The sequence below is a fragment of the Granulicella mallensis genome (assembly GCF_014203225.1).
Lineage (GTDB): Bacteria > Acidobacteriota > Terriglobia > Terriglobales > Acidobacteriaceae > Granulicella > Granulicella mallensis_A.
The window spans coordinates 57,672-114,529 of sequence record NZ_JACHIO010000021.1 but is presented as its reverse complement, the minus strand read 5'-3'; the positions used below and the strand labels follow the sequence as shown (position 1 = coordinate 114,529).

The window sequence follows — 56,858 nt, the reverse complement described above, 5'->3', positions numbered from 1 at the left end:
AGCTCTTCGGCTCCTTGCGCTGCCTCGCGACGCCGGGACACACCCCAGGCCACTTCAGCTTCTACGACGAGCGTGACGGTACGCTCTATGCGGGCGATTCCCTGGTCACCGTGGGCGGCAACGTTCATATTCCCGGCGTCGGGCCATGGTACTTTCTGCTTCCCGGCTGGGCCTCGTGGAATGCGCCGACGATGAAGGCCAGCATACGGCAACTGTTGGATACGATGCCCCTCGAAGCCCCCTTCCATCGCATCGCCGCCGGCCACGGACGTATCGTTGAAGGTAGCCGCGAGCTACTGGAAGCAGCGCTGCAAGAAGCTGGTGCGTAATTTCCTCAGCTCCGCCAGTGCAGCTCTACCGGCCCACTCAGCGGATGCTCTCCAACACCCTTCAGCCTGCGCTGCTTGAGCGCAAAGTACCACTTGGCGGGTTTGTCAGCGTCGTCGATCAGCATGAGGCCGGGGTTGGAGCGCAGGCCACGCGCTTGCTCGATCATCGTCTGCTGGTCCTGCTGGACGAACCGTGCGCCGAAGTACCGGGCGATCGGCGTGATGAAAGGTACGTGATACGCGATATCCCACGCCGCGATCACGTCGATGCGGCAGGTAGAGGCCGTAACCGGAGTCACTGTCGTCAACGAGGAGAACCAGCGCTTCTTCCCACGCGCGTTCTCCGCAAGAATCGTCTCGTAGCGGCGGTTCGGCAGAACGAAATCGATCGTCGTCACCGGCCTGCCCAGCAAGCGATACGGTGCGCTGTTGGAAGACGGCGCATGCGGAGACATGCGAAAACCAGCATTAAATCCGTCATGCTCGAGGTCTTCTATCGGTTCAAACTTCTTGGTCTTCTCGTGGATGCTCGCCGCGCTGCGCCACCACCACGCACGATGCACGAACGGCCCATGCGCCGGGTCCATCAGGCCGATGATACCGTGATCCACATTGCAGGGCAGCTCGGCCTGTAGGTGCGCGCTGCGAAAACGGTTGCCGAACTTTGGCAGCTCCGGCACAGGGGGCAGCGCAGCTTCTTCGGTTATCCGGCCTGCTCCCGCCTCCGGCACGTACACCCAGGCATAGCCGTCGCGCTCCACCACCGGGAACGAGTTCGCGTAGATCTTCGTCGGTTCGAGCGAATCGTGCGAGGTGAGAGAGGGGATCTCCTGGCACTGTCCACTGCAGGGCTCGAAGCGCCAGCCGTGATACTTGCACTGCACCGTCTCGCCATCGAACCAGCCCGCCGAGAGCGGGATGCCACGGTGCGGGCAGAGATCGCGCATGGCGAAGAGCGCGCCATCGCTCTTGCGGCCGAGCAGCATCGGGATGCCCAGCAGCGTAATCACTGCCGTGTCTTTGCGCTTGAGCGAGCTTGCCCGCAGCGCCGGATACCAGTCGCCAAAGATCAGTTCGGCGGGCGGGCCGTCCTTTGCAGGAGCGCCCGTAAGTTGTACAAGTTCCTGTCCCGCACGAATTGGCCTCATATTACCCATCGGGCCTCAGTCTATCCGACTTCGGCCCACAGCTTACACTTGAGGCGATGCCCCAGGTGCCCCCTCGACCGAGATCTACCCTGCTCAGCGTGCTGTTGCTGTGGCTGGCTTTCTATGCCAGCTTCACCCTGTTCGCTCCGCCGCTGCTGGACGACGCGGACTCTGTCCACTCCGAAGTCGCGCGGGAGATGCTGCTGCGCCACGACTATGTGACGCTCTACGCGAATGGGATCCGCTATCTCGAAAAAGCACCCCTGCTCTACTGGTCGATGGCTGCGAGCATGAAGCTGTTCGGCACCTCAGCGGCAGCCGCGCGATTGCCGCTGGCGTTCGCCGTGCTGGCCCTGGTGCTGGTTATCGAAGCCTTCACACGACGCCTGTTTCACAGCACGCGAGCAGGAGTGTATGCGGCGCTGATTCTGCTCTCGAGCTTCGGCCTCTTCATCTTCACGCGCATCACCATTCCCGATGCCGGGGTGTGCCTCTGGATCTCGCTCGCGCTCTACTGCTTCTGGCGCACCGAAGAGCTCAGTAGCTCGCCCCAAGGTGACAGCGATCAGACACGAGACACGAGTTTCGAGCAGCGAGAGGCAGATCTCACAACTCGAATCTCGAATCTCGAATCTGAAGGCGCAAAGACGCATCTTCGCCTCTACGGCGGAGGCTTCGCCGCGGCCTGCGCTCTCAACGTTCTGACCAAGGGCTTGATCGGTATCGTCTTCCCTGTCGGCATCGTGCTCGCCTATCTGCTGCTGACGCGCGGGCTGCGTGGGACCTGGCGCCGTCTGGGCAAACTGTATCCGTGGACTTCGCTCGGAGTCTTTCTACTGATCGCGGCGCCGTGGCACATTCTGGCAGGCCTCGCGAACCCGACGCAGGGACACCCGACGCCGTTTCACTTTGTGCAGGGGCATTGGATCGTGCCGCTACCCACGGACGGCAATGTGCGCGGCTGGTTCTGGTTCTACTTCATGAACGAGCACGTGCTGCGTTATCTGAACCTGCGCGTGCCGCACGACTACGATACTGCTCCCCTGTGGCTCTTCTGGGGCCTGTGTTTCGTGTGGATGATGCCCTGGTCGGCGTTTGTGTTCAAAGCCGTTGGAGGGGCACTCCCCTGGCGCAATCAGCAATGGCGGACCCAACTTTGGCGGCATGACCTGCGGCTAAAGGATCGGGGACTCCTGCTCTGCGTCGTGTGGGCGGCTTTTGTACTGCTCTTTTTCTCGCTCTCCACCCGGCAGGAGTACTACGTATTGCCCGCGCTCCCCGCGGTCGCAATTCTCATCGCAGGTTGGCTCGCCTATCAGGCACCGACGAAACCGGAGGCTCAGATTCATCGGCGCGCAGTATGCCGTTGCGTTGGAGTTCTTCTGCTTCTTGGTACAGTCTTCGCTTCAGTCAGCGTCTATTTTCTGCTTCACACCAAAGCCCCCGCACCCAACACCGACCTCGCACAACTTCTACAGCAAAATCCCGGAGATTATGCCCTGAGCATGGGCCACTTTCTCGACCTCAACGCACAGGCCCTCGGGCTCTTCCGCGTACCGCTGGCGCTCGCTGCCCTGAGCCTCTTCCTTGGGCCACTGATATCGCTCCTGCTGCGCAGGAAGGACAGGCCCCACACCGCCACCCTCGCGCTGGCAGCCGGGGCCTTCGGCTTTCTGTTGGCGGCGCATCTCGGCCTGCAGATCTTCGCCCCCGTCATCGGCTCGGCTGAACTGGCCAGGGCCATCGCTCCCCAGGTGCAGCCGCAAGACATCCTCGCAATTCACGGCGAGTACGAATCCGGCTCAACCCTTGGGTTCTACCTGCATCGCAACGACATCCACATCCTCGAAGGCCGCAGCTCGAATCTCTGGTACGGGAGCTTCTTCCCCGACGCTCCGCCGATCTTTGAGACGCCCCAGTCCATCGCGCAAAAGTGGACGGGGTCGCAGCGTATCTTCCTCTGGCAGTCCCTCACAGACGAGCCTCGCAACTTGCCTGCGCTTCCCGGGCCGGTTTACATTCTCGTGAAAAATGGAGGGAAAGAGATCGTCAGCAACCAGCCGAACCGGTAAGCTCATCCCATCTCCTGTTTCCATTCTTTTCACGTTTCACCAATCCTTTTGACCCGGTGTCTATGGCCTGCAAACCGTACGAACTTCGCCACGTTCCGCTCTTTTCCCTGCTCGACGACGATGAGATCGCCGTGCTCTCCCAGCAGGTTGAACTCCGTGACTTCGCGGCCAAGCAACGCATCTACAAGGTTGGCGAGCCCAGCACACGCGCCTTCGTCATGCTCTCCGGCGCCGTCGAGGTCACGCTCATCGACGAAGATGGCCAGGAGGTCCTCTTCTCCGAGCCCCGCCATGGCGACTTCTTCGGCTTTGCCTCCATGCTCGAAAACACGATGCACCAGACCTCGGCAACCACGACCGAGCCCACCACCTGCCTGGAGATCGACCGCAACGATATCGAAGCGTTGCTCCTGAAGAAACCCATGGCCGGCCTGGACATGATGACCGTGCTCGCACGCGATATTCATTCGGCGCAAGGCGTCATTCGCAACCGCGCAATGCGCAATGCAAACGAACTGATCGACGAACAGGAGACCTTCGGCGAGCGCATCGCAGACGTCGTCGCCAGCTTCGGCGGCTCGTGGACCTTCATCATCCTCTTTGGCGCGACCTTGACGATCTACACCCTGATCAATATCCATCTCAAGGGCAAGGCCTGGGATCCGTACCCCTTCATCCTGCTCAACCTGTTTCTCTCGATGCTCGCGGCGATCCAGGCTCCGGTCATCATGATGAGCCAGAACCGCCAGGACACCAAGGACCGTCTGCGCAGCGAGCTGGACTTCGAGGTTAACCGCCGCGCGGAAACCGAGATCCAGGCGCTCTCCCGCAAGATCCACTTCCTCGCCGACAAGCTCGGCGACATTGAAGAGCATCTGCGGGGACCAAATGAATCAAGGCGCGAGGATGATCTGCGAAGCTAGAGTAAGTCGCATAGATGTGTGACAAGAGGCTGGGACCTTCGGTGATTAAACCCGTTCCAGCCGCCCACGCTTCAGCCGAAAGTGCTCTCCGCGCCACACCACGACATCCGACGCGTAGCTCCACGCCCAGAAGAACAGCCCAAAGCAATCGCGCAGCGGCAACAGGATGAGATCGCGCAGCACCTGCCCATCGCGCAGAATGCCGACACCCACCGTCAGCGCCACGGCCACGCGCACCAGCAGCGCGAGACTGAACAACGAGAAGCTCCACAGCGAACCGCCGCTGGCCAGTACCGCAGCCAGCGACCACGGCAGCACATACGTCACGCCCAGCCCGATATAACCTGCGCGACGAGAGTCGCGTGTGGACCGCGACCAGCGCAACTGGTGTTCGCAGAAGCCGCGCAACGTATAGGCAGGCACCGTGGTCGCCACGACCTCATGAACCAGCTCCACGCGATAGCCCGCACGCGATAGCCGCACACCCATCTCATAGTCGTCGGCAAGCTGCTCGACCAGGGCTTCAAAGCCACCGATGGCGGCAAGCGCGGTCTTCGTCGTCGCCAGGGTTGAACCCAATCCGAAGTGAATGCCGCCCTCTAGCTTGCGTGCCGTCAGCACACCTGCCATGAAATCCGTCGAGATCCCCAGGGCTTCCAGCCGCGACCAGAGAGTTCCCTCTGCCTGACCGACGTAGGGCACAGTCACCAGACCTGTCTTCTCCTGAGCAAAAGGCGCGAGCACCCGGCTCAAATACCGCGGCGAGACGAGAATGTCGCTGTCATTCACGACGATGTGTTCAAAGCTTGCATGCGGAAGCATCTGCGCGAGGTTCGAGACCTTGCCATTCGACCCCAGACGCTCCGGACACTCCACCAGCCGGATGTTGAGCTGTGGATACTCGATGCGCAATCGAGCAATCTCGGCGACTGCGGGATCGTCCAGCGAGCTTATGCCGAACAGCAGTTCGAACTCGCCCGCATACTGCTGTACACAGTGGCTCACAAAGCCCGCATACATGCGCGAATCGACGCCCTTTACAGGCTTGAGAACTGAAACGCCCGGAGCGAATCCTTCTGCATCCAGCTTCGCAGCGGCACGCGCGTCATGCTCAAACGCCCGCGCTCCCAACAGCGCCAACAGACCATAGGCAATGCCGCTCGCAGTCAACAGCGCCGCAATAACTTCAACGACAACAGAGAGTGTAGAGAGTAGAGGATAGAGTGTAGAGAGAGAATCGATTGTCATCGTTGCTTCTTTGCAGCCTGTTTTGCGCGCAAAGTGGCTAAAGAAGCGTTGAGCATCTTCAGCTCCTCACACGCGAGTGATTGTGCCAGTGCAAGGCTTGCCGACTCCCCAAAGCCAGGCATCGAAGCGAGTTCCAATTGAGTCTGAACTTCGAGAGTCGATCCCCTCGCAATCCCCAGAAACTGAATAAGCTCGCCTGTCGTGAGCCGGCCTTTCCCTTCCGCAATATTGCTTGGAATAGATACCGCAGCGCGTCTAAGCTGATTGGTGAGCCCAAAGCGTTCCTCCGCTGGAAAGCGCTGGGTAACTTTGTAGATAACGCTCGCTAATTCCATCCCCTTCTGCCACGCGCTTGAATTGCGATGGGATGAATTATTTTCTGCTACCGCCATTTACGTCATCCCTCCAAGCTTTCTCTACTCTCTATCCTCTACTCTCTGCTTTACTCGTATCTGAGCGCGTCGATCGGATCGAGATTCGCGGCTTTCCATGCCGGATAGATTCCGAAGATCAAGCCGATGGCGCATGAGGACAGGAACGACGCCAGGATCCACAGCACGCTTACTTCGCTCGAAAGCAGATAGTGCAGTCCGAAGGCGACGATCGAGCCGAGTGTAATCCCAATGAGTCCGCCCACGGCACAGAGCACGATAGCCTCCAGCGTGAACTGCAGCAGAATGATATTCCTCGTCGCGCCGATGGCCTTACGCACACCGATCTCGCGTGTGCGCTCGGTTACGCTGACCAGCATCACGTTCATCACGCCGACGCCGCCCACCATGAGGCCCACCGCGCTCAGGCCGAACATCAGCAGAAAGAGGCTGCCGGTGACCTCCGTCCATAGACGCGTAATCGCGTCCGAACCGAAGATGGCGAAGTTGTCCGCAGCCTCGTTGTGCACCTTGCGCCGGCGGCGCAGCAGGTCGCGAATCTCATCCTCGACGAGGGGCTTGTTCTTCTGGTCGTCGAACTTCGCGCTCAACCAGTAGTCAAGCACCTCGGGATGCAGCTTGTGAAAGGTCGTAATTGGAAAGTAGGCAAAGCTGTCGGCGGGATTTTTACCACCGCCGAAGGCTTGTTTCTGCTTGTCCAGTGTGCCCACCACGGTAAAGGTACGGCCCTCGACGGTAATCTCCTGGCCGATAGGGTCGATGTTTCCGAACAGGTCCTCCGCGGTATCGTGACCCAGCACGGTCACATCGGTGGCGCGGTCCTGGTCAGTCTGCGTGAAGTAACGGCCCTCGTGGATATCCCAGTCATAGACCGCCTGCGAGGAGATCGTATCGCCTTCCAGCGAAACATTTTCCACCTTCCGTTGGCGGAACTTCGCGGTCGCCGAGCCCGCGCCGAACTGGAAGTTCTGATAACGCAGGGAGGCCGAAGCCGAGGACACATGCGGCAGCGCGGCGATCGCCTCCTCGTCATCAAAGGTGAGCTGCTTGCGTGCGAGCATCTCCGTCGTCGGGCGAACGCCGATGACGGGGAAGCGAAAGACCCACAGCACGTTGGTTCCCATCGCCTCAACCATGCCGGAGACCGATGAGTTCAGCCCATTGATGACCGACGAGATCGCGATCACCGTCATTACGCCGATGACGATCCCGAGGATCGTCAGACCGGAGCGCAGCTTGTTCGCGCGCAGGGTATCCAGCGCCATCTTTACGGATTCGCGTTGATCGCTCGCTCGCATTAGAACTCGCTCCTTAGGGCAACGATCGGATCCAGTTCAGCCGCCTTGCGTGCAGGGTAGACGCCAAAGAACAGGCCAACGGATGCCGCCACAGCCAGGCCCGCAAAGATGCTCCACAGCGCAATAGACGCGGGGAAACCCAGCAAGAGGGTGATGAGTTCCGCTACGCCCACGCCACCAAGCACGCCAATGGCCCCACCAAGCAACGACATCGTTCCCGACTCCAGCAGGAACTGCAGCATGATATCGCTGCGGCGAGCGCCCAGGGCCTTTCGCACGCCGATCTCGCGTGTGCGCTCGGTCACGCTCACCAGCATGATGTTCATGATGACGATGCCGCCGACGACCAGCGAGATCGCCGCAATCGCCACGGCCACAGCCTCAAAGCTGCCGCTGATCTGCGTCCATAGACCGACCAGGGTGTCGCTGGTTTCAAGAGTGAAACTGTCCGGTGAGCCGGGCAGGTCATGCCGCCGAAGCCGTAGTAACTGCCGTGCTTCGTCGGTGGCTGCCTCCATTGCTCCCGGCGCGTTGCCGGCCTTGGAGTAGATCGTCAGCGTCTTCGACGCGCCATAGGTCTTCTCGAACGCGGTCAGGGGTACGGCGACCCAATTGTCCTGGCTCTGCCCCAGCGTCTTGCCCTGCTTTTCGCTCAGTCCGATGATCGTGTAGGGAACGCCATCGACGCGAATCTCCTTGCCGAGGGGATCGTCGCCCTTCAGCAGGTTCTCTTCGATGTCGGAGCCGATCAGCGCGACGTGGGCCGCATGGTCCTCGTCGGCCTGCGTAATGTCGCGGCCCTCGACGATATTGAGGTTCTGCATCTCCGCCATCAGGGAGGTGTAGCCACGGATGGTCGTGTCGGAGCTGGACTGCGTGCCGAAGACGATCTTGCCGATGCTCGATTGCATCGCGCCAACCTCCAGGCAGTGCCGGCAATCGTTCTGGATCGCGTGATAGTCTTCCATCCCGACGATCTTGCGCTTCTCGAAGGTCAGAAAGTCGGCGTAGCTGTTGGTAAACTCCGGCTGCTTGGAGAGAGTGAAGACATCCGCGCCATAGCCGTTGACCTTTGTAGCGACGTAGACATTCGCGCCGTTGACCAGCGTAACTACCGCGATCACCGACGCCACGCCGATAACCACGCCCAGCAGCGTCAGGATCGTACGCAGCTTGTTAGCCCATAGCGACTGCAGCGCTATCCGTAATGCTTCTTTTGTCTCCATAGCGGAACCGCTCTCAGTCTACCGTGCGCGTCGGAAAGTGGGGGAACACACGTCTCCGAAGTCCTATACGTGAAACACGATCCCCCGGTTCCACGCGCCCAGGCGGGTGCGAACCGGAAGAGGATGCCTTCTTTACCTCTATAAATGTTCACCCAGATTCACAAAGATTACCTCAGGAGCACACGCCTGTTCATGAACGCCGTCTTACGGGTGGATGACATAGGCGCCAGGCCGTGTCTTATTGAATCAAGATGGAGCCTCCATCGTGTCTTGAATCTCGGTGGGGGTTTGAACAAGACATGTGCCTAAATTGACGTTCCCGGTTCGCCAGACGCAATCTAGCCCTTCTCGTACTTCCAGTTTCTCGATTTACCCTCGGCGATCCACTCCAGCGCCGTGGCCACTCGTTTGTCACGTGTCTCTTCGCGCTTGGCGTCGGCGATCCACTCGGAGTATTCGCGGCGGCAGCTTGGGCTCAGGGCCTCAAAGTGCTTCGCGGCAGCTTTGTTCTTTTTGAGCGCCGCTACCAGTGCCTCGGGGACCTCCACCGCAGCCTTGGCGACCCGAGGCCGCGATGGCATTGACTTGGTGCGCGTGCCCCCGGCGATCATCATTGCCGCCTGCTTCACATAGCCCACCAGCTTCCTGCGCGGCGGCAGGTCCGCCATCGAGGCAATGCGTCCGAACGTTCCCATGCCTTCGCTCGAAGCGACACCGTCGGCGCGCAGAATCTCCGCAATCTCCGCACCCCATAGCCCAAAGCTGCAGTGCTCTTTGAACGCCGAGAGATTGCCCAGGATCACGCCGCGATACATAAAGAAGGGTCGCGACCACTTCATCACTTCCTCCAATTCGGGCGCGGCTTCATGCATTACCTCACGCAGATGCGTCAGGATCGGTTGCGCGAAGGGAGCGGACTTCGCAATATAGGCGTCGACGGCTGCATTCACAGTGGGCATGGACGGAATGGTAAATGAGAAGTGCGATGCCCTCAGCACCTTTTAAGAACAGTTCAGCATTACCCCAGGACGAATCCGCGTCCGCACAGCCACCTGCCGCAAAACTCCCGGCCACAGCCGCACGGCAGCCTCTACCAGCATCCTCCGACGCTGACTCACCATCGCCTGCGATAGCGCCGTCGCCAGCGATACCTGCCGCGACAGCTCACCCTGCAACCGTGGCTGAAAGCTCTCGGCTGTCTCACCTTGCAGATACATCACAGCGGCAAGCTGTCCGCTGTGCAGCGCGATCGACATGCCGTCACCGGTGAACGAAGGAATCACCGCCGCCTGGTCACCCAGCGCCCACACGCCATCGGAACGTTCCCGCACGAAGCCATAAGGAATTGCGGCGACAGCTACCGGCTTTGCCAACAGGGGTTCTGCGCCCTGCAGCCGCTGCCGCAGATGCGGGCAGTCCTGCTGCATTGCGACGAGCAGCTTGTCCCATCGCGCCCCCAGGCGCAGATACTCCTCGCGCCTGATCAGGCAGCACAGGTTTGCCGCACCCTCTTCCACCGGCTGTAACCCCGCATAGCCGCTGCGATAGAGATTCAACTCCACATGACCTTCGAGCTCCTCCGCCTGCGCAGGAGCGAGCCGCCAGTACATCTTGAAGGCAATCAGATCGCCCTGTTTGCCTGCGGGCCTCGGCCTCTCGCGCAGATCGTGCTTTCCGGTCGCGAGAAACGCTGCCTCTGCCGCAATGGTGGTCTCATCGTCGAGCAGCACACGCCAGCCTGCGTTATCACGAGCGAGCGACAGCACACGCCGCCCGCGCAAAACCGTCACACCGCTGGTCTCGGCAAATTGCAATAGCTCTTCATCGAGCCGCCGCCGCGTCAGCGACATCGCCGTAAAGGGCAAGGGAGCTTCACTCACACCCAGCCGTCCCGCCAGACGCACCGCGCTGATCGGCAACGCTCCAAACGCCGACACCTCAAACCCGAGCGAGCGCAGATACACCAGCGCCTCCCGGCTGAGAAACTCACCGCAAACTTTATGCTGCGGCCGCGACTCTTTCTCGATGAGTACGACACTGCGACCCGCCTGGGCAAGCGTGATCGCTGCGGCAGAGCCTGCGACTCCGCCCCCCACGATCACAATGTCCGGGGACTTCACTTCAACCTGCCTACACAGAGCCGGGCCGGAAAGCAGCGGGCTATTCCCAAAGCAGTGGGGTCGATCCCGGCTGCGGCAATCATGCGTTGCCAATCCTCTTCACGAAAGCTGCGGCGAATCGAGACCGGGCCATCGTAGCGCACGAAATAATGCCACCGCATCACGCCTGCAAGCAGTTGGAAGAGTCGATGCGGCGTGCGCTCGCGGCAGAGATCGTTGACGAACCACCCGAGCTGCGCAGTCGATTCCATCCACGTCAGGAAACGCACAATCTCCGGCTCCGGCAGATGATGCGTGAAGAGGGAACTCAGCACTACATCAACTCCATCGGGTGGGGCATAGGAGAAGGCATCGCCTGTAACCCATTCAATGTCCCACTGGTTGCTGCGATCTTTACCGGAGAACTCTCGCGCCGCCTGCGCTGCATACGGATTGAGGTCGATGCCCGTGAGAGCAACCTGCACCCCACGACGCTTCGCCCATACCGCGATATGGCGCAGCATATCGCCGCCGCCGCATCCCACATCGACGATGCGTAGCGGCTGTGACGAGGGCCTGGCTTCGATCAGCCGCTCCAGAAACTGCAGCGTCGGCCGATGCGCCAGCGTGAGCCGGTTCACCTGTGCAAGATCGGCGAGGCAGGCACGAAAATCCTCATACGAACACGGCTCATCCATCAACTCCGGAAGGTCTTCCGGCGCAGTGCGATGTGTAAAGTCGATCGGCAATGAAACTGATGTCATAGAGGGTCTCGATTTTGAAGGGTACGGCTTCACAACGGAGTTGACGCTCCGCCCCTTCAAAACAACAGCCTCTTCATTAGACCGCATGGAACAACATCGTCTCCGCTGTAAGTCCAGGACCGAACGACATGGCGCAGCCCTTTTGGCCGGGCTCCGCGCTCTGCATCAGCCGTTCGAGCACGAACATCACCGTCGCCGACGACATATTCCCGAAGCGCTCCAGCACCTCACGCGAAGCATTTAGAGCGCATTCCTTCAAACCAAGCCCGCGCTGTACGGCGTCGAGCACCGATTTGCCGCCCGGATGCACGCCCCACAGATCGATATCGTCCTTGCTGTGCTGCGCGAGCACCTCGCCGCCGGTCGTGAGCAGCGCCTTGCCGATCTCTCCCGGCACCTTGCCTGAGAGCAGCATGTCGAAGCCCACGCCACGAATGCGCCAGGTAATCAGGTCGCGGGTTGCGGGGATCAGCACCGAGCGAAAGCTGTCCATCGCAAAACCCGTCGGCTCGGACGTGATGAGCGCCGCTGAACAGCCGTCGCCAAAGACCAGGAACGAGAGGACCTGTTCGAGCTCCTGCGTCTCCTGCAGGTGCAGGGTGCAGAGTTCGAGGTTCAGCATCAACACTTTGGACTCCGGCTCAGACCGCACGATATGGCGCGCCTGCTTGAGCCCGTTGATCGCCGCGTAGCAACCCATAAAGCCGATCATCGTGCGCTCCACCGTCGTGTCGAGCCCGAGGTGATCGACAATGTCGAAGTCGAGCCCCGGCGCATACAGCCCGGTGCAGGAGGTCACGATAACGTGCGTCACCCCGTTGCGCTCCTCGTCGCTGAGCGCGAGCTTGTCGAGCGTACGCTGCGCCAACCGCGGCGCAAAGCGCTCAAAGATCTTCATCCGCTGCGCCGTATCGGGAAAGCTGCCGCGCGTATAGAACTCGTGCGCGTTCACGGTGAACTCGGTGCTCGGCCCCTCAGGTCCGATACTGTAACCCGGCGTGAGCACGGAGTACCGGTGTTCGATGCCCGATCGCGACGCCATGCGCCGAAATACCGGCTGCACCCGTGGATCTTCGAGCATCTGGTCTGCAAACGCGACGAACGCGTCATGTACATCGTCGTCGGGTACTGCAGTGGCGATGCGGTTGATGTATGCCTGGGTCACGAAGCCTCCGGTTACCTTTAGTGCCTACATAGGATGCACTAAAGGCGATACGACTGTTGCAACCGCCGAGTCTTGAGTTTGTCATTGTTTTGTCGAACGAATGTAATTCTCACTTCCTGCACCTCCAGCACAAGGGATCGCAGCGGGTAGATGTCCTCTCCGTTCGCCGGATGGGCCTTGTCACGCTATGCTCAAAACCATGCGAGCCAGGACACAAAGGCCAGGAAATCCCTTCCCATGGGATCGACGGCGTTTTCTACAGTTGGGAGGATTGGCCGGTATGGCCGGCCTCTCAGGCTGCCGCAGGTCACGCCCCGATGGGCTGGTGTGGGCCCTCGGCTGGCTCCCCGACGTGGAATACGGAAATCTCTGGGTGGCCATGGATAAGGGCTACTTCCGGCAGGAAGGTGTTCGGATGTCGTACCTTCCGGGTGGCCCCAATGCACCGCAGCCGGTCGTCGAGGTCGCCGCGCAACAGGCTTCGATCGGCGATGGAGAGCTGCTCCCGATCCTCGATGTCGTAGCGCAGGGAAATGACTTCGTCGTTGTGGCCGCGCAGTTTCCCATCATGCCGACCGGCATCATCACCCTGCCGAAGAGGCCGATGCTGAAACCCGCCGATCTTATCGGCGGACGGTTTCTCGTACAAGGCCCCAGCGAGCGCAACGAACTGGAAGCGACCTTCCGCCTCAATCACCTACCCATGGACTACAAGCTGATTCCGGTCGGCTTCTCCCCGGAGGCCCTGCTCAACGGCGAAGGCGATGCCTACTTCTGCTACGTGACCAATCAACCGACGACGCTCGAAAACATGGGGCTGCTCCAGGGGAAGGACTTCTTCGTGACGAAGATCTACGACCTCGGCTACAAGGTCCCCTCTTCCCTGCTCTTTATAGACCGCACGACGTTGACCACAAAGCGACAGCAGGTCGTAGGATTTCTAAAAGGAATGCTGCGGGCCCGCGCAGACAGTCTTCGCGATCCGGAGATTGCGGCCAGGCTGGCCGTCGAAAAGTATGGAGGAGACCTGGGCCTGGACCTGCAGCAGCAGACCACCCTCAACCGGCTGCAGATGTCACTCCAGGTGGAGCCGGGATCCACCATCCCTTTCTGGTTTCAAAAGCAAAGCATCCAGACGATGTACGCCGCGGCTGCCGCAACCGGCAGAACCAACCTGCCGCCCGCGGAGCGCTTCATCGATCTGAGCCTGCTCGAAGAGGCGTACCGCAGTTTGAAGTGATTTGGATGTCGTGGCTGGAGCCTTTCCTCTCCAGACCGCGCGATCGGATAAGACTTGGCAACGATTGAACTGAAGGGCGTAAGCAAAGAGTTCCGCATCAACCGGGAGCGCAGCGTGCTGGCTCTCGGCGCGATGGACCTGACCATCCGCGAGGGCGAGTTCATCGCGCTCCTCGGCCCGTCCGGCTGCGGAAAGAGCACGATCCTGAATCTTGTCGCCGGCCTGGATGAGCCCTCCACCGGAACAGTCACCGTGGACGGTCTTCCGCCTCTGCAGTTGCAGGCCAAACAGCAGCTCGGCATCGCATTTCAGGAGCATGCGCTTCTGCCGTGGCGAAGCGTCGAGGGCAACCTCGAACTGCCCTTCCAGATCGCGGGACGCAAGCCGGACCGCGAACACATTGCAGGCCTCATCGAACTCGTCGGGCTCAAGGGCTTCGAGTCCGCGCGCCCCAGCCAGCTCTCCGGCGGCATGCGGCAGCGCGTGTCGATTGCCCGTGCCTTGTGCCTGGACCCCAAGCTGCTGTTGCTCGACGAGCCCTTCGGCGCGCTCGATGCCGTAACGCGCCGCTCCATGAACCTTGAGCTGCAGCGCATCTGGCAGGAGAAGCAGATCACCACAATCCTCGTAACCCACACGGTAGAGGAGGCACTCTTTCTCGCGGACCGTGTGCTGGTGATGAGCGGACGCCCCGGCCGGATCGTGCGTGAGGTGCAGGTTCCCTTCCCGCGTCCTCGCGCCGTGGAGACCATGCGGCACGAGCTGTTTCACCACCTCGTCGATGACCTTACCCTGAGCCTGGAACCGGAGTACAAGGAACCGTGATGCAAAGAGCCGAGCAACAAGACGGAGGACTGCAGCGCACACTCTACCAGGTGTGCGGATTTCTTCTGCTGCTCGCTGCCTGGCAGATCGCGGGAAAATCAGGCATCGGGGGCAAGACGCTGCCTGCGCTCACCGAGGTTCTTCGCGTGTACACGATAAGCTGGCGGCGCGCATTGCTGCTGCGTGCCGCCGCGGCTACGGTTTCCTCCGCAGGCATCGGCTTGCTGCTGGGTACGACGCTTGGCTGCCTTACGGCTCTTACGGCGCAACTGTTGCCTGCCCTTGAACCAGGGCTCGACCGGCTGGCCGTTGTAGTCAACGCTCTGCCTGCTATTGCCCTGGGACCGGTGCTGGTCATCACCGCAGGCAGAGAAGCGACACCCGCCCTGCTCGCGGCGATTCCTGTCTTCTTTCTGATCTATGTGGCCGCAACCTCGGGGCTGCACTCCGCCGACCGGCGACTGGGACAGTTCTTCCGAGCCAGCGGTGCAAGCTGGGGTACTCGCTTCCGCCACCTCGACGCCATCTCCGCGCTGCCTGCGCTGCTGAACGGCATGAAGCTCGCCGTGACCACCGCCATGATCGGCGCGGTGGTGGGCGAGTGGTTCGGCGCACCTACCGGTCTGGGCATCGTAATTCTGAACACGATGCAGAACTTTCAGATTCCACTGATGTGGGCCGCTGTGCTGGTTGTAGCCGGCATCTCGCTGACCGGCTATGCCGTGAGCGGATGGGTAGAACGTGTCGTCGAGCGGAGGATGTCATGATTCTCCGCTTCCTGAAAAAGTCGTGGGCCGTGATCCTGCTCCTGCTGCTCTGGCAAATCGGAGTGATGACGTCGAACTACAACAGCATTGTGGTGGTCTCTCCGCTGTCCGTGCTGCAGGACCTCACACTGCACGCCTCGGTCTATATCGTTCCCGCACTGTGGACCACTGGCTTCGCACTCGGCGGCTTGCTGCTGGGAATGCTGGCAGGGTTGGCGTTGGCTATTATCTGCTGGACCTCCAAACTTCTGTCCGGCCTGCTGCAATCTTCAGCACTGCTGCTAACAGCGACTCCGATCGTCTGCCTGATCCCCATTCTTGCTCGGCTCTTCGGCTACCAGAGCCGGACGGAACTTCTGACGGTAGCGATCATGACGTTCTTTCCCAGCTTCGTCTACGCAGGCTCAGGCCTGCGCCGTCTGCCGCCGCGTTCCCCAGAGCTCTTCCACGCCCTGCATGCTTCGCGATGGAAGAGGCTCGTGCTGCTGGCCCTTCCCGCCGCCATCCCCGAACTCGCAGTCGCGCTTCGCGTGGGCACGGCCTACAGCATCCTGGTGACGGTAGTCGCCGAGTTCCTGATGCAGACCGGCGGGCTGGGAGATATGTTCGCCGTCACGATGCAGCAGTTCAACCTGCACCGCGCGCTCGGAGCCAGCGTGATTGCGATGGCGTTGTCAACGGCGCTGTATGAAGCCAGCAGTGGGTTGGAGAAACAAGTTCGCCTGCGTTTCGCCTGAAGCTCTATGCCAACCACGGGCAAGGGCCAAGTTGCTTCCCGCATTACTGTTTCACCGCGCCGGGCATTACATCCTTCAAAGGCTGGCGCTCCCGGTCAAAGTTCTCCGGGTGGGGCAGTGGCTTGCGGGGTAGCATCTGGTCTCGCATGGCGGTGTTGTAGACGAAGATTGCTTCGACTACTGCCGCCTGCTTGAGATCGGAAGGCGACAGACGCTCATAGACATCCTGATTGGTGTGAACGCTGCGCGTCTCATAGTCGCGAGGGTCCTGAATAAATTGAAAGCCGGGAACACCCACCTCATCGAAGACATCATGATCGGTGCCGGAGGTTCTGCGCATGCTGATCGTGGTCACTCCCAGATCCTTGAGCGGCGCCATCCATTGCTGAAAGATCGGCACAATGGCTGCGTTCTCCTGCGCGAAGATGCCGAGCAGCTTCCCGCCGCCGTTGTCCAGATTGAAGTAGCCGGAGATAAGCGCCTGCTCCGGCTTGAGCTTGAGCGGGCCTACCTGTTGGCGCAGGAACTCCGGCACCTCCAGCTGTTCCGGACTGGTCGATAGCCCCACCGTACCGAAGTGGTTCGCCACATAGCCAAGCGATCCCATGTACCCCTGCTCTTCGCCGCTCCACAAGCCGATCCGGATCGTACGTCTTGGCTGTACATGCAGCGCCGTCAGGATACGCATCACCTCCATGGCGATGATCGTACCCGCGCCGTTATCGGTTGCGCCGGTGCCGGCAATCCAGCTGTCGAGATGGCCTCCGACCATGACGACCTCGTCTTTCAACGACGGATCGGTGCCTGGGATCTCCGCAATCGTGTCGTAGCCCTGCTCGTGGTCTCCGGTGAACTGGGTGTTGACGTTGACCGCCACCTGTACAGCCACATGCTTTTCAAGCAGCCGCGAGAGGCGGCCAAAGGCTTCGTTGGCCAGGACGACGGAAGGAATCGGCTGCCTGTGATCCGGCATGAACACACGCTGTCCCATCGCTTCGTTGTTGTCGTCCTTCAGGATGCCGCCATCGCCGCCGTAACTCGAAAGCAGGATGGCCACGGCATGTTCGTCGGCGAGGAAGCGGGAGATCTTCTCTTTGGCATTTACCTGCTTGAAGACCTGCGCCCAGAATTGAGGATCGTCCGTGTACACATGCTGCTCCTGCATGTCGCCGTCGAGCGGATAGTCGTAGATCTGTGCAAGCTTTTTTTCGTCGTAATGCTGCAGCATCGGCTCAGGGTCTGGATGGATCGCCGGAGCTTGTCCCAACAGAACGATCTTTCCGGCCAGCTTGCCTTTCCATTGTGCGAAGACTTTTTCGTCTATGGGAGAAGATATAGCGACTACGTCCGCCGTGACGGTACCGGGAGTCGCCGGCGACCAGGGCGTGGCCTGTGCGATGAAGACAGCCGTATCAGGCGCAGCCATATCGACGGAGGTGCTGATCTGACGCCAGCCCAACCCGAAGTCACCCCAGCTCTCCAGGTGCGCATTCGAGCATCCCATCGCTGCAAGCTGGTCACGCGTCCAGGCATTCGCCTTTGCCATGTTGGGCGAGCCAGTCAGACGCGGGCCGATGCCGTCAAACAGTCCGCTGGCGTACTCCATAATGTGAGAGTGATCGAGGCCCTCCTTGCGGATGCGGGCATACATGTCGAGATCCAGAGCTTCCACCGCGGGCTGAACCTCTGGATGTTCGTAGTCATATCCATGCGGCTGGGATGCTGTGGAGGCCTGTACTTTTTTGCTCTTCGTCACCTGCGCAGGCAGGCAGGAAAACGAAAGCAGCAGGGGCAGGAGCGCTATCGTGGCAATGTTTCTGGACATGCAGCCAGCATGCACGAATTTGGCGAAACCTGTCTTGTATCTATTTGACGTGCCTGCGCCAGGCGCCCGGAGTCCGGCCTGTGACGGCACGGACGGCATGGGTCATATGTGCCTGGTCGCAGAATCCTGTACAGGCTGCAATGGAAGACAGGGTCTCGCGACCTCCAGTTGCCTGCCGCCAGGCCAGCCTGCCTTTTAGTTGTGCGCGGTAGGCAGAAGGAGCGATGCCAAAGACCTGACGGAATCCGCGTGAGATGGTCGCATCGGCGAGCTGGCGTTCCCGGGCCCAATCCTGCAGCCGCAGCTGGGGATCGCGCACCATGGCATGTGCCAGCTCGTCCGGCCAATCGATGAACTGCGGAGACTGCGGCTTCATGGTCGCGAGCAAAAAGGCAAGCGCTTCATTCGGATCACGCTCCGCCAAACGGACAGCCGTATCGGGATCAGGAGCCTGCATCAAGGCGGCGGAGGGTTCCACCCAGGAGGGCAATGCCAGATCCAGCACTTCGGAACCCTTGGCATCGTAGCGGTTCAAGTGGGCCTCAAACGCCCCGTGCATCACAACCTGGCCGGCACGCACACGATGACGTCCCCCATCGCCAGCTTCCTCGTAGCCACCGGACAAAACCAGGGCGAGGTAGCTGTCACCATGCCGGTGCCGTGGCAACACAGTGAAACCGCTCCGAAATTGACGACCATAGATGACTGGACTCAGATGGCTCATAGGCAGCAGGTGGAAGATGCGATTCTTGTCTGGATTTTACCGGTCTTCGTGCGGGGCCGCTCCTGGATTGATCGATAACGATTGACCGATAACGTTTTAAGCAGATGCCCCACCCTGCCGCGCAGCTCTTGGCGCGCGGCAGGGTGGGATATGGACTCCAAGCGCGCTATAAACATTGGCATCGCGCTCTGCGTCAGGGATAGCGTCCGCAAGATCGACCGTTTTCAGCTTTAATAGCGACTGTGACCAAATGAAAGAGAGCGGTCGTTTGCTACCGCAAACGATACCCCCGACGCAGAGCGCGCTTCGAGGATCTGTAGGATTCGCTTAGCGTCTATACCCCACCCTGCCGCGCGATAGAACCGCGCGTCGAGGATGGGGCACCCGGTCGTGACCATCTTTCAGGAACGTTGCTACTCCACCTTCGCGCCTGCGAGCTTGCGCAGATAGTCGCCCCACTTGGGGTCGTAGCCTTCGATGCGGTTCTCCAGCTTTGCGCCTTCGTTCCACCAGTGCGCGACGGTGCGGCCCATCTCTGTGCCGCGACGAGTGTGCAGGTCAACCATGAAATCCTCGACCTCCACCTTGCGCTCGCCACGCTCGACGACTTCTTTCGTCCAGCCGGAGAGCTCCATCGACATGTTGTCCTTCGGCGCGGTCGCGAGAAGCCGAACCGCATGCGCACAGTAGATCCAGCGATCGCCGGAGTCGGCCATGCGGCCGGCTTGAAGGTACAGCGCGTTGATGATCGACGGAGCCGTAGGCATACCCAGGCCGACATCTTCCGTCGCGATGATCTCCAGCCTGCGCCAGAGCACCTCTTCGGTCTCCGGACCGGAGGCTAAGAACTCATACGCAGCCAGCGCGGCCTCTTCCACGCGTCCACGGCGAATGCTCTTCTGCAACACCGATCGCAGCTCGTCGATGGGATATCCGTGGATGCTGGTGGTGCGGCTCCATACGTCTTTGCTCTGGTAGTTCTGCGGCTTCTGTTCGGACATGCGGGTCATCCATTCCTTCTGGTTAGTGATTCATCGGTGCGGTCATCAGCTTGAGGAAGAGCGCGGTAAAGCGGGCAGTATCGAAGTCCCATACGACATCGGCTACGCGTGCATCGACCGGCGGGACAGGCTTTTGACGCTTCGGCTCCGGCGTATCCGGCCACGGGATGCCGGCGTAGCCGCGCGGCGTCTCATCCCAATAGATCGACGAGCCATAGCTCATGCCCTGCATCGTATCGATGTCGACATAGTACCGGCGCGTCTCTGTGATGAGGCTGGGGTCGATCAGATACGCCGCCATCAGCTCATCCGGCATGCGAAACCACTGCTGCGGCTTGTGCTCGCGATAGGGCTTCAACACAAGCTCTTCATAGAGCTGCGCCTCGGCGGTGTTCTGGCCATGCGCGATAGCTTCAGCCATCTCGGGCGTGCGATGTAACTTCTCCGCTACATCGACGGTGACGATCGTGAGTTTGGGCCACGGCGCGTGCAGCACAATCTGCGCGGACTCAGGATCGTAAACCACGTTGACCGTCTTCGGCTGCATCGAGGGGCTCGTGCCCATGAACACGATCTCCTTGGTCAAGGCGACGATGCTGGGGTCGAGGCTGATCGCCAGGGCCACGTTCGTCAGTGGACCGCCGCAGTAGAGCGTCACCTCGTGCGGATACTTATGCACCTGCTGAATGATGAACTCTGCCGCATGACCGGCTGCGGGCTTCGTCTTTGCCAGGCCACCGGGCGGCGGCTCGACGACCTCCGGCCCCGGACTGAACTCGCCATACGCGCCAAGGAAGGGATCGGTGCGCGTTCCGCCATAGAGCCTGATCAGACGGACCGGTGTATAGCGCGATTGCACGAGTGGAAACTCCGACCCCTGATAGACCGGGATATCCGTGCGATGGATGTCTTCCAGCAGCTTCAGCACATCGGCCGTCTCCTGCTTGAGCCAGCCGTTGCCGGTAACTACCGTGACTCCCAACACCTGAATATTCGGCGACTGCAGGAGCATGACCAGAGGATCTTCGTTGCCGCCAATGATGCCGTCCGTGTCCTGGTCATAGATAACCTTCCTGATCTCAGGCAGCGTTGCGCTAAAAGCACGGACCGGCATGACGAGCAGCGCGAGGGCCAGCAATGCGCTCCAACCTTGGAACTTCATGATGTTCTCCGTTTATAGATACATTCAAGCCTTGTCTGTTTTTCGTCGTCATCCTGAGCCGTTCCGGGGTCCCCGGCGAGCGCGTCCTTTGCGCTTGCTGGGGTGGTTTGGCGAAGGACCCCCGTATTCTGCACGATGCCAAATGAGCGAACGCTGCTTGTCATGCGTTAAGTGCTTAAGAGCTTTGCAGAACCGAAATGCAGGTGGCAGTCCCCAATGCGGGGGTCCTTCGCCTACGGCTCAGGATGACGACAAAAAACAGACGACCGAAACATATTTGTGCAATTGTCCTACTTCGTTAACTCATCCGTCGAAGGCACAACCTTCGGCGTCGGCTGCGAGAGCACGTCGACGAGAAACTTCTGCAAACGCGGCAGATCGACGTCCATCTGTGCGTGGACCTTATGCAGCGGCAGCGCAGGCTTGGTCTGCTCGTTCCACGTCAACGTGTCTCCGTACGTTGGGCCTCGCACCGTATCGACATCCATATAGACATAGCGCTCTTCTTTGATCAGCGTCGGATCGATCCACGCGGCAGCAGCAAGTTCGTCCCACAGATAGTTGATGAAGACGGGCCGCTGAAAATATCTGGTGACATACTCTGCAGCGGGACTGTGCGCCTTCGCGATCCCATCGAGAACCTCAGGCTCAGGACGCGTCTTGAGCGAGACATCGATGGTGGTCGTCGTGATCTTCGCCCACGGCGCTTCCAGCGCAATGCTGGCGGCTTCAGGATCGAACCAGAAGTTGAACTCATGGCGCGGACTGTTGACCCACTCCGCCGCCTTCGTGTTCGGGTTGATGCTGCCGCCCATCACCACAAGCTCCTGCGCCAGCTCCGCAAAGTGCGGGTCAAGCCGAATCGCCAGTGCCACATTGGTCAGCGGTCCCGCGGCGTAGATCGTTACCTTGTGCGGATACTTGTGGACCATCCGCACCATGAAGTGTGCCGCATCTTCATCCGCTGGTTTTGTCGACGGGGGCCCCTCACGCATCGGGGGAATCGCATCCCAGGGCTTCTCCATGCGCTTGTCGGAGAACGCTCCCTCGAAGGTAGCGGCTCCGTACATCTTGTTTGCGAGACGCGTCCAATCGAGCGTGCGCACCAGTGGAAACGCCGCGCCGGGATAGACCTTGACGTCGGTGCGACCTACCGCCTCCACCAGCCGCAACGCATGGGCCACCTCTTCATCGCGCCACGAGTCGCCCGTCACCACCGTAATGCCCAGCAGATGCACATCGGGCGATTGCAGAAAGACCAGCAGCGACATCATGTCCGACCCTCCGGGGCCGGAGGCATCCTGGTCGGCAATCACATAGCGCTGCGCGGAAGCACCACTGGCACAGGCCGCGATCAAAACCATTCCAAAGAGCGCTGGAAGGAGCCGGTTTCGCAAAGAGAGACAGAACAATCCGCACCTCAGTTTGTAGATGTATATCGATAAGCCTACGCGATGCGTGGCTGCTCCAGGATTTAGCAAGCCGCTGCAGGACAGCTGCAAAGACAGAAAGCCGCGTCGCTGCCTGGACGAAACTCGTCTTCCAGCCCACGGACACAAAGCTATGAGATTTTCAGTGTCAGGAAGGGGCCTCCGGAGCGAATTAAAGGCCCATTCCTAATGAAAATGTCATACTATTGACAACAAGTCAACACTCCTTTCATCTACTCCATAACCCTAACTACGATTTCCAGAACAAATCAACAATTCGCAAAAAGCAATTGGACGACGCACCAGAACCGTGTTTGAATCGTTTCAACCCAGGCTTTATCAAAGCTTCGCTCGACCCTGACTCGCAATCTATACCGTCTTTCTGCCTCAACCAGGTAGTTCCAGCAGTGTATTTTCTTCAGTCCGAAGGGAAATTCCCTCGCGACGGAGGACTACAGCTCCGCAGAGACGTTCAGAGCTTTCAGTTGCATGCTTCACCCAACAAACTCATACCGCTCGACCACCGGAAGAGATCTTCAATTCCCCTGGCGAGGTTGTATTCCATCCACTTTCGCTCCGCGCCCTAACTGACGCCGGGCTTTCACGAACTTGATTCATCTTTTGAGAGGTCCACATCATGTTGCCTGGAATATGTAATTCCCCCAACTCTCGCACGCGTACCGGCTTGCTCGGCCGAATTCCGGCGTGTTTCGCTCTCCTGATTCTGTTCTTCCTCGGCAGTGCCGGCATGGCCTCGGCCCAATCGCTGGCCGGCCTGGGCGCTCTGAGCGGAACGGTGCATGATCCCTCCGGAGCCGTCGTCCCCAATGCAGACGTAGAGATCGTCAACAAGAGCCTTGGCATCGATCGCAAGTTGAAGTCGACGGACGCCGGACTCTTCTTCGCACCTTCGCTGCCTCCAGATCCCGGTTACTCCGTGATTGTTACCGTTCCAGGTTTCGGCGTAGCAAAGACCGATGGCATCGTCGTCCACGTCGGCGAACAGGTCGCCGTTCCAGTCCAGCTCGGAAGCGCCAGCACGACCCAGACGGTCTCCGTCTCCGAGAACACGCAGCCGATCCTCGACCTGGCCAAGACAGAGGTCTCAGCCCTGGTCAACCAGGAGCAGATCACGAACCTCCCGATCAATGGACGCCGCGTCGATCAGTTCGCGCTCCTGACGCCCGGCGTCGTACAGGACGGCACCAGCGGCGAGCTCTCCTTCCACGGCGTTCCCTCCGGCAACGAGTTCCTCCAGGACGGTATCGACATCACCCAGCAGTGGTCCGTGTCGAATGCGGGCGGCGGCGGCTCGGCGCTCTCCAACATCAGCATGGACGCGATTCAGGAGTTCCGCACCGAGATCTTCGGCTACTCCGCGGAGTTCGGACGCGGCTCCGGCGGCGTCGTCAACTCGCTTACCAAGAGCGGCTCCAACGAGTTTCACGGCAATGCGTTCTGGTTCTTCCGCAACCGCACGCTCAACGCCACCGACCCTTTCTCCAAGCTGAACGGCCAGCCCTATAACGCTCCGGAGTATCGCCACCAGTACGGCGCCAACGTCGGCGGCCCCATCCTCAAGGACAAGCTCTTCTTCTTCGGAGCCTATGAGGGAACCACTCGCAACTTCCCGCTCGTGAGCTCGATCATCAACTCGTCGATCCTCGATGGCAACGGCCAGCTGCTTCCCGGCCAATGCACAGCGGCGGCGATCCAGTGCGCTGCCGTACAGAAGTACATCAACAGCTTCTTCCGCACCGTGAACCGCAACCTGCATCAGAACGACGGCTTCCTTAGGCTGGACTATCGCCCGAACGAGAAGAGCACCTACACCGCGAACTTTAACCTGATGAACTACTTCGCCACCCATGACGGCGTCTCCGCGGTTGCTCCCACGGACGGCAGCGGCGCTTCGGGCTCGAACTACAACATCGGCACCCACGTGCGCAATGCGCGCTTGTCCAACACCTACATCGTCTCGCCGTCGATGGTGAACGAGTTCCGCTTCGGCTTCAACGCAGAGCGCCGGTTCCAGGGCCTGCCCACCGACCTGCTTCCGCCGGACAACATTCTCTCCAGCGTAACCGTCGCCGGTCAGGGCAACCTGGGTGTCTCGATCAACCAGCTCCCCAACATCCAGCCAACGGAGAAGCGCTTTATCCTGGCCGACACCTTCTCGCAGAGCGCGGGCAAGCACCAGCTCAAGTACGGTGCCGACCTGGCCTATCTGCGCAGCGTTGAAAACGCTGTGTTCAGCGGCCCGGGCTCCTTCACCTACAACACCTTCACCGACTTTGCCTACGACCTGACCCCGCTGCCTGGCGATCCGGTCAACTCGAATCCAGCCAGTCCCCTGACGGGTCCCAGCAAGCACTACTCTACGTTTGCTCAGGCGATCGGTCACCCCATCACCGGCATCACCATTCGCGACTACGACTTCTTTGCACAGGACCAGTACCAGATCGCCAAGACGCTGCTGCTCAACCTCGGTCTGCGCTATGAGTACTCCACCTTTACACAGCCGCCCGCTCCTTCGTATGCCAGCGTCAATTCAGCAGTCGGTCCCATCAACCAGCCGAAGACGAACTTTGCCCCGCGTGTTGGCTTCACCTACTCGATGAACAACAACACGACCGTGCTGCGCGGCAACTATGGCATCTTCTACAACCGCCTTCCCGGCGCTTCCATCACGCGCCTGCAGCAGCTGGGTGGAATCGTTCGCAAGTCCTTCACGCTGAGCGACAACAATCCCGCGCAGTTTGCGGCGATGCTGCCCTTCGCACAGGTCTTCACCAGCCTTTCGCAGGTCAACTCTTTCATCAGTCCCAGCTCGATCAACACCGGCTTTGCGATCCCCGGCCTGGCTACTCCTTATGTGCAGGAGTGGAGCCTGGGCGTGGAGCAGCAGCTTACGAAGGACATGAGCTTCAGCGTCTCCTATGTGGGTTCACGCGGCATCAAGTTCCTGCAGCGCTCCGACCTGAACGCCGGACAGCCGACGGGGCAGGACTTCTACAATGTATTCGACGTCAACGGTCACCAGACAGGCTCATACAGCACGCCGGTCTATCTCAACGCGGCCAATGGCAATACGACCTACAACCCGAACTTCGGCAAGATCCTCCAGATCGATAACGGCGGACGCCTCTGGTATGACGGCCTGGTCGCTGAGTTCCATCAGCGCGAGAACAAGTACATCCAGAGCACCATCGCCTATACCTGGTCGCACTCCGAGGACCTCGGACAGGGAACGGCAACCAGCAACTACTACTTCACCGATCAGGGAGACACCTACTTCAACGGCTCCTCCTCCTTCAATGGACGCAGCGGTTACTCCTTCGAGAAAGGCCGCTCGCTCGAAGATCAGCGTCACCGCCTCGTCATGACGGCCCTGATCTCTTACCCCAAGGCCGACTACGGTTCGAAGTGGACGAGGGAAGCGCTGAGCGGCTGGCAGCTGGCTCCGATCTTCACCTTCGCCACGCCGCAGTATGTCGATTCCAATCTGACAGTAACCAGCAGCGACTCCCGTCTCTACGTTCCATCCCCAACCCTGAGCGGTATCGGAGCGGAGGCTCCGGGAGGCATTCGCGCTCCCTTCGTTCCAACGGCCAACCTGCCGCTGGGCCAGACGGTCCAGCTCGATGGCCGTCTCACGAAGAGCTTTGCGCTTCCCAAGTCGCAGAGCATTCAGCTCAGCTTTGAAGCCATCAACGCTCTGAATCACATTCACTACACGTCTGTGAACCAGACGGCCTATACCTCCAGTTGGAACGCAGCGACGAACACCGGCACCATTAAGGCGGTGAGTGGCGCAGGTCAGGGGACAGCCGCCAGCGGCTTCCCGGACGGCACGAACGCACGGCGCGCTCAGGCTTCCCTGCGGTACACCTTCTAACCCATTCACTCGATCGCATGAGCGAGGGCCGGAGAGAATTCTCTCCGGCCCTTTTCTTTTGCCGCAAACAAACAGCACGATCGTTTATTAATTCGCCGCAGAGGTCAGCGTTGTCTCAGGCAGCAGTGCACGGACATACCCGAGGTTTGTCGTGCAGTGGGAGAGTTTGATGTTCTCAATCAACTGGGCGAAGGCGCGATCGATCACCTCCTGCTCAGGCCGGTCCTTCAGGCGCTCGGACGTGAGGCCGACGCCGTTGGGCAGCTTCGCATAGGCGACGATGCTCGGCCAATCCGCCGGCGGCGTAACGGTCTCCACGGCGGTGGTGTTTGCCAGCTTCTTGTACGGCCAGAACGCCCAGCCGATATTGTTCTTCTCCAGCACAGTACGGAAGGTGGCGAGCCACTCGTCCTTGTTCTCTCCCGACTCTCCGAGCCAGATAGGAACGTGGTTCTTCGTGCGGAAGTCAACATAGCGCTGGACCAGGTTCTGATCCGGCACAGCGACCTTGTACTTGTGCCACTCGTAGATGACGTTCGCGTCAAAGGGCGGACCGAAGACGTCGAAGTTGTTGTCCCACTGCGCGCCACCGAGGATGAGGATGTGGTGCTTGTCTTCCTTGCGGATGACGGCTGCCGTGCGCTTGTAGAGCGGCTCCAGCAGAGGATTCAATCCGTGCAGCTTAGGATAGGTGGGAATGGGTTCGTTCAGCAGGTCGTAGCCGAGAATCACAGGCTCGTTGCGATAGTGACGCGCGATGCGCTGCCAGGTGTCCAGCAACTGCTGCTGCGAAGACTGGTCCGTGAAGAGCCAGGGATAGCCGTCGCTGTCGTCGATGTTGGTTCCGGTCTGTCCGCCAGGCGCGGCGTGCATATCGAGGACGAGGTAGATGCCCTCGGCGCGGCTCCACTTCACGAGCCGATCGAGCAGGCGAAAACCCTCCGCGTCGTCGCTCTGGAAGAAGCGATAGTGCATGGGGACACGAATGGAGTTGAAGCCCGCCTGGTGGATCAAGTGAATGTCGCTCTGCGTCACGTAGTTGTCGCGCCACTGTTGCCAGAAGGTCTTGCTGCGCTCCGGTCCGATCAACTCCGCGACGAGCGCCTCGATCTCTCGCGAGGATTGGACGTGGCCGCCGAACTGCCACATGTATCCCTCGGGAACCATCCAGTTGCCGAGGTTGGTTCCACGCAGCAGCAGGGGTTTGCCATCGCGGCCAATCACCTGTTCTCCCTGGGTGTGCGCGTACTGTGCTCGGCTGACAAGGGGAAATAAGGCGACGGCGCTAAGCAGCAGCGTACACAGACGGCGATTCAACACAGAGTAAGACCTCCAGAGATGTTCGGAGTCCATGATGCTTTTACGGATAAGCGGTTGTCTAGTGAGCTGGCGCGGCCAGTAGATCCTGCAGCTCCAGATAGACGCCGTTCGTCCATCCGAAGCCGATGACGTTGCTCTTGTAGCCCGCCGCAACCTTGACGTTGGCCGAGCCGCTCACCACGTTGTACTTCTCGCGAATGGTGCCGTCATGCAGAAAGTTGTCGAGCACCGTTGCGGAAAAACTCTGGGCGATGCGGCGCGCATCTTCGTGGAAGCCGTTGTGCTCCAGGCCTGAGACGGCGAGCCACGTCGTCGGGGCCCAGCCGAAGGGCAGGTCCCACTGCACGCCTGAAGCGGAGTCGCTCATCGCCAGTCCACCGGGGTGTTCGAAGAGGCTGAGATGCTGATGCACCGCCGCAGCCTGCGTGGGGCTCGCCGCTCCTGCCCACAGCGGATAGAAGGTGGAGATGTAGTGATAGCTCGACCGCTGGCCGGTGGTGTAGTCGTAGTCGAAGTACAGGCCTGCATCGGAGTCCCACAGATAGCGATCGATCGCGTGATGACGCGCGTTGGCGCGGCGTGTCCATTCGGCGGCTTCGCGCGGGCGGCCGAGGAGCGTAGCGAAGTGGGCCATGTCCTGCTCGTAGCGAAAGAGCAGGCTATTCAGGCAGACCGGCGCGAAGTGCGCAGTTGAACCGGAGAAGGGACCAAAGCGGAAGGAGCTATCGAAGCCGGACTCACGCATTGCGCGGTCGCCACGATAGAAGTCCGCCGAGAGACGATGTCCTGCGACGACAGCCTGCGCGCAGACATGAGAGATGTGGACGTCGCAACTGGTGCGGGCCAGAGTTGCAGCCTGCGCCGGCGTTGGGTCTTCCGCACCGTCCACAAGGTACTCGGGATGATCTTTCGGGTGCGCGAGCAGCCAGCGAATCACATCGGGATAGTAGCTGGAGTCATCCGACATCTCGGGCACCGGGCCTTCGCCGAGATCGTGATAACGCGCCAGGCCTGTAGTCCCGGCTTTGTGCTGCGGCGAAGTCCACAGTGCGTAATCGCGCTGCGCAAAGCCGTAGGCGCGAGCCAGCCACTTGAGATCGGGTGCGGTGCCGGATGCTGGATGTTCGTAGACTTCGCGAATCATCGACGAGAGAAATGGCGGCTGTGAGCGCGTGAAGAAGTAGGTGCGATTGGCGTTGAGGATGGCGCCGTAGTTTTCGATCTCGAAGAAGAAGTTCTCCACCATGCCGCGTGCGAGATCGCTGTGTCCATCGTGAAGCAGACCGAGCAGGATGAAGTAACTGTCCCAGCCATACATCTCATTGAAGCGGCCCCCTGGCACGACGTAACGATTGGGCAGATAGAGCAGGCCTTCGACGGGCAACTCCGCAGGGCGAACCTCTCCGATACCGTGAATGGCTCGCGGAAGATGACGCACCTCAACATGGCACTTCTGCTGCATGGCAGCGACAGCAGCGGGAATCGGCATGTCTGCCGGCAGGTACATCACAGGCACCGTCTTCACCTTGGCATCCACCACTGAACTGCAGTCGGACATGGAGCGCGAAAGCGTCTCCCAGCCGTTGGCGATGTAGCTGCGTATACGCGCGTTCTGCGGTGCATTCTGTGGAGAAGTGCCGGAGATAGCCTGAGCAGCGATTTCGTGCTGCGGTGCGGCAAGAACGAACGCAAAGAGAAGAGCGGCGAGGGTGTGGAGTCGGGATAGGCGCATGGTGAAGCGTGAAGCAGGTGCTTCACTGACAAGCTATCACTTTCGGGGAGGGCCCCTTGTACCGCTGAGAGAGGACCGGCGAGCCTAATTAGTTACTAATTCTCTTGTTTAAATTATCAATCGCGAAACTTAAACCGAGAGACTTAAAATTCGGTTCATTCTTAGTTCCTGGGGCCGCTCGAAGCGCCAGAAGTTCGGCATTAAACCATTTATTTTGAATGACATATAGAGTTTTAACCTTCCCTTGCCCACTCTTTTTGACTTTTATGCATCCAAGGTTACTGAGTTCCTGCTGCAGCTCATATCTGGGCTTTGTGGCGGGGCATACGGTCGCGATATAACGAGGCTCCGGAAGCCGCTGACCAGCTAGCCAAAAAAGAAAAGGGAGTAACAAATACATGAATAATCAGGGTCGACTTACAACAACCTGTGGCTTGGCACTATCTCTGGCGATGTTTACATCGCTAGGTGTTACAGCAGTTGCGCAAGAAGCAACTGTTGAAGGGTTGGTCATCGGAAGGAGCGGCCCTGCGATGTCAGTGAAGACCGCAGACAGCCCCAGACTCACCGTGCTTCTCTCGGACAGCACGAGGGCAACAGAAAAGGGCGGTTTCCTTGGTCTCAGCAGACAGCACCCCGGCATTGCTGATCTTGTCCCGGGCCTGGCGGTGAAGGTTGAGGGTGCTTATGACTCCGATCACCAGCTCGTTGCAAAAAAGGTCACGTTCTCGCGCACCGCAATGAACACGGCACGGCAGATTGACGCGGGCCTACATCCTGTAAACCAGCAGGTTGCGGCTGCACAGGATCAGCTCAAGAGCGATCGTCGGGATATCGAACAGAGCCAGCAGGACACTGCGAAGAACTCGCAGGATATCGACGCGACCAAGCAGGGACTGGCAACGACTACCGCCGACACTGCGACGAATAAGCAGGCCATCGGTCAGGCCAATCAGCGCTTCACCACGCTGGACCAGTACGAGGACAAGGGAAGTATCACCGTCAACTTCGCCAATGGAAAAGCTACGGTGAGCAAGAAGGACAAGGACCAGCTCACTGACTTCGTGAAGACGGCTGCGACTACCCCGGGCTACATGATCGAAGTACAGGGCTATGCTTCTGCCGTTGGTTCAGCAGCGCTGAATCAGAGGTTGAGCAGTGAACGGGCCGATGCAGTGCTGGCCATCATTCAACAGACAGGCGTTGTTCCCATGACGAGAATTCTCGCGCCTGCCGCAATGGGAACCACCAACCCAGTCTCCGAGGATCACACACGGAGCGCACAGGCACAGAACCGGCGCGTGGTCGTAACCATCGTCGTCAACAAGGGCATCACTGGCTAACGAGATTCACTTGGTAACGTCCGAGTGATCCAAACACATAACGCATAACCACCAAGCGATAGTGCGACGAGCTGAAGGCTCTCGCACTATCGCTTTGTTGTTGGAGGCTTAAGCATCGGTGCCGAGGCGGGATCGGAAGGGCCTGGCTTCAGCCACGCTGTATTAGGATCGGGATTATTTCCGTTCTGCCGAAGGCCGGAGTGAAGGCGTAGCCGGAACAACTGAATTGCCTTCTGATTGCGACGAAAGGGGTGGCTACATCCTCGAATGTGTCCCCGGTGGTCCTTGTGCAGCCTGAGGCGCGCGAAAGAAAGCAATTCAGTCGTTGCGCCTTGCGGGCTCCACTTCAGCCTTTGGCAGAAAGGAAAAAGCGTTGAATGCTACCTTAACGGCCTGGCTGAAGCCAGGCCCTTCCGGAGCTTGCCTCAACGAACTAACTGCACAGTTCGACCACACTCCAAGTGCATCCTAGAGCAGCTTCTGTGCACTGCTCCGGCCGAACTCGCGCACCTCTACCGGCGCCCGACAGGCGATGACAGCCTTGCGTCCCCAGGCCAGTGCCTCGTCCATGTCAGCAGCTTTCAGTATCCAAAAACCGCCTACGTGCTCCTTGGCTTCAAGATACGGCCCGTCGGTGATGACCACTTCTCCCTCCGACTGCCGGCGCAGCGACTTCGCGTTGCCGGGTGCGCCGAAGCCGCCAGCGAAGAACCTGGCGCCAGCAGCTTCCATCTCTTCGTTGAGCACGTCAATATCGCTGACCATCGCTTCGCCTTCTGCGGACGGATCGTAGTTGTCGGGGAGGTGAATCGCAACCAAATAATGTGGCATAGCTTCTCCTTTTATCCTGTAGCGGTTTCGGGCGGGCCGTTTGGCTTGCCTTCACTATAACGACGAACGGCTTGAGTGGACTTCGACAAATCGTCCAGGAAAGTTTGCCTCCGCCGCGGTTTACTGCGTTGACCGATAGGTTGAGAGAACTGACAAACGGTGGGGGGGTGAGTCGCTCAGGAACTTAAACGCGGCTCAAGCATCCTGCTTTGTTTCCGGTATCTGCTTGAGCTTTTCTGACAGCAACTCCTGCTCCCGCCTGTTTTCCGTCATGGCGATTGCGCGCTGAATCTCTTCGCGCGCTTCGGAGAATCTGCCAAGCTTTAGGAGCAGGTCTCCTCGAACGCTGGGCAGCAGGTGGTAGCCCGTCAAGGCAGGGTCGGGATCGAGAGCGTCCAGCGCAGCAAGCCCGGCGTTTGGGCCTTGCGCCATCCCGACGGCTACCGCTCGATTCAGCCCAACGACGGGAGAGGGGCGGATCTGGAGAAGAGCGTCGTAGAGAAGAACGATCCGCTCCCAGTCAGTATCCGCGGCGGTGCGAGCCCGGGCATGACAGGCGACGATTGCCGCCTGCAACGTGTAACTACCCGCCCCGCCACCCAGCTCCTGCGCAGAATGAAGTGCGGCCATGCCCCGCTGTATCTGTACGTAGTCCCACAGAGACCGGTCTTGTTCCAGCAACAAGACGGCTTTTCCGTTTTGCCCTTTGCGCGCAGCTGTACGCGACGCCTGAAGCTCCATCAAGGCCAGCAGGCCGTGGACCTCCGATTCACCGGGAAGAAGCGACGCGAGAATGCGGCCGAGCCGCAGCGCGTCATTGCAAAGTTCTTCCCGCATCCATGTGTCTCCGGACGTCGCCGTATAGCCTTCGTTGAAGATCAGGTAGACCACCGAGAGTACGGACTCAAGCCTGCGACGCAGCTCGTCTCCACGCGGGATCTCGAAGGGGACATGGGCTTCAGCGAGAGTCCTCTTAGCCCGAAAGATTCGCTGGCCCATGGTCTTCTCGGGTACAAGGAAGGCACGAGCAATTTCAGCGGTCGTGAGGCCGCCAATGAGACGCAACGTAAGGGCGATGCGCCCTTCAACCGTGAGGACAGGATGGCAGGCGGTAAAGATGAGGCGGAGGACGTCATCATCGATGACCTGGTCCAGAGCCTGATCCATCGCTTCACCGAGCCGCTGCTGTTGATATTCAAGCTCGCGCGCGATCTCTCCATGCTTTTGTTCGAGCATCCGGCCACGGCGCAGAGAGTCGATGGCGCGCCGCTTGGCCGCTGTCATCAGCCAGGCTGCGGGCTTTTCCGGAATGCCTTCTTCCGGCCACCGCTCAAGGGCCGCTACGAGAGCGTCCTGAGCGAGTTCCTCCGCAATGCCGATGTCGCGGGTGACGCGCGCAATCCCGGCGATGAGCCGCGTGGACTCGATCTTCCACACGGCCTCAATCGCTTTGTGGATATCACTCATGCCTTTCGAAGCTCCTCGAAGCCTTCCGCTGCTTTCTGTACGTCTGCAGGAAAATCGCCCATCCCTTGGATCTGGCGCACTTCGATGATCTCGTTGTTGGACATCGGTGCGCGCCTGGCCCATTCGATCGCTTCTTCCCGCGAGCGCACCTGAATGATCCAGTAGCCTCCGATAGTCTCTTTGGCCTCAGCGAACGGCCCATCCGTGACCGTTGCCTTGTCGTCTGTGTAGGAAATACGTGCCCCGGTCGAAGGGGGAAAAAGCCCATCGAGCCCGAGCAGTACGCCTGCTTTCTGCAGGCTCTTGTTGTACTCCATCATCCTGGCCACCGCCTCCGCGCTGGGGGCCGCGTCCGCGGTTGCCGTTTCATATCCTTTGGGAATCACCATCATCATGAAGCGCATGAATCTCTCCTTCAGCATCGATTCCAGCCAACATTAGCTGGCCTATTAAGACCGCCATTGGCTGTTCTATTAATACGTCGAATAGGTTGCGTCAATTTCTACCACTAACGATAAAAACTTCCGCCCTTGGGAGGGAGCTGCCGATTGTGCCCGACTCGTTAGATGACACACACCAGGGCGCGACCAAGCTGTTTATCGTGATCGAGGCAGAGCGGGCAGTCATCCGCCATGAGCCCTCCCTGCACATAGAGGATGCTCATTTTTTGAACCGCAGATAAGCTATAGCTGAGTATGGGAAAGCCTCTGATTCGAGCTCGAGAATGTGCCTGCAGTTGGATGGGCGTCGCTGCGGTGGCGACGTCGCTGGCGCTGTGCATGACAGCGAGGTGCACAGCGCAGTCACAGGACGCGGGAAAACCTCAGCCGGTAAAGTCGATGGCGAAGGAAGCGAATCCGGACTGGGAAGTCGCGACGATAAAAGCCAGTGACCCGAACGATACGCGAGGTCAGGATTTCTTTATGCGGGGACGTCGCGTGGCGCTGCGGGACACGACGGTGAGGCAGTTTCTGCTGCTCGGGTACGGTGTGCAGAAGAGCCAGCTCGCGGGTTTGCCGGATTGGGCGATTGCGACGCGCTGGGATGTGGATGGCACGCCGGATGTGGACGGGCAGCCAAGTCTGAGGCAGATGCAAGGCATGGTTCGGAAGCTTCTGGCAGAGAGGTTCGGGTTGCAGTTGCATCACGAACAGCGGGAGATGGCGGTGTTTGCGCTGACGGCGGTCAAGGGCAGTTCCAGGCTGAGTGCGAATACGAGCGATCCGAACGGGTGGTTGCAACAGACGACCAGGGAGGACAATGGCCGGCATGTGGAAGAGCTCAAGAATGCCTCCATGGCAGAGCTGGCTATCATCCTCCAGTACTATGTGGATCGGCCTGTCCTCGATCAGACCGGACTCAAGGGGCGCTACGATTTCCATCTGCAGTGGACGCCGGACGATGCGCAGACAACGGCTCCTGATCCGCCTCCAGGTCTGTTTACGGCGATTCAGGACCAGATCGGGCTCAAGCTGGAACGTGTGAAGGCGCCTGCGGATGTGCTGGTGATCGACAAGATCGCGCGGCCGGGAGAGAACTAATCCGACGCAGCCCGGAGGCAGTCCAGCCGACCTCTCGATTCGAGGTAAATCGCCAAGGCTCTCATCGAAGGCGGGATCAGGTAGTGTCTGACGAATCGGAGCTACCGGCTTTTGTCGTTGTTTTTGCTTCTGAGATAGGTCCGGGCTTTAGAGCAAATTTCCTGTTACTGGGAAGTTGAATCGGGCGTGCAGTGCCATTTTTCTGGGGAAAAACAGCCATAGATGTCACGGTTCCGCTATACACCTACAGGAAATTTGCTTTAGCCGTGGAGAGGCTCTTTGCCAAGCGAGCATTCCCTCCGTGGCTAAAGCCACACGAACAACAATGCATAGACGGCGGGACTGAAGTCCCGCACCTTCAAAGCAAAGGCAATCGGCGGGGCAAAGGCGACAACAAAAACAGCCACAAGGATAAAAGTCGTAGCTCCGATTCGTCAGACACTATCTGGTACCGTTATGCCAGCCTCTCGTCAGTCAGCTTCCAGATTGCCGTGGTCCAGCCTGTTGCATCCTCTCAGGTCTTTCGTGAATCTGAGGTGGGATAGGGAGAAACGAAGATGGTTGCGACTCTAACTGCCCTTTGCGCCGTGTGCCTGTTGATCGTTCTCGTTGTATGGAGCAGACGGTCGAAAGCCCGTCATGAAATAGAACAGTACAGCATCACGCCGGAAGGTCTGCAGGCATTGTTTGCTTCAAATCAGGATGTACTTCTCTTCGATGTGCGCCTTCCGCTCGACTTGTTAGCCTATTCCGAGATCATTCCAGGCGCAAAGCGGCTTGCGCCAAGTGAAGTGATGGAGAATCCATCGCTCATCCCGAAAGACAAAGATTCGATCGTTTATTGCACGTGCCCGAGTGACAAAACCAGTCGTGCCATCTTGCATCGAGTTCTCGCCATGGGTTTTTTACGGACTAAATTCCTCAGAGGCGGGCTGGAGGCATGGAAGGCAAGCGGCTTTCCGGTCGAGCCGTACGGAAAAGCCTTTCATCTCGACACGGGCAAGTAGCTCCGACCTTTGCCGGTGGTGCGGTCCTGCGGATCAGTATCCGTGCAGCGTGTTTCGCTGTACTGATCGGGTCCGCTCCATTTACAAATCGAAGTTGCGAGAACGCCGTTTTGCGACAGTGGAATCAAAGGCTACTCTGATCGTATGAACCCAGGTCTCAAAGTAGCCTACCTTTGGCACGACAGCGATGTCATTGAGGTTCGCGTCACCGCCGAGAACGCGAAGTTTCGAGGCACGGCAGACGTATACGTTGGCACGGACGGATTGCTTGAAGCAGCCGCCGCACTTGTGGGCTTTCCGAAGAACGGCCTCGACAAGAGAGAGGTGACCTTCGGCGCAGCGGGAAAGGAGTTCGCTGGCGGGTCAGTTCACCTTGAGTTTTACTGCAAGGATATGGCCGGGCATGCAGCGTTTCGCGCAAGTATCGAAGGGGACTACGGAGTGCAGGAAGTGGCAGAGAGCGCAACCGTGTGCGTGGATTTTGATCCGGCCGCTCTCGATGCGTTCCTTGTGGAACTTCAGCAGGTCGAGAAAGAACATCGAGGGTCTGCCTCCATCATCGTCGCACCATGATTCCTGCAAGGCCCTCCTTTCGGCACGTTGGCTCCAAGGCTGTACAGGATTCACCAGGGATATATCTGTAGCGAAGGTGACAGGTATCGCCACGACGAAAGAAGGCAGTTCAATCGTTGCGCCCTGCGGGCTCCACTTCGGCCCTTCGACTACGCTCAGGGTAGAGCGGTACGGCCTTTGGCCTGCTATTTACGGCATGGCTGAAGCCATGCCCTTCCGATCTGTGTCTCAACAAGCTGACTGCATACTTCGACACACTACAAGTGCAATTTGATGACAGGTCCTAAGACTGCGGATCAGTATCGTAACGTGCGTTTCACAGGACTCATCCGCACCTCAAAGACGCCCGCAGTCACAGAGGATGTTCCGTCGTCGAACTATCCGATCTTCAAAGGGCCGACGACCTTGTAATGGTTGAGGAAGACGCCGGTCCGGGTTGTTTTTGTGCTGAGGAGTTCGAAGGCGCGTGGTGGCGTTCCTTCTCTAAAGAAGCGTTTTCCTGTACCCAGGAGGACCGGGTAGACAACCAGCAGAACTTCGTCCACAAGCCCATGTTCGAGTAGCGGCGATGTCAGTGTGGAGCTGCCGCAGAGGATAAGGTCCGGGCCGGCCTGTGACTTGATGCGGCGAATGCCCTCGACGAGGTCCGGTCCAACGGCCTCGAACGGGCCCCATTCAAGGCTGTCCGGCCTGTGGGTCACGACGTATTTCGTCGCAGCATTAATGCGGTCGGCCATCGGACTGCTCGGCGACTTTGGCCATAGGCCCGACCATTCATCGTAGGTGTGACGGCCAAGCAGCAGATCGAGCTTCTCGCCATACGCGGCGACTACTAAATCTCTGCCTTCAGGAGTCCGATAGGGCAGGGTCCAGTCGATGTAGGGAAAGTTGTTTTCATCGGTGGAGTGCTGGATCACACTGTCCAGCGAGATGTTTTCGCAGATTGTGAGCTTTCTCATTTTGAGTCTCCGCGTTCCGGGATTGCGTTTCTGGCCTTCACTATAACGACGAACGGTCAGACTGGATTTCTACAAGCTGTCGGTAAAAGTTTTATTTCTGGGAATTTCAGTTTTGGCTGCCCGTCTCGGGGGAAACGGGAGCGGGGTTTGTCCTACGGCATCGTAAGAGTAATTCCCTGAAAATCGGCCTATCGAAAGTGGCCTCATCGCTGGTACTATGCCTGCCATGAATAAACTTGCGCCATTCCTCTGGTTCAATGACAACGCTGAAGAAGCCGCTGAGTTTTACCTGAGCGTCTTCCCCCACGCGCGCAAACTCGATGAGCTGCGCTCCAAAGGCGTCGGTCCCTGGCCCGTGGGCAAGATTGCCACGATCACCATCGAACTCGAAGGCCAGGAGATGGTGTTTCTCAACGGCGGCCCCGGACAACCGCTCACCCCTGCCTTCTCGTTCTTTGTCCGCTGCGACTCCCAGAAAGAGATCGACAGCTACTGGGACAAGTTGATCGAAGGCGGCAAATCGATGGCGTGTGGCTGGCTCACGGATCGCTTCGGCCTCTGCTGGCAGATTGTGCCGCGTAATATCAGCGAGTTGGTCAGTCACCCCAAAGCAATGGAAGCCATGATGGGGATGATCAAGCTGGACCTGCCTGCTTTGGAAGCCGCAGCGCGAGAGAACTGAAGGCTTTCGCGCTGCGGCCTATCGCGACTCATCAGGCAATATCGACATGGTCCTGCAGAAAGGCATTTTGGAATTTCCCTTTCGGATCAAAACTCCTCGCGAGAACGAGGAAGTCTTTCAGACGTGGGTAGAGAGGTGCGACGTGGCTGCTCTTCATGGTGAATACCTTGGCCCAGTGCGGACGTGCGCCAAAGGGAGCAAGCCTGGCTTCGATCTGAGGCAGTAGCTTCAGGACCGCGTCGGTCTCGAGCTTCCAGGTGAAGTGGATCGCGAGGGACGGCCTCTGGTAAGCCATGCTCATCCATAGATCGTCGGCGGCGATGGCACGGAGTTCCGTGATGTATAGATGCGGTGTGATCACGTCACGGAGTGTCTCGACAGCCCGGATGGCCTCATAGCCACGGTCGAAGGGAACGAAGAACTCTGTCTGCAATTCCTGGCCGCTAGAGGGCGTGAAGTTCAGCTTGAAGTGGGGCAGCCGCTCGTACCAGGGGCCGACGGTATTGAGCTGGTCGGTGCAGGCTTCGGCTGGATGGCCGAGGATAGGGTGGAGCTTGGTGGTTGCCAGGGTCGCATTGAAGAAGCGGGCTGGCGGCGCGGAGGCTCCGCCCTGGTCGACGCGGCGTTTGATCCAGACCTCACCGGCGCGGCCGTTCTGCCAGTCGGTAAAGAGGGAGACGCTATAGCCTGCACCCATAATCTCGGGCAAGTGGTGCTCGAGCTCACTAAAAGGTAGATCCCGGTAGACGACCTGGGTCATGTCGAATCGTGGCTGTATCTGGAGTGTGAGATGAGTGACAACACCAAGCGCTCCAAGACCTACGACACTCCCGGCAAAGCGATCGCCGTCTCGATCGCGAGAGAGCGTGTGGACAGAGCCATCGGCGGCGACGAACTCCACGGCCTTCACGGCAGTCGCGAGATTGCCATTGCCCATTCCAGAACCATGGGTTGCGGTCGCGCACGCTCCGCCGACCGAGATGTGCGGCAACGACGCCAGGTTATGGAGCGCGAAGCCCTTCGCGTCGAGCAGGACAGCCAGGTCTCCGTAGCGGATGCCCGCACCTACGGTGACGGTGGAGGCCTTCGCGTCGAGGCTGACGTCCTTGAGTTTCAGGGTAGAAATCTGGGCAATCGGCGAATCGGCGATGCCGTTGAAGGAATGACGGGTACCGAGGGCGCGGACCCCGGCAACACTGCGAACCGCGTCCTGAGTTTCGGCGACCGTTGCAGGCTGAAGGACCTTATTGGTCGAGTAGTGATAGTTTCCGGACCAGTTGGTTCTGGGAACAGAATCGTCCGCGAAGGCCTGGCCCTCGTTCAACCCCATCATCAGAGCCGCGGCGGTGGTCACCGAACCCTTAAGAAAGTCTCGCTTGTCCAAAAAGGCCTCCCGAATACAGGACCGATTGTAAGCCTGGCAAAGTCAAAGCAGGATATATCTGTGGTCGGAACGACTTGTCTTGCCTCGACCGAAGAAGGCGATTCGGTCGTTACGCCCTGCGGGCTTCACTCCAGCCTGCGGCAGCGAGGTATGAGCCTTCGGCTCGATGCTTTACGGCATGGCTGAAGCCATGCCCTTAACGAAACGGTACCAATGAAACGGTACCAATGAAACAGTGCCACAGCAAACTGTTTGAACCGTTCGACTTCACCCATGAGCAATTTTGATGACAGCCCTGCGATGAGGCATGTACCTGCGGCACTTTGCGCCGCAGGTACAGACTCTGTCAGGCTTCGAAGCGCATGTTGTTGAGATCGGCGATCAGACCCGGGCCTGTGGGGCGCCATCCCAGCCGCTGTTGCGTGAGGGCGCTCGAAGCCGTTCCGTCGAACCCTGCAAATCCCGCCAGCCAGCCAAAGTGCTCGGCTGCCTGCTCAGGGGACAGGGACACCACCGGCAGCTTCAGGCCGCGACCGATCGTCTCGGCGATCTCTCGCAGCGGAATGCCCTCTTCTCCGACCGCGTTGTAGCGGGCTCCCGCAACGCCTTTCTCCAGCGCGAGCCGGTAGAGACGAACAGCGTCGAGCACGTGGACCGCGGGCCAGCGATTGAGGCCGTCGCCGACATACGCGGAGACACCCTTCCTGCGGGCAACATCGATCAGGTAAGAGACGAGGCCCTGCTTGACAGTGTCATGCACCTGCGGAAGGCGCATGACCGAAACATGGACGCCTTGCGCTGCCACGGCTGCTGCCGCCATCTCCGAAGCCACGCGGGGAATGGGAGAGTTGGGCGCATCTTCTTCGGTCGAAGCGCGTCCCGGAGTGATCGCCGTGCTGGCCCCGGACGTGATCACCAGGGGCCGGTCCGAGCCGGCGAGCACGGATCCGAGGGTCTCGATGACTCGCCTGTCCATCTCGCAGTTAGCTACGTACTTCGAGAAGTCGTGGTTGAAGCCGCAGTGAATCACGCCGTCTGCCAGGGCCGCTCCGCTGCGCAGACTTTCCAGGTCTTCAAGATCGCCTCGGTGCGCCTCGGCGCCTGCGGCGATCAGGGACTTCGCTCCCTCTTCCGAGCGCGTCAATCCGAGTACATGATGACCCGCGTTCCTCAATTCCGGAATGAGGGCAGAGCCGATAAATCCAGTGGCGCCAGTAACGAAAACACGCATAACGACTTCTCCTTTGGTTCGTGAACCCCTGTTGCTCGTGGCCGCGTTCGCAGCCCCGTTAGGACAAGGTAAGGGATGAAGGCCGTACAATCTATGCTGTAGAGTCCGTATTATCTTTGCAATCGTCCGGGGTTTCTATGGATCCGCTCTCCGATGTGCTGTCGCTGCTGAAACCGCGCAATTACATGTCCGGCGGCGTCGACATGGGCGGAGAGTGGTCGGTCCGGTTCGGCCAGCATGAGGGGATCAAATGCTATGCGTTGGTCTCGGGGCATTGCTGGCTGTCCGTGGAGGGCGTTCCCGAGCCGGTGAGGCTGGAGCCGGGCGACTGCTTCCTGTTGCCGCGCGGGCGTCCTTTCGTCCTGGCAAGCGATCCGGCGCTAACCCCGGTCGATGCTTTCTCGCTCTTTCAATTTCCTCTGAATGGGGCCATCCGCACGGTCAATGGCGGCGGGGATTGCTTCAGTGTCGGCGGCCACTTCACGCTTGGCGGCAAGCATGCCGACATCCTGCTGGGAGTGCTGCCGCCTATTGTGCATCTCCGGAAAGAGTCGGACAGGGCGACGCTGCGCTGGTCCCTGGAGCGGATGGGGCAGGAGTTGCGCGAGCCGCAGCCGGGCGGCTTTCTGGTCGCACAACAACTCGCCAACATGATTCTGGTGCAGGCGTTGCGGCTGCATCTGGCGGAGGGGTTGAGTGGGGGCGTGGGATGGCTCTTCGCTCTCGCAGACAAGCAGATCAGCGCGGCGATCAGTGCGATGCACTCCGATCCGATGCATCGCTGGACGTTGCAGGAACTGGCCGGACTAGCGGGGATGTCGCGATCGATCTTTGCGCTGAGGTTCAAGCAGACGGTTGGGACATCTGCCATGGAGTACCTGACGCGCTGGCGCATGCTGCTGGCCGGGGACAGGCTGGTGAACTCCAGCGATCCCATCTCGGAGATTGCGCCGTCGCTGGGATATGAATCTGAAAGCGCCTTCAGCACCGCCTTCAAGAGGGTGATGGGATGTTCGCCGCGGCAATATAGCCGTGGGCGGAGCTCGGCTTCTTCTTCCGATAACGAGGAAGAAACTGCGCGTGGTCAGCGGCTTGAGCTTGTTGCGGGGTGATAGGCATTACTTAGCTTTCGATTTGTCGTCAACCAGGAAGTTCCAGTCTCCGTAAAGAGAAGAGTATTTATGGGTACGAACTGGTGGGAGTGTTTGCAGCTTAACTAGTTTGCCAGGATGCAGCTAACTAAGAGGCTCGCTCTACGATGAAGATCCCAGCGTGAAAGTTTACTAATCAAGTGATGGCAGCGCTGCTAACTGACATTGACGGTAAGAAGGCCCGGGCCTAAAGGCCGCATTTTGCCAAGCCTGGAATTCAGGGGCCTAAATGCCCCTGCTCCCTCCGTCTCCCTGACGCTAAAGCGTCAGGGACTGCGCTTCGCGCTGTGGTGGTGCCTTTGTGGTCCTCGCCTGAATAACGCAGCTTGCGTTGACGCGGCTCATTGATGCACCGTTGGTGATGACTGCAATGTCCTTGCCCGTGGATATCTTTCCTTCCATGAGGTAGATCAACATGAAAGCCAACCAGCTCCAGGAGTCGCCCATGAAAGAGGAACAGATACGTGAAGCCTTGAACGCGCATTGGCAGGCGTCGGCAGCCGGTGATGCAGAGGCGGAACACGATATTTACGATGACGATGCTATCTGCGATTATCCGCAGTCTGGCGAGCGGATTCTTGGGCGAAGGAATCTGCAGGCCTTGCGGAGTCATCATCCGGGCAAGCCGTCGGGGTTTAGCGTCAGGCGAATTTCGGGAGCCGGGGAGCTCTGGGTTACTGAGTACACCATCACCTACCAGGGACGGCCTGCCTATACCGTGAGCATCATGGAGTTCCGTGACGGTAAGGTCGTGCATGAGACACAGTATTTCGCGGACCCCTTCGAGGCACCGGCCTGGCGAAGCCAATGGGTTCAGCGGGTCGCGTGACGCGAGGTTAGTTAACTTCCAGTCTGTCGGCAAACAGAAGAGTTCTGGTCTTGGAAAGAGAAGCGTGTTTTAAAGACCAGCCAGATCAGCCAGCGCTCAAAGAGACCAGCATGCCTTCAAGAATTGAGGCAGAGCGGTCGATGTAGTTGGAGACTGGTCCCCAATATTTGTCGTGCCCTTCAGCGTAGAGTCTTACCCAGGGCTGTTGACCTGTCCTCGCACCTTGCACCAGCAGATCAGAACCGGCACGCGCTCTTGTGGCCATCAGTCGAAGCAGTTTGCCGTACTCAGAGGGCGGGAGGCGATAACCCTCGACGATCGCATGGATGGCCGTTGCCGCTACGGAAAGATCGCAATCCGGTTCAACAGGCGGGAAGGAGATCGTTGCCCAGGCCAGATCCCACAGGCGAGTTCCAGGTGCGGCGTTATCCCAGTCTATGAACGCCCAGCGATCGGCGCCGCAGACCAGATTCCACGGAGCAAGATCGTTGTGGCAAAGGATGTCGTGCCCGTCCGGAACAGAGAGAGTGTTCCATTCAGCAGACCTAGGTGGAGTGAACGAGGCAGTTGCATCATGCAATGACCTGATCAGAGCGCCGACTCTCCGTAGATCGGCCAAGGTGTTTTGTTGCTTTCTGTCCCACATCGCACCAGGTATGAATTCAAAGACCTGGCGTCCACGCTCATCCAATCCGAGACCTTGTGGGGCTCCGGCAAAGCCAACTGAATGTAGATGGGTGAGAAGAGCCTGTACCGCAGGCGTAGCCACAGTGGCGGGCTTGCGAACGGTAGATCCAATTCGGACTACCGAATCAGAAACATTGCCGCCGACCAGCTTTTCTTCTTCTGACATACGGGTCTCACTGGAGGCGGGAATTTGAATTCATTCTAGTGCTGTTGGATCCAGCCTATGAATTCTTAGGTGTAGCGTTTCGTCTACTGTGGTCCGAGGACCAGCGGGCCGAATGAATTATCGATCACGAAACAGAACTTGTAAGTAACCGATTAAAGCCCGCTCACTTTGTGTCGCAGATTCAGGGATCTCAACCGGCTGACCGGCCTGGGCTATATTCCCTGGAAGTCGGGCGCTTCCAGGGCATGCTGGAAGTTCTCTACGAACTGCGCTACATGCAGGCCGTCGGCCAAGGCGTGATGTACATGGATCGATACCGGCATGGTGCGGCGGCCTGTCGCTTCCGTAATTTTGCCGAAGGTGATGCGGGGCGCGGAGTCTTCGTGCGCGAAGTCGCGCGCATGCGAGATGGATGTGAAATCGAACCAGGGCAGAACGGAATAACGGATCAGGTTGGCTTCCGGATAGCGCTCGATGTCGTCTCTCTGCCGCACCCGATCCAGCTCGATGGAAGCGTCGCGCACGAACTCGTCAATCTGCGGCCGGAACTGGTAATGCCCCAGGCCGATGGTGCCGTTCGCCCTGCCGACGGCACTGCCTCCATTGATCTGCTCGTAGCGCCAGACGTCGCCCTCGACAATGCGTGTCCGGAAGTTCTCCACCTGGTGCGCGGCGATAAGGGAGCGATGCAGCAATGACAGGAAGACCGAGAGTTGATGCTGCTTCGCGTAGCGGTAGGTTTCCGTGCAGTCAACGCGGAGACAGACGCCGTGATAAGGCTCGGTAAGACTCTTGAAGAACTGGAAGCTCGCACGGCGCTCCCATGTCTCCAGGTTGATCTTCTCTCTGCCGCCGATCGCAATCTCTCGCATGTTCGTATGTTAAATCGCAGGACTGATCTTTACCGATTCAGGAGGCGTGCGGGAAGAGATTCCAGGTTTTCCGGGTTGTTCCTTGTGTAATCTGGGCTGCACGAAGGAAGGCAATTCAGTCGTTGCGCCCTGCGGGCTCCACTTCAGCCTTCGGCAGAACGGAAAAAGCGTTGAATGCTGCCTCTACGGCACGGTTGAAACCGTGCCCTTCCGATCTGTGCCTCAGCAAACTGACTACACAGTTCGACCACACTCCAAGTGCAAGTTGATAACACGCCCTAAGGTTGCGGCTTATTTGAGGTGAGCTCGCCGCTCGCGGACAGCGCTGGCGAGTTCACGCAGAAGAGTTTGAGTCTCGGGCCAGTCGATGCAGGCGTCGGTGATGCTTTGTCCGTAGACCAGCTCTTTGCCGGCGACGAGAGGCTGCGCCCCGGCGACGAGATTGCTTTCGATCATGACGCCCATGATGTTACGGTTCGTGCTCGCAATAATCTGCTCGGATACGGAGCGGCATACCTCGCCTTGCTTACGGTGGTCCTTGCCGCTGTTCGCGTGGCTGCAGTCGATCATGATGCGGGGTTTGACGCCTGCCTTTTCCATCTCTTCCACTGTCGAGGCCACAGCAGCGGCATCGTAGTTGGTGGTCTGACGGCCGCCGCGCAGGATAATGTGGCAGTCCGTGTTGCCGGAGGTGAGAAGGATGGCGGATTGCCCGGTCTCAGAGGTGCCCAGGAAGGTATGTGGATGGTTGGCCGAGAGGATGGCCTCCACCGCAATGCGCACATTACCGGAGGTACCGTTCTTGAAGCCAACCGGGCAGGAGAGTCCCGAGGCGAGCTGGCGATGGCCCTGGCTCTCTGTGGTTCGCGCGCCGATGGCTCCCCAGCTTACGAGGTCGGAGACGTACTGCGGCGAGATCATGTCGAGGTATTCGGTGCCGGCGGGCACTCCCATCTCGGCCAGATCGAGGAGGAGGTGGCGCGCCATGCGCAGCCCGTCGTTGATGCGGAAGGACTCGTCGAAGTAGGGGTCGTTGATAAGCCCCTTCCAGCCGAGGGTGGTGCGCGGTTTCTCGAAGTAAACACGCATCACGATCATGAGGTCGCTGGAGAGCTCTGCAATCGCCTCCTTCAGCAGGCCCGCGTACTCGCGGGCGGCGACCGGATCGTGGATGGAGCAAGGACCTACAACGACAACCAGACGATCATCCGATCCGTTGAGGATGTCTACAATTTGGCGACGCGCGTCGAAGACGGTGCGCGAAGCGTTATCGGTAACAGGCATCTCCTCCTCAAGGAAGATAGGAGGAAGAACGACTCTAGTGGATTTAATCCTCAGGTTATTTGTGGGGTATGCCATGATCGTGCAATCAGAATACTAGGTCTATGGGGGATCGTGCTGCGGGGCAAAAGCCCTGCGGGTGAAAAGGCCTCGTGTTTAACCGGCAATTGACAATGCCAGCAACGAGAAGAGCGCTTTCCAAGGGACAGAGTCACTGCCCCAATAGACATCGTTTCCTCCGCGGCTGAAGCCGCTTTATTTCATTGCTATCCCAACGGCGGAGCTGAAGCTCCGCCCCTTCAAAACAAAGTGAAGGCAAGGGTCTATAGCTCTATCTGCTCTCCATCGGCGGGGATGAGAAGACGGTGGCTCGGGATGCCAGCGAGGTTCGCGGTGGCACGCAGCCGGTCGCGTGTCACGGCACAGTGATCGAACGCCTCCATGTGGACCGCGATGAAGATGGCCTCGCCTGCATGGCGGTAGAGCTCAATGGTTTGTGCATCGTCCATGAGCAGCAGCGTGTTCGCCAGGGTCGCAGCTCCGGAATGGGTAACGATTACGTCCGGCCTGATCTTGCGGACGATCTCGATCACCTCCGGCGTCAGTACGGTGTCACCGGCCCAGTAGACCGTGGGTTCATTCTCGGCCTTGAGGATAAAGCCCATCACAGTACCCATCTTTGCGAGGATTTCGCCCGTTCCATGCTGTCCAGTGGTGGGTGCGATGGTGAGAGCGCCCTCCACGACCTCTTCTGTCAGAGTCCTGGCCGCCGTGAATCCGTGCTCCTCGATCTCCTTGAGATGGGCAGGGTGGCAGAGGATCGGCATCGTCTTCGGCAGATGCGAGATTCCTGCGGGATCGAAGTGGTCGGGATGGAGGTGCGAGATGACGGTCAGTTCGACCCCTTGCAGCAGCTTCTCTACCGTTACCGGCAGATCTACGGTGGGATTGGCCTGGATACCGGCTACTGTGGGCAGGCTCCCTTTTGCGCCGAGGCATGGATCTACAAGAATCGTTCGTCCGGCATAGTTCAAGCGTAGAGTCGCATTTCGCAGCAGTTGCAGTTGCATGATTTCCCCCTGATTTTTTTCTGTCTCGTTAGACCCACCACGCCTGGTTTTGATGCATCTTCCACCGAAAAGGTCCTTCGTGAAAATCCCTATAAAATGGGGGCGCGAATCATTGGGTATAGCAGTTGGGGCGGAAGGTTAATGAATAGATTGAAGATGCCCGTCTGGTCCTTAGCAGGCGGATTGATCCTCTTGCAGATGATCCTGGTTGCGATCATCGTTCATGGTGAGTCGCTCACCTTCGATGAGGGCGACCATATCTTCGCCGGCTACATGATGTGGCATAGCGGCGACTACGGTCTGAATCCCGAGCATCCGCCGCTGGTGAAGCTGGTAGCGACACTGCCTCTGCTGCAGGAGAAGCTTTGGGTGCCTCCGCTGCAACAGCGAATGTTCAAGACAGAGGCGTACCGGGATGGCCGTGATTTTCTGGAACGTAATGATGGCCCAAAGCATCGCCTGCTCTTCCGCATGCGCCGGGCAGCAGGTGTCTTTGCCGTGGGCCTCTCCGTGATGGTGTTTCTGATGGGGAGCACGTTCTTTGGCGAGTCCGCTGGTTTGCTGGCTTTGCTATTGGTGGTCTTCGAGCCCAACGTGTTGGCCAACAGCGATCTGGTCACGACCGATATGGGCGTCGCTTGTTTCTTTCTGGCCACCATCTATTGCTTCTACCGTTACGCAAGGCAGCCCTCTGTGATTCGTCTGCTGCTGACCGGCCTGGCCGCTGGACTCACGCTGTCGGCCAAGCACAGCGGGATTTTGCTGGCTCCAATGCTGCTGGGATTGATGCTGGTAGAGGTCGCCTGTGCCGAGCCGGGACGGCGCAAGCGGACGGCTGGGACACTGCTTGGCGGATTTGCAGCCATCGTTGTCCTGGCGGTTGTGGTGCTCTGGGCTTTCTATGGTTTTCGCTATGCGGCCAGACCGGCAGGGCTGGCGATGAACCCGACGCTGAGCGAATACGCTGCACCCCTCAAGGGGATGAACAGTTGGATGATAGGACATCTCGCCCACTGGCGGTTGCTGCCAGAATCCTACCTGCTGGGGATGACTGACATCCACTACGCAGCGCAGCAGTATCCCATCTTCCTGCTAGGGCACGATTATCCTCACGGCGTCTGGTGGTACTTTCCAGTCGCGCTGTCCATCAAGACCACTCTGGGCTTGATCGGCCTGGTAGTGCTGGCAGGGATTGCGCTGATCAGCAGACGGCTCAGTCAAGGAAGAGAATTGGCGTATCTTGTGGTGCCGGGAGCTATCTATCTGGGTGTGGCGATCCTGAGCGGTATGAACATCGGCACGCGTCATGTTCTGTTCTTATATCCACTGGCCGCGTTGCTGGCAGCAGCGGGTCTGACAGCGCTCGCGCGGCAGAACCGGCGCTGGATTTGGATCGGTGGAGGATTGGTGGCGTGTCATGTCGTTTCTGCCCTGGCTGTGTTTCCGGCAGAGATGGCGTACGCCAACGAAGCCTGGGGCGGCACGGCGAATACGCACAAATACCTGAGCGACTCCAGTGTGGATTGGGCGCAGCAACTGCCACACGTCAAGCAATGGGTTGACGCTCATCCTGGCGAGGAGTGCTGGTTCGCCTATTCCGCTTATCCGGATCTTCGTCCGCAAGCCTACGGCATTCCCTGCCACCCGCTGCCCACGGCCCATACCGGAGGAGAGATCCTGCCGGTCGACGTGCCAGAAACCATCCATGGCAACCTCCTGTTAAGCGCAGACGATCTGGAAGCCTGTGACTGGCCCAGCGACCAGTTGAATATCTTCGAGCGATTTCGGCGGATGCCGATGGCGGAGCAGATCGATCACAGCGTGTTTGTATACCATGGCGATTTCGATGTGCATGAAGCGGCGGCGTTGGGAGCAGTCCAAAAATCGCAAATCCTGCTGAGGAAGAAAAGGCCCGCAGAGGCTTTGGTTGCGGCAGAGAAGGCTGTCGCTTTGCAGCCGCAGAATGTCCTGACGCAGACAGCCCTGGGAGACGCCCAGACGGCATTAGGCGACAAAAACAGTGCACAAGCCGCCTATGCCCTGGCACTGGCGGCGGCGCATCGATTGGAAGCCGACGCCCAGCCGCTGTTTGTGCCGGATCTGGAGCAGAAGCTGCATCCGTGACATCCATAAGTGTCGTAGCTTCGCTATACACCTACAGGAGATTTACTTTAGCGAACGCAGGCTGTGGCCAGGGAACGGTTAAGGGCCAGTGCATCCAGCGTCGACTCGGCGGTACTTTGCGTGGCGAGATACTTGTGAATCGCGACGGCCAGCGCAGTCGAGCAGTCGGGCCGAGAGCGGGCCTCGGCGCTTTGGACAAGGTCCGAGATCAAAGCAGACTGAAGGTGGTCGAGTTCCGGACGGATCTCAGTGGAGAGATTTACCTTCTGGTGTTCCGGAGCCTTTCCGGCTACCTGCCAATCCGCGAGGAGCGAGTACTGCACAAGCTTGTTGGCCTCAATCTGGGATCGAAAGAACGAAGTGAGAGAGGCTTCGCTAAGACCCTTGGACTGTCCTGCTGCGACCGCATTCTGAAGCACCTGGGTCTCGCGGGCCGAGTCTTCGACGACGCCGTTACTGTCCCATTTGGACAGTGCTACCTGATGGGCGATGGCGATCCGGTGAGCCGAGTCCGCGATCAGGTTCTGAAAGACGTTCGGTGACTGTTGCGCGCTGAGCGTCGTAGCGATCCCGAAGAACACTCCTGATACCAGTAGCTTCAAATTCTGCTTCACGTGTTTGATTTTATGCGAGCCCTCAGTGCACGGCTGAAGCCCATGTCCTTAATTGTCAGCAATCTCGTTGGTCCTGGGATGCTTGCCTGCATTGGCAAAAGGCCCGGGGCTAAAGCCCAATTCTTGCTTGACCTTTATTCCGTAGCCTAAAGGCTACGGCTCCCTCCGTCTCCGTGACGCTGAAGCGTCACGGAATGCGCTTCGCGCCATGTGTGGGGTGTAATTGATAGCAGATCCTAGATTTGCACTTCGAAGACTTGCACTTCGAACGATCAGGCTGCGCCTCGAATTCGATATCGATGCAGCTGGCGCTTTTGGCGAACAAAATCGCAAACACAAAGAGAACGGGACTCGTCTGGCAGCTAGTGGAGTAGCTGCCGGGCGAGTCCCGTTGGGTTGGGCTCCGGAAGTGTGGAGGCCGGTCGTTAGATCTGGGCGGTGCCGCCGTCGACGAAGAGCTCGATGCCGTTGACGAAGCTGGAGTCGCTGGAGGCCAGGAAGAGAGCTACCGTGGCGATCTCTTCCGGACGGCCCATCTCGCCGCGCGGGATCATCTTCTTGAAGCCTTCCTTCGCCTCATCGCCAAGCGGGTCAAGGATGGGGGTATCGATGGTGCCAGGGCTCAGGATGTTGACGCGGATGCGGCGCTCCTTCAACTCCAGCAGCCAAGTGCGCGCGAAAGAGCGAACCGCGGCCTTGCTGGCGCTGTAGACGCCGAAGGACGGGATGCCCTTGATGCTGGCGATCGAGCCGTTGAGGAAGATGGAACCGTTGTCGTTGAAGAGCGGCAAGGCCTTCTGTACCGTGAACAGTGTTCCACGCACGTTGAGGTCGAAGGTCTTGTCGAAGTGCTCTTCGGTGACCTGTTCGAGCGTGGCGAACTCGCCCTGGCCGGCGCTGGCGAAGAGGACGTCGATCTTGCCCTTCTCGCGCTTGACGGTCTCGTAGAGACGGTCGAGGTCGGCGAGGTTGGAGGCGTCGCCCTGGACGCCGGTGACGTTCTTGCCGATGGCCTTGACGGCTTCATCGAGCTTGTCCTGACGGCGGCCCGTGATGAAGACGTAGGCGCCCTCTTCGACGAAGAGCTTCGCTGTCGCGAGTGCCATGCCGGAAGTGGCTGCGGTGATGACTGCTACTTTTCCTGTGAGCTTACCCATAACATTCCCCTTTTCAGGTGTGACGGTTGATGCGGAGCCCGCTACCGTCTTGCTGCGGCAGCGGGCCTGTTGGCGTGCGAGGATTAGCGATTAGTGGATACCGCCGCCGACGCGGAGGAGTTCGCCGGTGACCCACTTCGCGTCGTCAGAGGCGAGGAAGGTAGCGACGGAGGCGATGTCATCGACCTGGCCGACGCGGCCAAGCGGGGTCTGCGCGACGATGTTCTTCTCCATGTCCGAGCCGAGGAAGCCCGCGGTCTGTACGCCTTCGGTGTCGACCATGCCGGGGTTGAGGGCATTAACACGGATCTTCTTCGGGCCAAGCTCCTTGGCGAGCACGCCGGTGATGGCGTCGACCGCGCCCTTGGTGCCAGTGTAGACCGCGCTGGCCGGAGGTGTCAGGCTGCTGACGACCGAGCCGATGTTGATGATGCTGGAGCCCTCACCGAGATGAGCGACAGCGGCACGCGTGACGAGCAGGAGGCCGAGTACGTTGACGTTGAAGATCTTGTGATAGTGCTCTTCGGTGATGGCTTCGATGGGCGAGAACTCATACACACCGGAGTTGTTGACGAGGATGTCGAGGCGGCCGAAGTTCTTGATGGCGGCGTCGATGATCCCCTGGGCTTCGGCGGCCTTGGAGACGTCTCCGCCAACCGCTACAGCCTTGCCGCCCGCCTTGGTGATCGCGGCGACGACGGTGTCTGCACCGGCCTTGCTCGAGGCGTAGTTCACGACGACGGAAGCGCCTTCGGCGGCGAGCGATTTGGCGATGGCGGCTCCGATACCCTTGGATGCGCCGGTGACGACTGCTACTTTGCCTGTGAGCTTGCTCATATCTTTATCCTTTTTCCGGTACTGCGTTGAATTTCAGATCTCTTCGGAGCTGCCTTTGCAGGCCTGCCCCTCACCTGGTTCTGGTGAGTAGATGGGGGCAGATTCGGGAAAGATTCATTAGTTCCGGATTCATGAACTATTGAACCGTTTGAGGGGGACGGATACTCTATAGTGATATGCGGCCCCTGCTCCATCCATCGATCGAGGACATTACGGTAGAGGGGCTTCTGCATGCCTTGTCCGACCCGGTGCGGGTGTCGATGTTCGTCGACATCGTGGCGCAGGCCTGTCCGCAGAACTGTTCTAACTTTCTGGTTGTGAGCGATAGGGCGATTCCGAAGTCCACGCTCTCGCAGCACTTCAAGATCCTGCGCGAGGCGGGGCTGATTCGCAGCGAGCGCCATGGCGTGGAGATGCAGAATGTCTCACGATGTACAGAAGTGGATGAGCGCTTCCCAGGATTGATACGGGCGATTCTCGTTGCGCATGGGATCCAGTCGAAGGACGAGGCCCGCGCGAAGAAGTCGGCGGCGAAGAAGTCTGCGAAGCGGGCGGGCGGGGCTGGGCCTTGACTTTAGAGTGCTCTGGCTCATTCGACGATGCTTAGGACAGGGTTTAGGTGGTATCTGACGAATCTGGAACACCGACTCAACCGCATGTCTTGTTCAGTCCCCACCACAGAGGCGTCATCCTGAGCGGAGCGCCTCGCGTTTTTGCGAGGTGTGGAGTCGAAGGACCCCGAGGGACTTGATCTCGCCCATGCTGTCGAGATCTTCTCCAACACGAAGGCCCAGGAGCGAGCGCTTGAGGTGGAAAAGGTGCGAAGAGCATGGGCAAGACTGGAGGCCTCGGGGTCCTTCGACTCCGCGTCCCCAAAAGCCGGGACGCTTCGCTCAGGATGACGATTCCGTGGGAATGTGAGCGAGCCAAAGGCCGTCCCGCTTAACGGGACGCACTCTTCGGCATTGGAATCGACAGGGCTTTGCCCGCGCCACGTTCGGTGATCCAGAGGGTATCCCCCACGGGTTCGACTCCGGTGGGTGTCTTGAGTCCATCCTTGAGGACCGTGACGCTGGCCTTGTCGCCATTGACAGTAAGTACGTCAATCTGGCCGCTGCCATTCTCGGCAACAAACAGCTTGCCATTGGCCGCGCGCATGCCATCCGGGCCTTTTACGGGCTGGTCCATCCAGATATCGACCGGTTGCCCCGGCTTGCCGGAGGCGTCCACCGGGATGCGGTAGAGCTTGTTGAAGACCACGTTGTTCACGTAGAGTGTGCCGTCCAGGAAGGTGATGCCATCGACGCCCATCAGCACACGATGCTCCAGGAAGAGCTCCGCGGCGGAGGCACCGGCCGGCAGCTTGAAGATCTTGCCGTTGGCGGTGTCCGTTAGATAGAGCGCCTTGTCCGGTCCGACCGAGAGATCGTTGCACGTGCTGTTGTCCCCAGGCAGGTTCCAACGAAGCTTTGGCGCGCCGCTGGAGAGGTCGAAGCCCCTCAGGGCGGTATGGCGCTGCACCGGCTTGGTGTCCGGCACCGGGGTTAGCTGGCATGTCCACAACATGTTGTTGGCGGCATCGGCAAGCATGCCGAAGAAAAAGGTGCCCGCACCTTCTGCGCTGGCATCCACGAACTTCTCCGCCGTGGTGGAGCCGGGACGCACCTTGTAGACGAACGGTGTGCTCGCGCTGCCGACGAACAGTATCCCGCCGGGGGCGATGGTCAGGCTCTCGGGCTGGGACTTCGCGTCGGCGATGAGAATCTCAGCCGCGGACGCAGCCTGTGCAAGGCCTGCGAATAAGGTGGCGCAAACAGCGAGCCGTCGTGCCATGGAACGGGGCTTCATCAAAATCTCCTCATGGATCATTCTTGCCAAACTACTTGAGGGCCCGGATACAGGTGTGAATCTTTCGGTTCAGATTAGCAGCCTTTTGTGCGTTTTTCAGTTGGGGTAAATGTCTAGTGACCTGGTTCTTTCGTTCGTTGAAGAATGATGGCTTTCATTGCGGCGTGAGGCACGCTTCCGGACTCTTTCCACAGCACAAAAGTGAGTCGGCTTTAGCCTTGGGTCTCTTACCTGCATCAGCAAAAGGCCTGCGGCTAAAGCCCGATTCTCACCTGTCCTTGATCCGGAGCCTAAAGGCGATTGCCTCCCTTACCCTCCGTACCGTGACGCTAAAGCGTCACGGTTTGCGCTTCGCGCTGTGAGTGAAGCCAGTGATTCTTTAGCGAATAGTGCTACACGCCTCCGCGGGGTTTGTTCTTGCGGACGTAGTCGGTGTCCTGCTTGGGTTCTCCCTCGCATTCGAGCGCTATGGTGGTGACCGGCGAATCGGGGGCGTCCATGGGGAGGCCGGTGAGATGCACGCGGTAGGGGTCCTGCGAGAACTTCACCTCCTGGTTGGTCTTCAGCAGCCGCGCCGACTTTACCTTGACCGTAAGGCCGGAGATCGCGACGTCCTCCCCGGGCCAAAAATGAACGTGCATGTAGAGCGTGTTGCCGGTGCGGGTGAAGCTCGCATACTCCGAGCGGCGCGGCTGGCACGGATCGGACTTGTAGATCGTCTCGCCGTTGACGGCCATCCACTGCCCTACTTCGGTGAGGACGCGGACCGACTCCTCGGGGACGGCGCCATCGGGTTGCGGCCCAACGTTGAGCAGGTAGTTGCCGCCGTCGCGCGCGCAGGTGATCAGGTTGCGGACGATGGTCTTGGAGGTCTTCCAGTTATCGTCCGCGCGCTGAAAGCCCCAGCTATCGTTGAGCGTCATGCAGCTCTCCCAGGCGCGGCCGTTGTTTTCGGCGGCAATGTGTTGTTCGGGGGTGGAGAAGTCGCCGAGGAGCTGGTTGCGATTGTTCACGATGATGTCGGGCTGGAGCTCGAAGACCATCTTGTTCATGCGTTCGGACTCCCAGCCATCGGCGTCGAGCGGCCAGGCGACGTCGTACCAGAGAATATCGATCTTGCCGTAGTTGGTGAGCAGCTCACGGATGAGGCCATGGGTGTACTCGACGAAGCGCTTGCGGGCGGCCTCGTCGGTGGCACAGCGGGCGCCGTCGGGATGATGCCAGTCCATCAGCGAGTAGTAGAAGCCGACATGCAGCCCCTCGGCGCGGGCGGCGTCGACGTACTCGCGGACGATATCTCGACCCGGACCCTGCTTCGTCGCACAGTAGTCGGTGAGCTTGGTGTCGAAGTTGCAAAAGCCTTCGTGGTGCTTGGTGGTCAGCACCATGTACTTCATGCCGGCAGCCTTGGCGAGCTTGGCCCAGCCGCGCGCGGAGCCGGGCGCGGGATCGAAGACCTTTGCGAGCGGCGTGTACTCGCCGATGGGGATCGCTTCTTCTTCCATCGCCCACTCGTGGCGGGCGTGCTGGCTGTACAGGCCGAAGTGGATGAACATACCGAACCTGGCCTCATGCCACCACTTCATGCGGCGAATCTGGTCAGGCGTGGGAGGGACGGGCTCCGGATTGCGCTCGCTCATCGACTTCGTCTTCTGTGCCAGTGCGAGAGGGCTTACTCCGAGCGCCGCAACGGCTGCTCCGGTTCCTAACAACATGTTGCGACGGCTTAGATTCATTGCATTCGTTGCCATTGATCTCTCCTGCTGCGTGGGTTGGGTGCGTGGTTGAATTCGTGTGGAGATATTGCAAAACCTAGTGTGGGAAGCCGGGGCGCTTTTGCAGCTGAAGAGGAAGAAGGGACTCAACCTGCTGCATTCAGGACTTATTCTATGTCTCGAATTTTTACCACCAAAAACATACTTTTGTGAATAGCAATTGGTTAAGCGGGGTGAGAGATGGGAGGGGGCGAGGAATAGCTGAACACCGACTCATCGCATATTTTGTTCCCGCACGGAAACGTCATCCTGAGCGGAGCACCTCGCGTCTTTTGCGAGGTGCGGAGTCGAAGGACCCCGAAGAGTTTGATCTCGCCGATACTGGTGGGACCTTTTCCAGCACAGAATTCCAGGCCCGAGCGCTTGAGGTTGAAAAGGGGCAAAAGGTTTGGGCAAGATCGCAGCCCTCGGGGTCCTTCGACTCCGCGTCCTCAAAAGCCGGGACGCTACGCTCAGGATGACGATTCTGTGGGGGGATGTAAAACAAAAGCTCCGACTCATCGGACGCGGCCTAAGGCCCTTTGATCGAATTTAGCCTTGCGGGCCGGGCGATGGCGCTATCCTGTACTCTGTTTCGAGATCGACGGAACGGATGGATTGAGAATGGCCGGGAAACGAACTGCAAAAGCTGCTGTAACCAACGAGAAGACTCTCAACTATGCGACCCCCGCCCTGGAAAAAGGGTTGGATGTTCTGGAGTTGCTGGCCCACCAACCGGCCGGCCTGACCAAGAGCCAGATGGCCCGCGAACTGAACCGGACAGTTTCAGAGATCTTTCGCATGCTGCTCTGCCTGGAACGCCGGGGATACATCGCGCAGCTCGCCGAGGATCGCTACTCTCTGACGCTGAAGCTGTTCAAGCTGGTGCAGGAACACCCGCCCACGGAACGGCTGATCGTCGACGCGCTGCCGGTGATGCACCGGCTCGCGCACGAGACGCTGCAGTCCTGCCATATGGGCGTGCTCGAAGGCAGCCGGGTCGCGATTCTGGCACAGGTGAATGCGCCTTCGAACCTGGGCTTCTATGTGAAGCTGGGTTCGACAGTGGACCTGATGGAGGCCGCCAGCGGCTACGTGATTCTGGCGCACCAGAGCGAGGAACAGCGCGAGCGCACCCTGGCCGAATGGAGCCGCGAGACAGGCAAGAAGCCGCCGCGCGATCTGGCCGTACACCTCTCGCGCATTCAGAAGACCGGCTATGAGAAGCGGGCAAGCTATCTGGTGAAGGGCGTCATCGATATCAGCTATCCGATCTTCGACGAGAGAGGTTCGGCGGTTGGAGCGCTGACGATTCCCTACATTCAGTACAACGGAACGGCGACGCCGGTTACCCAGGTCATCGACTCGCTGAAGAAGGCTACGGCGGAGATTACCGCTGCACTGGGTGGTGAGGCTCCGGGGCAGAAGACGGCCAAAGGCAAGTGACCGTAGAGGGAACAGGGATTTTTGGGTTCCTGAATCGATAACGCAAAGTGAGTGGGCTTTAGCTCCGAGCTTCTTGCCTGTATAGGCAAAAGGCCCGGGGCTAAAGCCCATTTCTTGCCTAGCCCTCATTCCGTAGCCTAAAGGCTACGGCTCCCTCCGTCTCCATGACGCTAAAGCATCATGGAATGCGCTTCGCGCCATTGGATGAGAGGCGCTAGACGATGCTGGGGCACTCCAGCTTTGCGTCTACATACAAAATTGCCTAGAACTCCAGCCGAAGCATGAACTGGATCTGCCGCGGCGTTCCCGTCCCGACCGGCCCTGTGTTGACCGCGCCGACGATCTGGCCAAAGGTTGTGGGAGACGACAGGTCCGCGAGGGGCAATCCATACTGTGCCCGGTTGAAGATGTTGAAGAACTCTGTGCGGAACTGGAGCTGCATCTTCTCGGTCAGTGGAATGCGCTTCGCCAGGCCAAAGTCAGCCTGCCAGAGATCCGGGCCGCGGGCGACGTTGCGGGGAGAGTCGCCATAGCCGCTGCCCGTGACCAGGGAGAAGGCTGCCGGGTTGATCCACTGGCTGATCTTGTGTCCACCGGGCGGCGTCAGTGAAACGCCAGAGACGCGGTTCGGGCGCTGGCTGGTGGTGTAGCCGGTCGCAACCGAGGAGCTGGAGCGATC

Annotated in this window: 51 protein-coding genes (2 of these 51 cut by a window edge); 18 read left to right on the top strand and 33 right to left on the bottom strand. The window is 59.4% G+C overall.

Annotated features, from left to right (window positions below; genetic code table 11):
- Window positions 1-329 carry the end of an MBL fold metallo-hydrolase gene (locus tag HDF15_RS20925; RefSeq protein WP_184259118.1) on the top strand. Its footprint begins 391 nt before the window's first position, so 329 of the gene's 720 nt are visible here — the last part of the coding sequence; the start codon falls outside the window, past its left edge; the stop codon is at window positions 327-329.
- Window positions 330-334: 5 nt separating this feature from the next.
- Here the strand turns inward: HDF15_RS20925 and HDF15_RS20920 are convergent, their stop codons facing one another.
- Complete coding sequence (locus tag HDF15_RS20920) at window positions 335-1,477, bottom strand: Rieske 2Fe-2S domain-containing protein (protein ID WP_184259115.1); 1,143 nt, start codon at window positions 1,475-1,477, stop codon at window positions 335-337.
- Between the two features lie 56 nt (window positions 1,478-1,533).
- On the opposite strand from HDF15_RS20920, the gene HDF15_RS20915 reads away from it, so the two are divergent.
- Window positions 1,534-3,549 carry a glycosyltransferase family 39 protein gene (locus HDF15_RS20915; RefSeq protein ID WP_184259113.1) on the top strand — a complete coding sequence of 672 codons (2,016 nt, stop codon included), beginning with the start codon at window positions 1,534-1,536 and terminating at the stop codon, window positions 3,547-3,549.
- A 62-nt stretch (window positions 3,550-3,611) separates the two neighbouring features.
- The gene (locus HDF15_RS20910) at window positions 3,612-4,472 is read left to right on the top strand and encodes a DUF1003 domain-containing protein (protein WP_184259111.1); all 861 of its coding nucleotides are present in this window, start codon (window positions 3,612-3,614) and stop codon (window positions 4,470-4,472) included.
- 45 nt (window positions 4,473-4,517) lie between these two features.
- On the opposite strand, the gene hpnI is transcribed toward HDF15_RS20910, so the two are convergent.
- The 8 genes from hpnI to HDF15_RS26290 form a co-directional block, all read right to left on the bottom strand.
- Entirely contained in the window at window positions 4,518-5,720 is a 1,203-nt protein-coding gene (gene hpnI / locus HDF15_RS20905; RefSeq protein ID WP_184259110.1) for a bacteriohopanetetrol glucosamine biosynthesis glycosyltransferase HpnI, read from the bottom strand.
- Window positions 5,717-6,112: a four helix bundle protein gene (locus HDF15_RS20900; RefSeq protein WP_184259108.1), complete on the bottom strand. Its 396-nt coding sequence runs from the start codon at window positions 6,110-6,112 to the stop codon at window positions 5,717-5,719. Before HDF15_RS20900 ends, hpnI begins: the two co-directional genes overlap by 4 nt.
- Before the next feature lie 50 nt (window positions 6,113-6,162).
- Entirely contained in the window at window positions 6,163-7,410 is a 1,248-nt protein-coding gene (locus tag HDF15_RS20895) for an ABC transporter permease (protein ID WP_184259106.1), read from the bottom strand.
- Window positions 7,410-8,636 carry an ABC transporter permease gene (locus tag HDF15_RS20890; RefSeq protein WP_184259104.1) on the bottom strand — a complete coding sequence of 409 codons (1,227 nt, stop codon included), beginning with the start codon at window positions 8,634-8,636 and terminating at the stop codon, window positions 7,410-7,412. Before HDF15_RS20890 ends, HDF15_RS20895 begins: the two co-directional genes overlap by 1 nt.
- A gap of 338 nt (window positions 8,637-8,974) precedes the next feature.
- Window positions 8,975-9,595, bottom strand: coding sequence for a YdeI/OmpD-associated family protein (locus HDF15_RS20885; protein ID WP_184259102.1), 621 nt, complete (start codon window positions 9,593-9,595; stop codon window positions 8,975-8,977).
- Window positions 9,596-9,637: 42 nt separating this feature from the next.
- Window positions 9,638-10,756, bottom strand: a complete 1,119-nt coding sequence (locus HDF15_RS20880) for an FAD-dependent oxidoreductase (RefSeq protein ID WP_184259100.1) — start codon at window positions 10,754-10,756, stop codon at window positions 9,638-9,640.
- Complete coding sequence (locus tag HDF15_RS20875) at window positions 10,753-11,499, bottom strand: methyltransferase domain-containing protein (RefSeq protein WP_184259098.1); 747 nt, start codon at window positions 11,497-11,499, stop codon at window positions 10,753-10,755. Before HDF15_RS20875 ends, HDF15_RS20880 begins: the two co-directional genes overlap by 4 nt.
- 76 nt (window positions 11,500-11,575) lie before the next feature.
- Window positions 11,576-12,664 (bottom strand): type III polyketide synthase, encoded by a 1,089-nt coding sequence (locus HDF15_RS26290; protein WP_184259096.1) that lies wholly within the window; start codon window positions 12,662-12,664, stop codon window positions 11,576-11,578.
- Between the two features lie 280 nt (window positions 12,665-12,944).
- Here HDF15_RS26290 and HDF15_RS20865 point away from each other — a divergent pair, with 280 nt between their 5' ends.
- Genes HDF15_RS20865 through HDF15_RS20850 form a run of 4 tightly spaced genes read left to right on the top strand, consistent with a single transcriptional unit; the run spans window position 12,945 to window position 16,233 of the window.
- Window positions 12,945-13,904 (top strand): ABC transporter substrate-binding protein, encoded by a 960-nt coding sequence (locus HDF15_RS20865; protein ID WP_184259094.1) that lies wholly within the window; start codon window positions 12,945-12,947, stop codon window positions 13,902-13,904.
- A 54-nt stretch (window positions 13,905-13,958) separates the two neighbouring features.
- On the top strand, window positions 13,959-14,729 hold the full coding sequence (locus tag HDF15_RS20860) for an ABC transporter ATP-binding protein (RefSeq protein WP_184259093.1): 771 nt from the start codon (window positions 13,959-13,961) through the stop codon (window positions 14,727-14,729).
- Window positions 14,729-15,496, top strand: coding sequence for an ABC transporter permease (locus HDF15_RS20855; protein ID WP_184259091.1), 768 nt, complete (start codon window positions 14,729-14,731; stop codon window positions 15,494-15,496). Before HDF15_RS20860 ends, HDF15_RS20855 begins: the two co-directional genes overlap by 1 nt.
- Complete coding sequence (locus HDF15_RS20850) at window positions 15,493-16,233, top strand: ABC transporter permease (RefSeq protein WP_184259089.1); 741 nt, start codon at window positions 15,493-15,495, stop codon at window positions 16,231-16,233. Before HDF15_RS20855 ends, HDF15_RS20850 begins: the two co-directional genes overlap by 4 nt.
- Before the next feature lie 43 nt (window positions 16,234-16,276).
- Here HDF15_RS20850 and HDF15_RS20845 read toward each other — a convergent pair whose 3' ends face one another.
- The 5 genes from HDF15_RS20845 to HDF15_RS20825 all read right to left on the bottom strand — a co-directional run bounded on the left by HDF15_RS20845 (window position 16,277) and on the right by HDF15_RS20825 (window position 22,342).
- Window positions 16,277-18,058 carry a M28 family peptidase gene (locus tag HDF15_RS20845; protein ID WP_184259087.1) on the bottom strand — a complete coding sequence of 594 codons (1,782 nt, stop codon included), beginning with the start codon at window positions 18,056-18,058 and terminating at the stop codon, window positions 16,277-16,279.
- A 40-nt stretch (window positions 18,059-18,098) separates the two neighbouring features.
- Window positions 18,099-18,728 (bottom strand): AraC family transcriptional regulator, encoded by a 630-nt coding sequence (locus HDF15_RS20840; protein ID WP_184259085.1) that lies wholly within the window; start codon window positions 18,726-18,728, stop codon window positions 18,099-18,101.
- A gap of 467 nt (window positions 18,729-19,195) precedes the next feature.
- Window positions 19,196-19,783, bottom strand: a complete 588-nt coding sequence (locus HDF15_RS20835) for an AAA family ATPase (RefSeq protein ID WP_260331212.1) — start codon at window positions 19,781-19,783, stop codon at window positions 19,196-19,198.
- A gap of 22 nt (window positions 19,784-19,805) precedes the next feature.
- Window positions 19,806-20,945, bottom strand: coding sequence for a nucleoside hydrolase (locus tag HDF15_RS20830; RefSeq protein WP_184259081.1), 1,140 nt, complete (start codon window positions 20,943-20,945; stop codon window positions 19,806-19,808).
- A 290-nt stretch (window positions 20,946-21,235) separates the two neighbouring features.
- A complete protein-coding gene (locus tag HDF15_RS20825) occupies window positions 21,236-22,342 on the bottom strand; it encodes a nucleoside hydrolase (protein ID WP_260331210.1) in 1,107 nt (368 codons plus the stop codon).
- A 670-nt stretch (window positions 22,343-23,012) separates the two neighbouring features.
- On the opposite strand from HDF15_RS20825, the gene HDF15_RS20820 reads away from it, so the two are divergent.
- Window positions 23,013-26,273: a TonB-dependent receptor domain-containing protein gene (locus HDF15_RS20820; RefSeq protein WP_184259077.1), complete on the top strand. Its 3,261-nt coding sequence runs from the start codon at window positions 23,013-23,015 to the stop codon at window positions 26,271-26,273.
- Between the two features lie 87 nt (window positions 26,274-26,360).
- Here HDF15_RS20820 and HDF15_RS20815 read toward each other — a convergent pair whose 3' ends face one another.
- Entirely contained in the window at window positions 26,361-27,593 is a 1,233-nt protein-coding gene (locus tag HDF15_RS20815) for a cellulase family glycosylhydrolase (protein WP_184259075.1), read from the bottom strand.
- Between the two features lie 58 nt (window positions 27,594-27,651).
- The gene (locus tag HDF15_RS20810; protein ID WP_184259073.1) at window positions 27,652-29,325 is read right to left on the bottom strand and encodes a trehalase family glycosidase; all 1,674 of its coding nucleotides are present in this window, start codon (window positions 29,323-29,325) and stop codon (window positions 27,652-27,654) included.
- Window positions 29,326-29,858: 533 nt separating this feature from the next.
- On the opposite strand from HDF15_RS20810, the gene HDF15_RS20805 reads away from it, so the two are divergent.
- Window positions 29,859-30,668: an OmpA family protein gene (locus HDF15_RS20805; RefSeq protein ID WP_184259071.1), complete on the top strand. Its 810-nt coding sequence runs from the start codon at window positions 29,859-29,861 to the stop codon at window positions 30,666-30,668.
- Between the two features lie 468 nt (window positions 30,669-31,136).
- Here the strand turns inward: HDF15_RS20805 and HDF15_RS20800 are convergent, their stop codons facing one another.
- From HDF15_RS20800 to HDF15_RS20790, 3 genes are all read right to left on the bottom strand, one after another.
- Window positions 31,137-31,499, bottom strand: coding sequence for a YciI family protein (locus HDF15_RS20800; RefSeq protein ID WP_184259069.1), 363 nt, complete (start codon window positions 31,497-31,499; stop codon window positions 31,137-31,139).
- Window positions 31,500-31,694: 195 nt separating this feature from the next.
- Window positions 31,695-32,966 (bottom strand): RNA polymerase sigma factor, encoded by a 1,272-nt coding sequence (locus tag HDF15_RS20795; RefSeq protein WP_184259067.1) that lies wholly within the window; start codon window positions 32,964-32,966, stop codon window positions 31,695-31,697.
- Window positions 32,963-33,370, bottom strand: a complete 408-nt coding sequence (locus HDF15_RS20790) for a YciI family protein (protein ID WP_184259065.1) — start codon at window positions 33,368-33,370, stop codon at window positions 32,963-32,965. Before HDF15_RS20790 ends, HDF15_RS20795 begins: the two co-directional genes overlap by 4 nt.
- A gap of 375 nt (window positions 33,371-33,745) precedes the next feature.
- On the opposite strand from HDF15_RS20790, the gene HDF15_RS20785 reads away from it, so the two are divergent.
- The 3 genes from HDF15_RS20785 to HDF15_RS20775 all read left to right on the top strand — a co-directional run bounded on the left by HDF15_RS20785 (window position 33,746) and on the right by HDF15_RS20775 (window position 36,087).
- Window positions 33,746-34,507 (top strand): TIGR03435 family protein, encoded by a 762-nt coding sequence (locus HDF15_RS20785; RefSeq protein WP_184259063.1) that lies wholly within the window; start codon window positions 33,746-33,748, stop codon window positions 34,505-34,507.
- A gap of 557 nt (window positions 34,508-35,064) precedes the next feature.
- The gene (locus HDF15_RS20780) at window positions 35,065-35,514 is read left to right on the top strand and encodes a rhodanese-like domain-containing protein (protein ID WP_184259061.1); all 450 of its coding nucleotides are present in this window, start codon (window positions 35,065-35,067) and stop codon (window positions 35,512-35,514) included.
- A 144-nt stretch (window positions 35,515-35,658) separates the two neighbouring features.
- Window positions 35,659-36,087: a hypothetical protein gene (locus tag HDF15_RS20775; protein ID WP_184259059.1), complete on the top strand. Its 429-nt coding sequence runs from the start codon at window positions 35,659-35,661 to the stop codon at window positions 36,085-36,087.
- A gap of 377 nt (window positions 36,088-36,464) precedes the next feature.
- Here HDF15_RS20775 and HDF15_RS20770 read toward each other — a convergent pair whose 3' ends face one another.
- Window positions 36,465-37,046 carry a dihydrofolate reductase family protein gene (locus HDF15_RS20770; RefSeq protein ID WP_184259057.1) on the bottom strand — a complete coding sequence of 194 codons (582 nt, stop codon included), beginning with the start codon at window positions 37,044-37,046 and terminating at the stop codon, window positions 36,465-36,467.
- 226 nt (window positions 37,047-37,272) lie between these two features.
- Between HDF15_RS20770 and HDF15_RS20765 the strand changes: the two genes are divergently transcribed.
- Complete coding sequence (locus HDF15_RS20765) at window positions 37,273-37,728, top strand: VOC family protein (RefSeq protein WP_184259055.1); 456 nt, start codon at window positions 37,273-37,275, stop codon at window positions 37,726-37,728.
- A gap of 31 nt (window positions 37,729-37,759) precedes the next feature.
- Here the strand turns inward: HDF15_RS20765 and HDF15_RS20760 are convergent, their stop codons facing one another.
- On the bottom strand, window positions 37,760-39,112 hold the full coding sequence (locus HDF15_RS20760; RefSeq protein WP_184259053.1) for a D-arabinono-1,4-lactone oxidase: 1,353 nt from the start codon (window positions 39,110-39,112) through the stop codon (window positions 37,760-37,762).
- A 346-nt stretch (window positions 39,113-39,458) separates the two neighbouring features.
- Window positions 39,459-40,343: an SDR family oxidoreductase gene (locus HDF15_RS20755; protein WP_184259051.1), complete on the bottom strand. Its 885-nt coding sequence runs from the start codon at window positions 40,341-40,343 to the stop codon at window positions 39,459-39,461.
- 137 nt (window positions 40,344-40,480) lie between these two features.
- Here HDF15_RS20755 and HDF15_RS20750 point away from each other — a divergent pair, with 137 nt between their 5' ends.
- Complete coding sequence (locus HDF15_RS20750) at window positions 40,481-41,455, top strand: AraC family transcriptional regulator (protein ID WP_184259049.1); 975 nt, start codon at window positions 40,481-40,483, stop codon at window positions 41,453-41,455.
- Between the two features lie 297 nt (window positions 41,456-41,752).
- On the opposite strand, the gene HDF15_RS20745 is transcribed toward HDF15_RS20750, so the two are convergent.
- Window positions 41,753-41,911 carry a hypothetical protein gene (locus HDF15_RS20745; protein WP_184259047.1) on the bottom strand — a complete coding sequence of 53 codons (159 nt, stop codon included), beginning with the start codon at window positions 41,909-41,911 and terminating at the stop codon, window positions 41,753-41,755.
- On the opposite strand from HDF15_RS20745, the gene HDF15_RS20740 reads away from it, so the two are divergent.
- A complete protein-coding gene (locus HDF15_RS20740; RefSeq protein ID WP_221314540.1) occupies window positions 41,910-42,323 on the top strand; it encodes a nuclear transport factor 2 family protein in 414 nt (137 codons plus the stop codon). The two genes, HDF15_RS20745 and HDF15_RS20740, sit on opposite strands and share 2 nt — an antisense overlap.
- Before the next feature lie 85 nt (window positions 42,324-42,408).
- Here the strand turns inward: HDF15_RS20740 and HDF15_RS20735 are convergent, their stop codons facing one another.
- The 4 genes from HDF15_RS20735 to HDF15_RS20720 form a co-directional block, all read right to left on the bottom strand.
- Window positions 42,409-43,176, bottom strand: coding sequence for a phosphotransferase enzyme family protein (locus HDF15_RS20735; protein WP_184259045.1), 768 nt, complete (start codon window positions 43,174-43,176; stop codon window positions 42,409-42,411).
- A 212-nt stretch (window positions 43,177-43,388) separates the two neighbouring features.
- Complete coding sequence (locus tag HDF15_RS20730; RefSeq protein ID WP_184259043.1) at window positions 43,389-44,048, bottom strand: CatA-like O-acetyltransferase; 660 nt, start codon at window positions 44,046-44,048, stop codon at window positions 43,389-43,391.
- Between the two features lie 291 nt (window positions 44,049-44,339).
- Complete coding sequence (locus tag HDF15_RS20725) at window positions 44,340-45,407, bottom strand: 3-deoxy-7-phosphoheptulonate synthase (protein ID WP_184259041.1); 1,068 nt, start codon at window positions 45,405-45,407, stop codon at window positions 44,340-44,342.
- 245 nt (window positions 45,408-45,652) lie between these two features.
- Complete coding sequence (locus HDF15_RS20720; RefSeq protein ID WP_184259039.1) at window positions 45,653-46,399, bottom strand: MBL fold metallo-hydrolase; 747 nt, start codon at window positions 46,397-46,399, stop codon at window positions 45,653-45,655.
- A 141-nt stretch (window positions 46,400-46,540) separates the two neighbouring features.
- Between HDF15_RS20720 and HDF15_RS20715 the strand changes: the two genes are divergently transcribed.
- Window positions 46,541-48,523 (top strand): phospholipid carrier-dependent glycosyltransferase, encoded by a 1,983-nt coding sequence (locus HDF15_RS20715; protein ID WP_184259037.1) that lies wholly within the window; start codon window positions 46,541-46,543, stop codon window positions 48,521-48,523.
- A gap of 47 nt (window positions 48,524-48,570) precedes the next feature.
- Here HDF15_RS20715 and HDF15_RS20710 read toward each other — a convergent pair whose 3' ends face one another.
- The 3 genes from HDF15_RS20710 to HDF15_RS20700 form a co-directional block, all read right to left on the bottom strand.
- Entirely contained in the window at window positions 48,571-49,137 is a 567-nt protein-coding gene (locus HDF15_RS20710; RefSeq protein WP_184259035.1) for a chorismate mutase, read from the bottom strand.
- 425 nt (window positions 49,138-49,562) lie between these two features.
- The gene (locus HDF15_RS20705) at window positions 49,563-50,294 is read right to left on the bottom strand and encodes an SDR family NAD(P)-dependent oxidoreductase (protein ID WP_184259033.1); all 732 of its coding nucleotides are present in this window, start codon (window positions 50,292-50,294) and stop codon (window positions 49,563-49,565) included.
- Window positions 50,295-50,384: 90 nt separating this feature from the next.
- Window positions 50,385-51,131, bottom strand: coding sequence for a glucose 1-dehydrogenase (locus HDF15_RS20700; RefSeq protein WP_184259031.1), 747 nt, complete (start codon window positions 51,129-51,131; stop codon window positions 50,385-50,387).
- 176 nt (window positions 51,132-51,307) lie between these two features.
- Between HDF15_RS20700 and HDF15_RS20695 the strand changes: the two genes are divergently transcribed.
- Window positions 51,308-51,703, top strand: a complete 396-nt coding sequence (locus tag HDF15_RS20695; protein WP_184259029.1) for an ArsR family transcriptional regulator — start codon at window positions 51,308-51,310, stop codon at window positions 51,701-51,703.
- A 370-nt stretch (window positions 51,704-52,073) separates the two neighbouring features.
- Here the strand turns inward: HDF15_RS20695 and HDF15_RS20690 are convergent, their stop codons facing one another.
- Window positions 52,074-52,979 (bottom strand): SMP-30/gluconolactonase/LRE family protein, encoded by a 906-nt coding sequence (locus HDF15_RS20690; RefSeq protein ID WP_184259027.1) that lies wholly within the window; start codon window positions 52,977-52,979, stop codon window positions 52,074-52,076.
- 392 nt (window positions 52,980-53,371) lie between these two features.
- The gene (locus tag HDF15_RS20685; protein WP_184259025.1) at window positions 53,372-54,730 is read right to left on the bottom strand and encodes an alpha-L-fucosidase; all 1,359 of its coding nucleotides are present in this window, start codon (window positions 54,728-54,730) and stop codon (window positions 53,372-53,374) included.
- A gap of 627 nt (window positions 54,731-55,357) precedes the next feature.
- Here HDF15_RS20685 and HDF15_RS20680 point away from each other — a divergent pair.
- Window positions 55,358-56,179 (top strand): IclR family transcriptional regulator, encoded by an 822-nt coding sequence (locus tag HDF15_RS20680; RefSeq protein ID WP_184259023.1) that lies wholly within the window; start codon window positions 55,358-55,360, stop codon window positions 56,177-56,179.
- A gap of 262 nt (window positions 56,180-56,441) precedes the next feature.
- Here the strand turns inward: HDF15_RS20680 and HDF15_RS20675 are convergent, their stop codons facing one another.
- Window positions 56,442-56,858, bottom strand: partial view of a TonB-dependent receptor gene (locus HDF15_RS20675; protein WP_184259021.1) — the final stretch only. The gene runs 2,610 nt beyond the window's last position; 417 of the gene's 3,027 nt are visible here — the last part of the coding sequence; its start codon lies off the right edge, out of view; the stop codon is at window positions 56,442-56,444.

What these genes read in the sequence shown, in the direction of transcription:
- HDF15_RS20685 (WP_184259025.1), bottom strand. Translation starts at nt 54,730, where the DNA reads ATGGCAACGAATGCAATGAATCTAAGCCGTCGCAACATGTTGTTAGGA.
- HDF15_RS20835 (WP_260331212.1), bottom strand. Translation starts at nt 19,783, where the DNA reads ATGTCCGAACAGAAGCCGCAGAACTACCAGAGCAAAGACGTATGGAGC.
- HDF15_RS20690 (WP_184259027.1), bottom strand. Translation starts at nt 52,979, where the DNA reads ATGAAGCCCCGTTCCATGGCACGACGGCTCGCTGTTTGCGCCACCTTA.
- HDF15_RS20790 (WP_184259065.1), bottom strand. Translation starts at nt 33,370, where the DNA reads ATGCGCTTCATGATGATGGTGATTCCCAAAGGATATGAAACGGCAACC.
- HDF15_RS20865 (WP_184259094.1), top strand. Translation starts at nt 12,945, where the DNA reads ATGGCCGGCCTCTCAGGCTGCCGCAGGTCACGCCCCGATGGGCTGGTG.
- HDF15_RS20850 (WP_184259089.1), top strand. Translation starts at nt 15,493, where the DNA reads ATGATTCTCCGCTTCCTGAAAAAGTCGTGGGCCGTGATCCTGCTCCTG.
- HDF15_RS20920 (WP_184259115.1), bottom strand. Translation starts at nt 1,477, where the DNA reads ATGAGGCCAATTCGTGCGGGACAGGAACTTGTACAACTTACGGGCGCT.
- HDF15_RS20890 (WP_184259104.1), bottom strand. Translation starts at nt 8,636, where the DNA reads ATGGAGACAAAAGAAGCATTACGGATAGCGCTGCAGTCGCTATGGGCT.
- HDF15_RS20900 (WP_184259108.1), bottom strand. Translation starts at nt 6,112, where the DNA reads ATGGCGGTAGCAGAAAATAATTCATCCCATCGCAATTCAAGCGCGTGG.
- HDF15_RS20720 (WP_184259039.1), bottom strand. Translation starts at nt 46,399, where the DNA reads ATGCAACTGCAACTGCTGCGAAATGCGACTCTACGCTTGAACTATGCC.
- HDF15_RS20735 (WP_184259045.1), bottom strand. Translation starts at nt 43,176, where the DNA reads ATGTCAGAAGAAGAAAAGCTGGTCGGCGGCAATGTTTCTGATTCGGTA.
- HDF15_RS20855 (WP_184259091.1), top strand. Translation starts at nt 14,729, where the DNA reads ATGCAAAGAGCCGAGCAACAAGACGGAGGACTGCAGCGCACACTCTAC.
- HDF15_RS20895 (WP_184259106.1), bottom strand. Translation starts at nt 7,410, where the DNA reads ATGCGAGCGAGCGATCAACGCGAATCCGTAAAGATGGCGCTGGATACC.
- HDF15_RS20745 (WP_184259047.1), bottom strand. Translation starts at nt 41,911, where the DNA reads ATGTTGATCTACCTCATGGAAGGAAAGATATCCACGGGCAAGGACATT.
- HDF15_RS20680 (WP_184259023.1), top strand. Translation starts at nt 55,358, where the DNA reads ATGGCCGGGAAACGAACTGCAAAAGCTGCTGTAACCAACGAGAAGACT.
- HDF15_RS20695 (WP_184259029.1), top strand. Translation starts at nt 51,308, where the DNA reads ATGCGGCCCCTGCTCCATCCATCGATCGAGGACATTACGGTAGAGGGG.
- HDF15_RS20750 (WP_184259049.1), top strand. Translation starts at nt 40,481, where the DNA reads ATGGATCCGCTCTCCGATGTGCTGTCGCTGCTGAAACCGCGCAATTAC.
- HDF15_RS20725 (WP_184259041.1), bottom strand. Translation starts at nt 45,407, where the DNA reads ATGGCATACCCCACAAATAACCTGAGGATTAAATCCACTAGAGTCGTT.
- HDF15_RS20765 (WP_184259055.1), top strand. Translation starts at nt 37,273, where the DNA reads ATGAATAAACTTGCGCCATTCCTCTGGTTCAATGACAACGCTGAAGAA.
- HDF15_RS20715 (WP_184259037.1), top strand. Translation starts at nt 46,541, where the DNA reads ATGAATAGATTGAAGATGCCCGTCTGGTCCTTAGCAGGCGGATTGATC.
- HDF15_RS20830 (WP_184259081.1), bottom strand. Translation starts at nt 20,945, where the DNA reads ATGAAGTTCCAAGGTTGGAGCGCATTGCTGGCCCTCGCGCTGCTCGTC.
- HDF15_RS20755 (WP_184259051.1), bottom strand. Translation starts at nt 40,343, where the DNA reads ATGCGTGTTTTCGTTACTGGCGCCACTGGATTTATCGGCTCTGCCCTC.
- hpnI (WP_184259110.1), bottom strand. Translation starts at nt 5,720, where the DNA reads ATGACAATCGATTCTCTCTCTACACTCTATCCTCTACTCTCTACACTC.
- HDF15_RS20885 (WP_184259102.1), bottom strand. Translation starts at nt 9,595, where the DNA reads ATGCCCACTGTGAATGCAGCCGTCGACGCCTATATTGCGAAGTCCGCT.
- HDF15_RS20795 (WP_184259067.1), bottom strand. Translation starts at nt 32,966, where the DNA reads ATGAGTGATATCCACAAAGCGATTGAGGCCGTGTGGAAGATCGAGTCC.
- HDF15_RS20800 (WP_184259069.1), bottom strand. Translation starts at nt 31,499, where the DNA reads ATGCCACATTATTTGGTTGCGATTCACCTCCCCGACAACTACGATCCG.
- HDF15_RS20700 (WP_184259031.1), bottom strand. Translation starts at nt 51,131, where the DNA reads ATGAGCAAGCTCACAGGCAAAGTAGCAGTCGTCACCGGCGCATCCAAG.
- HDF15_RS20810 (WP_184259073.1), bottom strand. Translation starts at nt 29,325, where the DNA reads ATGCGCCTATCCCGACTCCACACCCTCGCCGCTCTTCTCTTTGCGTTC.
- HDF15_RS20705 (WP_184259033.1), bottom strand. Translation starts at nt 50,294, where the DNA reads ATGGGTAAGCTCACAGGAAAAGTAGCAGTCATCACCGCAGCCACTTCC.
- HDF15_RS20740 (WP_221314540.1), top strand. Translation starts at nt 41,910, where the DNA reads ATGAAAGCCAACCAGCTCCAGGAGTCGCCCATGAAAGAGGAACAGATA.
- HDF15_RS20875 (WP_184259098.1), bottom strand. Translation starts at nt 11,499, where the DNA reads ATGACATCAGTTTCATTGCCGATCGACTTTACACATCGCACTGCGCCG.
- HDF15_RS20785 (WP_184259063.1), top strand. Translation starts at nt 33,746, where the DNA reads ATGACAGCGAGGTGCACAGCGCAGTCACAGGACGCGGGAAAACCTCAG.
- HDF15_RS20770 (WP_184259057.1), bottom strand. Translation starts at nt 37,046, where the DNA reads ATGAGAAAGCTCACAATCTGCGAAAACATCTCGCTGGACAGTGTGATC.
- HDF15_RS20805 (WP_184259071.1), top strand. Translation starts at nt 29,859, where the DNA reads ATGTCAGTGAAGACCGCAGACAGCCCCAGACTCACCGTGCTTCTCTCG.
- HDF15_RS20915 (WP_184259113.1), top strand. Translation starts at nt 1,534, where the DNA reads ATGCCCCAGGTGCCCCCTCGACCGAGATCTACCCTGCTCAGCGTGCTG.
- HDF15_RS20775 (WP_184259059.1), top strand. Translation starts at nt 35,659, where the DNA reads ATGAACCCAGGTCTCAAAGTAGCCTACCTTTGGCACGACAGCGATGTC.
- HDF15_RS20845 (WP_184259087.1), bottom strand. Translation starts at nt 18,058, where the DNA reads ATGTCCAGAAACATTGCCACGATAGCGCTCCTGCCCCTGCTGCTTTCG.
- HDF15_RS20820 (WP_184259077.1), top strand. Translation starts at nt 23,013, where the DNA reads ATGTTGCCTGGAATATGTAATTCCCCCAACTCTCGCACGCGTACCGGC.
- HDF15_RS20910 (WP_184259111.1), top strand. Translation starts at nt 3,612, where the DNA reads ATGGCCTGCAAACCGTACGAACTTCGCCACGTTCCGCTCTTTTCCCTG.
- HDF15_RS20780 (WP_184259061.1), top strand. Translation starts at nt 35,065, where the DNA reads ATGGTTGCGACTCTAACTGCCCTTTGCGCCGTGTGCCTGTTGATCGTT.
- HDF15_RS20730 (WP_184259043.1), bottom strand. Translation starts at nt 44,048, where the DNA reads ATGCGAGAGATTGCGATCGGCGGCAGAGAGAAGATCAACCTGGAGACA.